The organism is Pseudoduganella lurida (assembly GCF_007830455.1).
Lineage (GTDB): Bacteria > Pseudomonadota > Gammaproteobacteria > Burkholderiales > Burkholderiaceae_D > Rugamonas > Rugamonas lurida.
The window spans coordinates 57,672-112,078 of record NZ_VLLB01000001.1 but is presented as its reverse complement, the minus strand read 5'-3'; the positions used below and the strand labels follow the sequence as shown (position 1 = coordinate 112,078).

62 protein-coding genes (1 of these 62 only partly in view) are annotated in these 54,407 nt (G+C 65.7%); 36 read left to right on the top strand and 26 right to left on the bottom strand.

Annotated features, from left to right (window positions below):
- Positions 1–76: 76 nt before the first annotated feature.
- The 10 genes from IP91_RS00535 to IP91_RS00490 form a co-directional block, all read right to left on the bottom strand.
- On the bottom strand, positions 77–469 hold the full coding sequence (locus tag IP91_RS00535) for a hypothetical protein (RefSeq protein ID WP_145646741.1): 393 nt from the start codon (positions 467–469) through the stop codon (positions 77–79).
- The gene (locus IP91_RS00530) at positions 466–954 is read right to left on the bottom strand and encodes a hypothetical protein (RefSeq protein ID WP_229473713.1); all 489 of its coding nucleotides are present in this window, start codon (positions 952–954) and stop codon (positions 466–468) included. The genes IP91_RS00535 and IP91_RS00530 overlap by 4 nt, the downstream gene beginning before the upstream one ends.
- On the bottom strand, positions 951–1,352 hold the full coding sequence (locus IP91_RS00525; protein WP_145646739.1) for a hypothetical protein: 402 nt from the start codon (positions 1,350–1,352) through the stop codon (positions 951–953). Before IP91_RS00525 ends, IP91_RS00530 begins: the two co-directional genes overlap by 4 nt.
- Before the next feature lie 47 nt (positions 1,353–1,399).
- Positions 1,400–1,888, bottom strand: a complete 489-nt coding sequence (locus IP91_RS00520; protein WP_145646736.1) for a hypothetical protein — start codon at positions 1,886–1,888, stop codon at positions 1,400–1,402.
- Complete coding sequence (locus IP91_RS00515) at positions 1,885–2,961, bottom strand: DUF1376 domain-containing protein (protein ID WP_145646734.1); 1,077 nt, start codon at positions 2,959–2,961, stop codon at positions 1,885–1,887. Before IP91_RS00515 ends, IP91_RS00520 begins: the two co-directional genes overlap by 4 nt.
- Positions 2,958–3,839 (bottom strand): DNA adenine methylase, encoded by an 882-nt coding sequence (locus tag IP91_RS00510; RefSeq protein ID WP_145646731.1) that lies wholly within the window; start codon positions 3,837–3,839, stop codon positions 2,958–2,960. Before IP91_RS00510 ends, IP91_RS00515 begins: the two co-directional genes overlap by 4 nt.
- Entirely contained in the window at positions 3,836–4,183 is a 348-nt protein-coding gene (locus tag IP91_RS00505) for a helix-turn-helix domain-containing protein (protein ID WP_145646729.1), read from the bottom strand. The genes IP91_RS00510 and IP91_RS00505 overlap by 4 nt, the downstream gene beginning before the upstream one ends.
- Positions 4,180–4,458 carry a hypothetical protein gene (locus tag IP91_RS00500; RefSeq protein ID WP_145646726.1) on the bottom strand — a complete coding sequence of 93 codons (279 nt, stop codon included), beginning with the start codon at positions 4,456–4,458 and terminating at the stop codon, positions 4,180–4,182. The genes IP91_RS00505 and IP91_RS00500 overlap by 4 nt, the downstream gene beginning before the upstream one ends.
- Positions 4,458–4,652, bottom strand: a complete 195-nt coding sequence (locus IP91_RS00495; protein WP_145646723.1) for a hypothetical protein — start codon at positions 4,650–4,652, stop codon at positions 4,458–4,460. Before IP91_RS00495 ends, IP91_RS00500 begins: the two co-directional genes overlap by 1 nt.
- Positions 4,653–4,723: 71 nt before the next feature.
- Positions 4,724–4,984: a hypothetical protein gene (locus IP91_RS00490; RefSeq protein ID WP_145646721.1), complete on the bottom strand. Its 261-nt coding sequence runs from the start codon at positions 4,982–4,984 to the stop codon at positions 4,724–4,726.
- A gap of 113 nt (positions 4,985–5,097) precedes the next feature.
- On the opposite strand from IP91_RS00490, the gene IP91_RS00485 reads away from it, so the two are divergent.
- Complete coding sequence (locus IP91_RS00485) at positions 5,098–5,373, top strand: hypothetical protein (protein WP_145646719.1); 276 nt, start codon at positions 5,098–5,100, stop codon at positions 5,371–5,373.
- Here IP91_RS00485 and IP91_RS00480 read toward each other — a convergent pair.
- Entirely contained in the window at positions 5,348–5,554 is a 207-nt protein-coding gene (locus IP91_RS00480; RefSeq protein WP_145646717.1) for a hypothetical protein, read from the bottom strand. The two genes, IP91_RS00485 and IP91_RS00480, sit on opposite strands and share 26 nt — an antisense overlap.
- Positions 5,555–5,610: 56 nt before the next feature.
- Positions 5,611–5,832, bottom strand: coding sequence for a transcriptional regulator (locus IP91_RS00475; RefSeq protein ID WP_145646715.1), 222 nt, complete (start codon positions 5,830–5,832; stop codon positions 5,611–5,613).
- A 115-nt stretch (positions 5,833–5,947) separates the two neighbouring features.
- Here IP91_RS00475 and IP91_RS00470 point away from each other — a divergent pair, with 115 nt between their 5' ends.
- The 14 genes from IP91_RS00470 to IP91_RS00410 all read left to right on the top strand — a co-directional run bounded on the left by IP91_RS00470 (position 5,948) and on the right by IP91_RS00410 (position 14,365).
- A complete protein-coding gene (locus IP91_RS00470) occupies positions 5,948–6,733 on the top strand; it encodes a LexA family transcriptional regulator (protein ID WP_158643037.1) in 786 nt (261 codons plus the stop codon).
- An 11-nt stretch (positions 6,734–6,744) separates the two neighbouring features.
- Positions 6,745–7,290 carry a hypothetical protein gene (locus tag IP91_RS00465; RefSeq protein ID WP_145646711.1) on the top strand — a complete coding sequence of 182 codons (546 nt, stop codon included), beginning with the start codon at positions 6,745–6,747 and terminating at the stop codon, positions 7,288–7,290.
- A gap of 57 nt (positions 7,291–7,347) precedes the next feature.
- Positions 7,348–7,962 (top strand): hypothetical protein, encoded by a 615-nt coding sequence (locus tag IP91_RS00460; RefSeq protein ID WP_145646709.1) that lies wholly within the window; start codon positions 7,348–7,350, stop codon positions 7,960–7,962.
- Positions 7,963–8,217: 255 nt separating this feature from the next.
- Positions 8,218–8,577 (top strand): hypothetical protein, encoded by a 360-nt coding sequence (locus IP91_RS00455; protein ID WP_145646707.1) that lies wholly within the window; start codon positions 8,218–8,220, stop codon positions 8,575–8,577.
- Between the two features lie 291 nt (positions 8,578–8,868).
- Positions 8,869–9,207 carry a hypothetical protein gene (locus tag IP91_RS00450; RefSeq protein WP_145646705.1) on the top strand — a complete coding sequence of 113 codons (339 nt, stop codon included), beginning with the start codon at positions 8,869–8,871 and terminating at the stop codon, positions 9,205–9,207.
- Positions 9,204–9,419 (top strand): hypothetical protein, encoded by a 216-nt coding sequence (locus IP91_RS00445; RefSeq protein WP_145646703.1) that lies wholly within the window; start codon positions 9,204–9,206, stop codon positions 9,417–9,419. Before IP91_RS00450 ends, IP91_RS00445 begins: the two co-directional genes overlap by 4 nt.
- The gene (locus IP91_RS26590; protein WP_259772433.1) at positions 9,416–9,541 is read left to right on the top strand and encodes a hypothetical protein; all 126 of its coding nucleotides are present in this window, start codon (positions 9,416–9,418) and stop codon (positions 9,539–9,541) included. Before IP91_RS00445 ends, IP91_RS26590 begins: the two co-directional genes overlap by 4 nt.
- 8 nt (positions 9,542–9,549) lie before the next feature.
- Positions 9,550–10,458 carry a YqaJ viral recombinase family nuclease gene (locus IP91_RS00440; protein ID WP_158643036.1) on the top strand — a complete coding sequence of 303 codons (909 nt, stop codon included), beginning with the start codon at positions 9,550–9,552 and terminating at the stop codon, positions 10,456–10,458.
- Positions 10,459–11,496, top strand: a complete 1,038-nt coding sequence (gene recT, locus IP91_RS00435) for a recombination protein RecT (RefSeq protein WP_145646699.1) — start codon at positions 10,459–10,461, stop codon at positions 11,494–11,496.
- Complete coding sequence (locus tag IP91_RS00430) at positions 11,496–11,729, top strand: hypothetical protein (RefSeq protein ID WP_145646697.1); 234 nt, start codon at positions 11,496–11,498, stop codon at positions 11,727–11,729. Before recT ends, IP91_RS00430 begins: the two co-directional genes overlap by 1 nt.
- 23 nt (positions 11,730–11,752) lie before the next feature.
- A complete protein-coding gene (locus IP91_RS00425; protein ID WP_145646695.1) occupies positions 11,753–12,049 on the top strand; it encodes a KTSC domain-containing protein in 297 nt (98 codons plus the stop codon).
- A complete protein-coding gene (locus IP91_RS00420; RefSeq protein ID WP_145646693.1) occupies positions 12,046–12,282 on the top strand; it encodes a hypothetical protein in 237 nt (78 codons plus the stop codon). Before IP91_RS00425 ends, IP91_RS00420 begins: the two co-directional genes overlap by 4 nt.
- A 14-nt stretch (positions 12,283–12,296) precedes the next feature.
- Positions 12,297–12,530: a hypothetical protein gene (locus IP91_RS00415; protein WP_145646691.1), complete on the top strand. Its 234-nt coding sequence runs from the start codon at positions 12,297–12,299 to the stop codon at positions 12,528–12,530.
- Between the two features lie 17 nt (positions 12,531–12,547).
- Positions 12,548–14,365, top strand: a complete 1,818-nt coding sequence (locus IP91_RS00410; RefSeq protein WP_199754459.1) for a DNA cytosine methyltransferase — start codon at positions 12,548–12,550, stop codon at positions 14,363–14,365.
- Positions 14,366–14,376: 11 nt separating this feature from the next.
- Here IP91_RS00410 and IP91_RS00405 read toward each other — a convergent pair whose 3' ends face one another.
- On the bottom strand, positions 14,377–15,051 hold the full coding sequence (locus IP91_RS00405; protein ID WP_145646686.1) for a hypothetical protein: 675 nt from the start codon (positions 15,049–15,051) through the stop codon (positions 14,377–14,379).
- A 63-nt stretch (positions 15,052–15,114) separates the two neighbouring features.
- Between IP91_RS00405 and IP91_RS00400 the strand changes: the two genes are divergently transcribed.
- Together IP91_RS00400 and IP91_RS00395 are read left to right on the top strand one after the other, a co-directional pair.
- A complete protein-coding gene (locus IP91_RS00400) occupies positions 15,115–15,516 on the top strand; it encodes a hypothetical protein (protein ID WP_145646684.1) in 402 nt (133 codons plus the stop codon).
- On the top strand, positions 15,509–16,090 hold the full coding sequence (locus tag IP91_RS00395) for a hypothetical protein (RefSeq protein WP_145646681.1): 582 nt from the start codon (positions 15,509–15,511) through the stop codon (positions 16,088–16,090). The genes IP91_RS00400 and IP91_RS00395 overlap by 8 nt, the downstream gene beginning before the upstream one ends.
- Before the next feature lie 131 nt (positions 16,091–16,221).
- Here the strand turns inward: IP91_RS00395 and IP91_RS00390 are convergent, their stop codons facing one another.
- On the bottom strand, positions 16,222–16,437 hold the full coding sequence (locus IP91_RS00390) for a hypothetical protein (protein ID WP_145646678.1): 216 nt from the start codon (positions 16,435–16,437) through the stop codon (positions 16,222–16,224).
- Positions 16,438–16,584: 147 nt separating this feature from the next.
- Between IP91_RS00390 and IP91_RS00385 the strand changes: the two genes are divergently transcribed.
- The 3 genes from IP91_RS00385 to prsT all read left to right on the top strand — a co-directional run bounded on the left by IP91_RS00385 (position 16,585) and on the right by prsT (position 19,428).
- Positions 16,585–16,788, top strand: coding sequence for a DUF4224 domain-containing protein (locus tag IP91_RS00385; protein WP_158643035.1), 204 nt, complete (start codon positions 16,585–16,587; stop codon positions 16,786–16,788).
- Positions 16,785–17,966 carry a tyrosine-type recombinase/integrase gene (locus IP91_RS00380; protein WP_145646672.1) on the top strand — a complete coding sequence of 394 codons (1,182 nt, stop codon included), beginning with the start codon at positions 16,785–16,787 and terminating at the stop codon, positions 17,964–17,966. Before IP91_RS00385 ends, IP91_RS00380 begins: the two co-directional genes overlap by 4 nt.
- A gap of 88 nt (positions 17,967–18,054) precedes the next feature.
- Positions 18,055–19,428: an XrtA/PEP-CTERM system TPR-repeat protein PrsT gene (prsT, locus tag IP91_RS00375; RefSeq protein WP_145646669.1), complete on the top strand. Its 1,374-nt coding sequence runs from the start codon at positions 18,055–18,057 to the stop codon at positions 19,426–19,428.
- Positions 19,429–19,867: 439 nt separating this feature from the next.
- On the opposite strand, the gene IP91_RS00370 is transcribed toward prsT, so the two are convergent.
- Positions 19,868–21,508: an FAD-binding oxidoreductase gene (locus IP91_RS00370; protein WP_145646666.1), complete on the bottom strand. Its 1,641-nt coding sequence runs from the start codon at positions 21,506–21,508 to the stop codon at positions 19,868–19,870.
- 1 nt (position 21,509) lies between these two features.
- The gene (locus IP91_RS00365; protein ID WP_145646663.1) at positions 21,510–22,256 is read right to left on the bottom strand and encodes an N-acyl amino acid synthase FeeM domain-containing protein; all 747 of its coding nucleotides are present in this window, start codon (positions 22,254–22,256) and stop codon (positions 21,510–21,512) included.
- Positions 22,257–22,473: 217 nt separating this feature from the next.
- Here IP91_RS00365 and IP91_RS00360 point away from each other — a divergent pair, with 217 nt between their 5' ends.
- The 4 genes from IP91_RS00360 (at position 22,474) to IP91_RS00345 (ending at position 26,663) form a co-directional block, all read left to right on the top strand.
- The gene (locus IP91_RS00360) at positions 22,474–23,418 is read left to right on the top strand and encodes an EDSAP-1 family PEP-CTERM protein (RefSeq protein ID WP_145646660.1); all 945 of its coding nucleotides are present in this window, start codon (positions 22,474–22,476) and stop codon (positions 23,416–23,418) included.
- A 148-nt stretch (positions 23,419–23,566) separates the two neighbouring features.
- Entirely contained in the window at positions 23,567–25,099 is a 1,533-nt protein-coding gene (locus IP91_RS00355) for an XrtA system polysaccharide chain length determinant (RefSeq protein ID WP_145646657.1), read from the top strand.
- Between the two features lie 10 nt (positions 25,100–25,109).
- Positions 25,110–25,883, top strand: a complete 774-nt coding sequence (locus IP91_RS00350; protein WP_145646654.1) for an XrtA-associated tyrosine autokinase — start codon at positions 25,110–25,112, stop codon at positions 25,881–25,883.
- A 9-nt stretch (positions 25,884–25,892) separates the two neighbouring features.
- Positions 25,893–26,663 (top strand): class I SAM-dependent methyltransferase, encoded by a 771-nt coding sequence (locus IP91_RS00345; RefSeq protein WP_229473711.1) that lies wholly within the window; start codon positions 25,893–25,895, stop codon positions 26,661–26,663.
- Positions 26,664–26,844: 181 nt separating this feature from the next.
- Here IP91_RS00345 and IP91_RS00340 read toward each other — a convergent pair whose 3' ends face one another.
- The 3 genes from IP91_RS00340 to IP91_RS00330 are packed head-to-tail and all read right to left on the bottom strand — an operon-like array spanning position 26,845 to position 31,568.
- The gene (locus tag IP91_RS00340; RefSeq protein ID WP_145646652.1) at positions 26,845–28,014 is read right to left on the bottom strand and encodes a glycosyltransferase; all 1,170 of its coding nucleotides are present in this window, start codon (positions 28,012–28,014) and stop codon (positions 26,845–26,847) included.
- 32 nt (positions 28,015–28,046) lie between these two features.
- Entirely contained in the window at positions 28,047–29,486 is a 1,440-nt protein-coding gene (locus tag IP91_RS00335; RefSeq protein ID WP_145646649.1) for an oligosaccharide flippase family protein, read from the bottom strand.
- Positions 29,487–31,568 carry a glycosyltransferase gene (locus IP91_RS00330; RefSeq protein ID WP_229473700.1) on the bottom strand — a complete coding sequence of 694 codons (2,082 nt, stop codon included), beginning with the start codon at positions 31,566–31,568 and terminating at the stop codon, positions 29,487–29,489. It abuts the gene before it with no gap.
- A 94-nt stretch (positions 31,569–31,662) separates the two neighbouring features.
- Here IP91_RS00330 and IP91_RS00325 point away from each other — a divergent pair, with 94 nt between their 5' ends.
- The 3 genes from IP91_RS00325 to IP91_RS00315 are packed head-to-tail and all read left to right on the top strand — an operon-like array spanning position 31,663 to position 34,323.
- A complete protein-coding gene (locus tag IP91_RS00325; protein ID WP_145646648.1) occupies positions 31,663–32,997 on the top strand; it encodes a putative O-glycosylation ligase, exosortase A system-associated in 1,335 nt (444 codons plus the stop codon).
- Between the two features lie 4 nt (positions 32,998–33,001).
- Positions 33,002–33,724, top strand: a complete 723-nt coding sequence (locus IP91_RS00320) for a hypothetical protein (protein WP_145646645.1) — start codon at positions 33,002–33,004, stop codon at positions 33,722–33,724.
- The gene (locus IP91_RS00315) at positions 33,703–34,323 is read left to right on the top strand and encodes an ABC transporter permease (protein ID WP_145646642.1); all 621 of its coding nucleotides are present in this window, start codon (positions 33,703–33,705) and stop codon (positions 34,321–34,323) included. Before IP91_RS00320 ends, IP91_RS00315 begins: the two co-directional genes overlap by 22 nt.
- A gap of 198 nt (positions 34,324–34,521) precedes the next feature.
- On the opposite strand, the gene prsR is transcribed toward IP91_RS00315, so the two are convergent.
- From prsR to IP91_RS00300, 3 genes are read right to left on the bottom strand one after another with little or no spacing between them, the layout of a single operon-like run.
- Positions 34,522–35,868 carry a PEP-CTERM-box response regulator transcription factor gene (prsR, locus tag IP91_RS00310; RefSeq protein ID WP_145646639.1) on the bottom strand — a complete coding sequence of 449 codons (1,347 nt, stop codon included), beginning with the start codon at positions 35,866–35,868 and terminating at the stop codon, positions 34,522–34,524.
- A 14-nt stretch (positions 35,869–35,882) separates the two neighbouring features.
- Positions 35,883–37,967 carry an XrtA/PEP-CTERM system histidine kinase PrsK gene (gene prsK / locus IP91_RS00305; protein ID WP_145646636.1) on the bottom strand — a complete coding sequence of 695 codons (2,085 nt, stop codon included), beginning with the start codon at positions 37,965–37,967 and terminating at the stop codon, positions 35,883–35,885.
- On the bottom strand, positions 37,967–39,346 hold the full coding sequence (locus IP91_RS00300) for a TIGR03013 family XrtA/PEP-CTERM system glycosyltransferase (protein WP_145646632.1): 1,380 nt from the start codon (positions 39,344–39,346) through the stop codon (positions 37,967–37,969). Before IP91_RS00300 ends, prsK begins: the two co-directional genes overlap by 1 nt.
- Positions 39,347–39,562: 216 nt before the next feature.
- On the opposite strand from IP91_RS00300, the gene nadB reads away from it, so the two are divergent.
- The gene (gene nadB / locus IP91_RS00295) at positions 39,563–41,182 is read left to right on the top strand and encodes an L-aspartate oxidase (RefSeq protein WP_145646629.1); all 1,620 of its coding nucleotides are present in this window, start codon (positions 39,563–39,565) and stop codon (positions 41,180–41,182) included.
- A complete protein-coding gene (locus IP91_RS00290) occupies positions 41,179–41,715 on the top strand; it encodes a GNAT family N-acetyltransferase (RefSeq protein ID WP_307724385.1) in 537 nt (178 codons plus the stop codon). The genes nadB and IP91_RS00290 overlap by 4 nt, the downstream gene beginning before the upstream one ends.
- Before the next feature lie 22 nt (positions 41,716–41,737).
- On the opposite strand, the gene IP91_RS00285 is transcribed toward IP91_RS00290, so the two are convergent.
- Complete coding sequence (locus IP91_RS00285) at positions 41,738–43,822, bottom strand: 3-hydroxyacyl-CoA dehydrogenase NAD-binding domain-containing protein (RefSeq protein ID WP_145646627.1); 2,085 nt, start codon at positions 43,820–43,822, stop codon at positions 41,738–41,740.
- Positions 43,823–44,022: 200 nt separating this feature from the next.
- On the opposite strand from IP91_RS00285, the gene IP91_RS00280 reads away from it, so the two are divergent.
- From IP91_RS00280 to IP91_RS00255, 6 genes are all read left to right on the top strand, one after another.
- A complete protein-coding gene (locus IP91_RS00280; RefSeq protein ID WP_199754504.1) occupies positions 44,023–45,477 on the top strand; it encodes a protein adenylyltransferase SelO in 1,455 nt (484 codons plus the stop codon).
- Positions 45,478–45,574: 97 nt separating this feature from the next.
- A complete protein-coding gene (msrB, locus tag IP91_RS00275) occupies positions 45,575–45,982 on the top strand; it encodes a peptide-methionine (R)-S-oxide reductase MsrB (RefSeq protein ID WP_145646619.1) in 408 nt (135 codons plus the stop codon).
- 6 nt (positions 45,983–45,988) lie between these two features.
- Positions 45,989–46,618, top strand: a complete 630-nt coding sequence (locus tag IP91_RS00270) for a septation protein A (RefSeq protein WP_145647960.1) — start codon at positions 45,989–45,991, stop codon at positions 46,616–46,618.
- Positions 46,615–46,887 (top strand): BolA family protein, encoded by a 273-nt coding sequence (locus tag IP91_RS00265; protein WP_145646617.1) that lies wholly within the window; start codon positions 46,615–46,617, stop codon positions 46,885–46,887. The genes IP91_RS00270 and IP91_RS00265 overlap by 4 nt, the downstream gene beginning before the upstream one ends.
- Before the next feature lie 110 nt (positions 46,888–46,997).
- Positions 46,998–47,786, top strand: coding sequence for a peptidylprolyl isomerase (locus tag IP91_RS00260; RefSeq protein ID WP_145646615.1), 789 nt, complete (start codon positions 46,998–47,000; stop codon positions 47,784–47,786).
- A gap of 93 nt (positions 47,787–47,879) precedes the next feature.
- Positions 47,880–48,659 carry a peptidylprolyl isomerase gene (locus IP91_RS00255; protein WP_145646611.1) on the top strand — a complete coding sequence of 260 codons (780 nt, stop codon included), beginning with the start codon at positions 47,880–47,882 and terminating at the stop codon, positions 48,657–48,659.
- 211 nt (positions 48,660–48,870) lie between these two features.
- Here the strand turns inward: IP91_RS00255 and IP91_RS00250 are convergent, their stop codons facing one another.
- A complete protein-coding gene (locus IP91_RS00250) occupies positions 48,871–49,863 on the bottom strand; it encodes a LysR substrate-binding domain-containing protein (protein ID WP_145646609.1) in 993 nt (330 codons plus the stop codon).
- 129 nt (positions 49,864–49,992) lie between these two features.
- Here IP91_RS00250 and IP91_RS25910 point away from each other — a divergent pair, with 129 nt between their 5' ends.
- Positions 49,993–50,154, top strand: a complete 162-nt coding sequence (locus tag IP91_RS25910; protein ID WP_158643034.1) for a hypothetical protein — start codon at positions 49,993–49,995, stop codon at positions 50,152–50,154.
- A gap of 147 nt (positions 50,155–50,301) precedes the next feature.
- Here IP91_RS25910 and sodC read toward each other — a convergent pair whose 3' ends face one another.
- Together sodC and purL are read right to left on the bottom strand one after the other, a co-directional pair.
- Entirely contained in the window at positions 50,302–50,829 is a 528-nt protein-coding gene (gene sodC, locus IP91_RS00245) for a superoxide dismutase family protein (protein ID WP_145646607.1), read from the bottom strand.
- 121 nt (positions 50,830–50,950) lie between these two features.
- On the bottom strand, positions 50,951–54,407 hold the 3' portion of the coding sequence (purL, locus tag IP91_RS00240; protein ID WP_145646605.1) for a phosphoribosylformylglycinamidine synthase. The gene runs 560 nt beyond the window's last position; 3,457 of the gene's 4,017 nt are visible here — the last part of the coding sequence; its start codon lies beyond the right edge, outside the window; its stop codon occupies positions 50,951–50,953.

The window sequence follows — 54,407 nt, the reverse complement described above, 5'->3', positions numbered from 1 at the left end:
GACTTCTCGGTCTCGACAGATGCGACTTGCAATGCAAACTGAAGCGTTTGCAGCGATCGCTCGGATAGCTGGAGTGTCATTTTTGTACGCATTCGTTCTCGTCAATGTTCGCGACGAAGCATTCTACCGCAGCCTGTGCCTGCCGGAATGCGCTCACGAACTCGGTCGCCGGCCGCTGCGGAATCCCCGTCTTCCGGCACACCACCTCTGGCGGCGCCTGGCGGATGTAGCACCACCACAGCATCAGCCGGTGCTTCGTCTCCAGCTTCGGCATCGCGCGCTCGAGCAGCCAAGCGTCGTCCTCATCGATGGTTCGGCGCTCGAGCGTCGACGATGCTGAGCCCTCCGCTGCCCTGCGCATCGCGTCGCAGATGGCGCCCGTCTGGCTGGCGGCAGGCCGGCGCTCGCGGGTCAGCGCCCAGCGGGACCAGTTCTCCAGCCTGGATCCGATATCGCGGCGTTCCGTCAAGCTGCTCCCCCCAGCTGCCGCGCGCGACGTGCCAGCAAGGTGACGGCCACGCCCAGCGCTGGCCACGCATGACTGGACACGCCGAACAACGGGCCCGGCCGCCCCTTCGTGCCGATCTGCGGCGTCTTGCCGCCACCGGTGCGCGGGAACATGTCGAGCAGCGCCTGGCGCACGTTCGGATCCTTGGCCTTGGTCGTGCCGCATAGGTGGATCTTCACGTCCTTGCGGTAGACCAGCTCCACGGCGCGCGGGTCACGCCAGGCCTGCTGGAAGCGGCCGATCCACACGCAGGTTTCGAAGACCTCGCGGCCGACGGCCATGCCGTACGAGGCAATCATCTCGATCGCGAGGTGCTTGGCGGGCCACTGCTGCACCAGCAGCATCATGTCGGCATTATCGAGCACGCCGGAATCGATCACGCGGTCGCCGTCGTAGATGCAGAAGCCGGATTGCGTGGTCCCCGGATCGATGGCGAGGATGGTCATGGGGTGGTTCTCCTTGTCGTTGTGGTGCCCGGCGCGGTGCCGGGTGTAATTCGTTCCTGGCTATCGCCCTCGCGCAGCGGCAGCCCGATGACGAGGACGTCGTCGGTAAGCGGTGCGGTGCCGGCCGGGACCACGATCGAATCGCCGTCGTGCTTCGCCGTCCGCTGGATCCGGCACGCCGTTGCGCCGACACGCCGGCCGCGGTACCGGCGCGGGGTTGGCTCGATGCGCTCGAGCAGCAAGTCGGCCAGGATGGCGATCGAGTCGAGCGGCCCGAAGACCATGGGCACGCTCACGAACCCCGGCGTATCGACCAGGCCGTAGACCTCGAGACCAACGCTGTGCGCCAGCTCGGCCACGCCCTGCACGATGTCGTCGATGGGGTGCTGTTCGTTCATGCGATTCCTCCCGGTGGTGCGCCTTGCGCGCGAAATGGTCTCAGTCATCACGCTGGCATGTCGAAGCCGACCTTCGAAAACGTCGCTACCTCGCCTCCTCCAGCCGGCATGGTCGGGTTGTAGGCCGACGAGTCCAGCACGGGGCTCAGCTCGTGGCGCAGCGCGCTCTCCAAGCGTGCCAACCAGGTGCTGCGGGCTTCGCCGCCGCTGTGGTGATCGGCCTTGCGCTTCCACAGCAGATCCGGCCGCTGGTGCGCCGTCAGCTGCCGCTCGATCATCTGGAATGCGGCGCGCGATTCAGCGGTGCCAGGTGGGTGGTGACGCACGTCGTGCACGGCCATCGACAGCCAGCGCAGGCGATGCATCTCGGACGTGATGGCCTGCAGCTTGCCGGCGTTGGCGCCGAAGTGGGCGAAACACCACCACTCCGTGCTGCCGGTCGTGCTGCTCGACATCGAGCCGATCAGCGGGCAGCCGTAGGCGGCGCAAAGGTGCTGCGGGCGTTCGGCGATGCGGTCTTCGTGTCCGTGGTTCATGCGGCCTCCTTGCGTTTGTCGATGGCTGCCTGGATGCGTGCAGCGAAGTCGGGGTAGGTCTCGCCACCGCGGGCGAACAGGCCGAGCTCACGGCCCTTGGCGTCGATGCCCTGGTTGCTGCGCTTCCAGGCCCAGTCGTCGGCCTTTGGCTTCGCAGGCTTCGGTGGCGGCGGGTTCAGCAGCTCGACCACGATCGGCTTCAGGTACGGCACGTGGAACGGCTCGTCGCCCAGCGATTCCCTGGCCCGCTTCACGGCGTCGAGCAGCAGCACGTCGGTGACGCGCTCGTCCTGCGCCCAGGTCACGGCGACGTCCGGATGGAAGGCCGTGACCTTCCTCACCCCCGCGCCGGTCAGCAGCGTGGCGATGGCGACGGCACGCATGCTCGGGTCGACGCCGGCGAGCGTTGGGCGAGGCGGCAGCCGGTCGTCGTCGTAGTCCTCGCGAGTACTGTCCGATGAGCCGCCGCTCTCTGGGTTTGTAGTTAACTGTCCCTGTCCCTCTCCCTGTCCCTTGGATTGCTTTTCACCGGTGACACTGCGAGTCTGTCCCTGGGACACCTTGGGTTTGTCGCTAGGGACAAATAGCGGCTGTCCCGTGGGACAACCTGATGACAACCAACTATCGAAATCGGGAAACGGGATGCTTGTCCCGTGCCGCTCGTTGTGCTTTTTAATGCGCGCGCACTCGGTTTTCAGGCGCTGTCGCAGCTTCGCCATCCAGGCCTCGTTGGCCTTTTCGGCGACGACAGGGTGATACAGGCGGCCGTCTGCGCATTTGATCCAGCCGCGTAGCGCACCTGCCCGGACCTTCTGCCACGCCTTCACGACGCGGCCATAGCCGGCGTACTGGGCCAGCACCTTGTCGTCGTCAGGTAGGCTTGCGGCCGGCACCTGGTGCCACGCGGCGCACCACAGCAGCACTGCGCAGCGGAACTCGTCGGCCTCGGCGGTCACGGCCAGGTCGCTATCGCGCAGCCGCACGACGTCCAGTGGCATGAAGGCGAAGTCCTGGAGGTTGCAGTCGGCGGGCGTGAGCGGTGCCGCCAGCGCGGAGAGGTCGGCGGGATTCATACGAACATCCGCTGTTGGGCGGCCTGCTGTTCGAGCGCACTGGCGCATGCCTGGTTGATCCAGACGACTTCCATGCGCATGCGGCCGCCGTCGGCGACGTGCCGGCGCTCGTGACGGATCCAGTCCGGGTAAAGCTCGCGGTCGTACAGATCGCTGGGATAGCCGGACAGCACCACCATGCCCTGCGCCGCGTGCAGTACTGCGGCCAGCTGGCGATGGTCGTCGTCGCTCATCTCGTGCCGGTAGCCGTGCGTCTTCGCAGAGCGGCCCATGATCGCGGAGCGCGTGCTGTGGCAGTACGGGGGGTCCGCGTAGATCAGGGTCGACGGCGAATCCATGCGCTCGATCACCTCGAACGCGTTGCGGTTTTCGATGACGACACCGCGGAGGCGCCGTGTGAAGTCCGGGATGGCATGCGACCAGGTCGAGTACTCCACGGCCGGCAGCACGCGGCCGTCGGTCAACTTCGATCGGAAACCGGTCCTGCAGCTGCGCGTGGCCGAGTCGGAGCCGTGGCCCATGAAGGATTTGATGATGGTCTTGTGCGCGAGGTCCATGTCGCTGACGGCCGGCTCATATGCCCAGTCGAACTCGTCCCGCGCGAACGGCGTCATTTCCACCAGGTGCTGCAGCTCGAGCGCGAGCGCGGGGTCCCGCAGGATTCGGAACAGGTTCACGACCGTCGAGTCGAGGTCGTTGTAGCACTCGGCGCCTACGCGGGGCTTCTGCAGCAGGATGGACGCGGCACCGCCGAACGGTTCGACGTAGACGGTGTGGCGTGGGAAGAAGGAGAGGATCCACGGCGCCAGGCGGAACTTGCCACCGTGGTAGCGCAGCACCGGGCGCGCCGGTGCCTCAATAGCGTTCGTGGTCGTCATGCCCGGCACTCCCGCGGCGCACCGAAGAACGCCTGCACCAGCATGTCGCGGCGGCCGATCACCGGGTAATCGCGCACCGTGGGTTGGCGAGGAATGATCGCGGCCGTGTCCGCGGCAGGCTTGCGCCCGGCGTACCAGGTCACCGAGGCCTGCGCCACGACGCGGTATGCCTGGCCAGAGGCTTCCAGCTGCTTGAGGCGCGTGCAGCAGGTCACCTTCGTGTAGCCGGTGATGGCCACGAGCTCGTTCGACGTGCGCGGGCCCTCGGCCAGCAGCTGGGCGATTTCTTCGAGCAGATGCACGGCCGGGAAGCCGCTCTTGCGGTTGGTTTTCGGCGTGGTCATGGCCGCACCCCGTACGAGACGCCGGCAGCGTGGATATTGGCGGCGATCCGCTGCCTCGCATCCTCGATGGCCGCAGGTTCGTTCGGGCATGCATCAGCGATGTCGACGACCTCGTCGAGCAGCCTATCGCGTTCGCAGCGATCCCACTCCTCCTGCCAGACGGCGATGGCGTGCGCGTGCCAGTTGAAGCCATGATCTTCGCGGCCGGCGCCCCGCGCGAATGCCGAGCGGGCTTTCGCCTCGATCATGGCGCGTGAAATGACTGGATCAGCCATCAGCAGCCCTCCCCTGCCCGGCGATACTTCTCAACCGCCTCGGCCAGCTCGTTGCCGCTCACCTTGAGCTTGCCTGCCGCGCGTGCTTTCTCTTCCACTGGCGCGCACTGCGCGGCCTTCCGGCGATCCACCCAGGTGCATGCCTTCGCAATGACCTTCGTGGCTGCCGGGTGATCCGGTGGTAAATTTTTCATGTCGTTTCCTGTCATGGCCCGGACGCTCGCCGGGCTATTTTTTCGTCGATACCTGGCGCAGCCGGAAGCCATTAAAAATTCCTCCGCGCGCTGACCATGCCCTTTACGGCGCTGGCCCGGCTCGGCATCCGGCCTTGACCCGGACATCCTCGGGATTCCCCCTTTGGCACCTGGGAGATACCATGCGTGCGCACGGCGTTGTTGATGAGGCTGCGGCTGTGCGCGCTCTTCGAGACGCCGAGCAGGTTGCACAGGCCGGCGAAGCCGGTCATCTCGGTAGGGCTCAGCAGGGTTTCCAGGCATTCAGTGCGCGTTCGTGGGTTGAGGCTCATGGTTTTCTCCTTGGTGGTGCGGGTTACGAGGGTGGATGGGTCGTTCGGGTGGGTGATCCCAGTCGTGCTAAATTGTCATTCCCCAACAACAACTTTTTTGAAAGGAATCACCCGTGGCTAATAATCTTTTCGTGGCCTATGACCTTGATGTGCCGATTCAAAATTACAAACGGGTCATTGCTGCCATCAATGCTCTCGGTGAGGCTGTCCGCGTCCAGGCGTCGCTGTTCTATGTGAAGTCGTCGCTGTCGGCAAAATTGGCTGAGGAATTCGTTTCCGCAGTAGCCAGTAGCAACGACAGGATCCTCGTCATCGACGCAGCGGACGCCTGGTGGCACAACGCTATGGAGCCGGCGCCAGAGTTCATTCAGGCTCGCTGGAGGCGGTAATGCTGTTCGGGCTACCGCCAGCCCCAGTGCGGTTCGCTGGATTCCCCTCCGGCGACCGGCGGTAGAGCCGAACCGAGCCAAACGGGCAACCCCGCACGTGAACCAGCACGCCCAGGGCCTTCGCGAAGAGGTGAAGCAGGCGCAAGCGCCATTTCGGATAAATGCTGTAGAGCTCTTCCATGGTGTTGCTCCTAGTGGTCGTGGTTCAGGATTTCAGGGGTTACAGTGGGCTGGGTGCTACTGCGATACAGGGGCAGGAGCCTCCCCGAACACCGCAGGATTCAGTTCGTAGCGGGTGACCTGGCCATCGAGGACAGACTCCACATCGCGGCAGCGCTCGCCCGGCACGGCACCCTGCGCGGCCCACTTTTGAATGGCCTGCGGTGTCAGGCCGAGAAGATTGCCGAGAGCGGTCTGACTGCCCGCGATACGGATGGCTTTTGCGATTCCGGTTTCCATGGGTCTCCACGGTTGGTTGGTTACAACCCAAGGTTACATCAATACGGTTGTAGCTACAACTTTTTTTTGCAGTGCTCGCTACAACGGAAACTTGTAATATCTCTGAATGGAAACAATGGCAATTCGACTAACTGAACTTTTGCAAGCCAAGAACGGCGGCAACCAGTCAGAAATGGCACGCGCTGTCGGCGTGACGCCGCAGGCCGTTCAGAAATGGATGTCAGGCGTGACGGAGCCCCGCGGCGCCAATCTGGATGCAGCAGCCCTCTTCCTGGGCGTATCGCCTTCGGAGCTGAAGTTCGGCAGCGATGCAACCCGGCGACGCGAGCGCGACATTGCGCTGATCAAGTTGGAAGCACGCGATCAATCGATCTTCGATAGCGCGCGTGTCGGCGAGAAGCGGCAAGCGCCGCGAGACCAGCCTGCGGTGCACTCAGCCGTAATCGCTCGGGATCCCGAGGACGGGGTGCCTGACGACGTGGTCCTGGTGCCCGAGTCGCGGATCAAATTTTCAGGTGGGAACGGTCACATCAACTACGAATTGGTAGACGAGCACGAGCCAGCCACATACCGGCGCAGCTGGTTCCAGAAGCACGGCATCAACCCTGATCGAGTGCGGCGCTTCCGCGTGACAGGCGACAGCATGGAGCCGATGCTATTCGCACGCGACACGATCCTGGTGAACCTGGATGAGACGGAGGTTACCGATGGACGGCTCTATGCGCTGCGCTACGGAGATCAGCTGCGTGTGAAGTACCTGAGCCGACGCCTCGATGGCACGCTGGTGCTGCGCAGCGTGAACCCGTCGTACCGGGATGAGGAAGTGCCAGCCGAGCTGGCGAACGAGCACATCACTGTCATCGGTCGCGTGCGGGATAGAAGTGGCACCGGTGGGCTCTAAGGATTTTCTAGATGAACATCTTTGAAGGAAGCAGACGTGTCGCGCTTATTTTTGCAGGCCTAATTTTAATAGGCTCCTTTATCGCTATTGTAATTGATAAGCCTTTTGTGGAACTCAACTACGCAGTTACAGACGTCGGGAGGACGCTGATAAAATCTGGAGACAATTGCCGAATAGGTTTGGATGCCAGTCAAAGCAGGAATCACAATACTCCAGACGGAAAAAGCTTCTATATAAAGTTCTGCTTCCTTTCTATAGCTCATGAAGGGACCTCCAGAGGAATTGCCTATAAAAGCGACACTAAATACACTTATTTCAATGGGCCATATAGTTCGGAGGTAATCGAATTCACGGCTAGTATAGCGGATGCATACATCCCCACGCCCCAAGATTACTCCGATGCGGCCGAAGAATATTCGCGCGCACGTTGGGCAAACATTGAAAGAGGTGCGGGCTACCTCGGCTTGGCTTTATTTGTGTACTGGCTTACCGTGGCCGCAATTGGCTGGATCGTCCGCGGCTTTATGGGTATACCGCGTGGCAGAGACAGCAAGTAATCCTCGCATTGCGCGGGGAGGCGCAACGGCACGCCACGATGCCGGATAAGGGGTGTTATGAAATATAAATTTATACTCATTGCTGCGTATGCAGTAGCATCATCTGCATCCGCTTCGAGTGCAAATTGCCTATCGATTAAAACCGATAAAGCTCGATTGGCATGCTACGACAAAGCGGCCAAGGACCCGGCAAAGGCGGACGTATCTGCACCCGTGGCTCAGTCCGCACCCGCAGCCGTTCCACTACCGCAATCTGTTGCACCTGCCATGAAAAAAGACGGCGAAGTATTTGCATCAGGAAAATGGCACGTTATTCAAAAGCAGGACGCAATGACAGATAGGAAGAACTGTACTGCGCTCTATGAAGGTGCGTGGACAATCCAGGGGAATCCAGGGAAGCTATACGTCAGTTTTAAGGGGCGCGGCGGGATAAAGGCTTATCAACTTCGCGTCGACGATGCGCCGGCAGACGAGCTCCGGTTAGCAACAGAAATGGAGGGTAAAATCAGCGCCGCTGACCTTTCGCATAGCTATGACAGGATTTACGAATCTAAGCGTGTCCGGTTACAGACAATGACCATTCTGGGTAGCACATTGATCGAAGACATCGACATGAATGGCTATAAAGAGTCGATCCAATACATGATCGCGAACTGCGGAAGTCACACTTAAGTAGCCTTGGGCGCGGCGTCCACCGCCACGCCTCCCCCAACATTTGCGCAGCCCGACTTGTGGTCTGCCATGTCTTTCAAGCCCCGCTATGCGGGGCCCCATAGCTCGCAGCACGCGAGCTTTTTTTCCGCCATAAATTCAACCTGCCCCACCTCCGCGCCTTCGAACGATTTTTTCTACAACTTTCTCTTGCAATTACAACTTTGTAGTTGTAACCTAGCGTTGTAGATGAGACGAACTGAACCGGAGACCACCATGCCCCGCACCACCCCCACCGATGAGCAGTACGACGAAAAGCTGACAGAAGTCACGCGCGCCCAGCACGCCACGATCATGGCTGCGCTGAAGGCCGGCGAACCGAACAACACGACGGTCATTGACATGGCCCTGAGCGACTACCTGTCCGACGAGAACGCGCTGGCCGCGCTGATCAAGGCCACGGCCGCCGGCCGCAATCCCCTGCAAGCAGTGATCAATGACCTGGTGTGGACCGAGGCCGAAGAGCGGGCCCGCGCCGAGCTGGCGCGCCTGGAGCGTGAACGCGTGGCCAACGACATCGAGGACCGCGCCGAGCGCGCGGCACACGACCGGCTGCTGGACAGCGTGCTGGTTTGAGAGAGCGGAGCGGCGCACCCCGTACAACGTGCGTCTTGCCCTGCAGTCGGGTCAGGAAGTTGACGGAGTGGGATCTCGAATGCCCTGGCAGCCTGGAACAGACAGGCACCCCGATAAGCGCATTCCAGCGAGTGCTTATTGGGACTGGATGACGGTTAGAGGGTTCTCAAGACGGTCCCCATAAATGTCTAGCTGAACCCCTGGGTGGCGCCCAACGCCTGGCAGTCGGGAATAGACCGGCACCCCCACCAACAACCGCCGGCGGCGCCGGCCAGAACAGGGAGCAGCACGATGGAACACACGAAAACGCCGTGGCGCATCGGCGCAGGGACCAGCACCGGCGCGGTAGTCGCGGACGAAGCGGTGCCGGAGATCGGCGGCAGTGATGCGGTGGCGTACTACGGTGGCCACCTGATCGCGGAATCGATCGCGCCGCGCAACGCTGCCTTCATCGTCCGCGCCTGCAACACCCACGATGCGTTGCTCGAGTACTTCCGCGCTGGTGTCGCACTGGGCAACACACTCGGCCACCCAGACGCCACGGCCGCCGACGAGAACAGGGCCGAGGCGCGCTACGACGCTGCGCGCGTGGCTGCCAACGCTGCCCTCCGTGCTGCAGGTGTCGCATGACCGCCCTCACCCGCATCACGCGCCGCATGGTGCGCAAAGCCCTGCGCCCGGTCCGCCTGCACCTGAACCGCCGCGCGCTGGCCCGCAACAGCGAGACGATCGAAGGCCTGCAGGTCCTGCGCGAGGAAGCCACGCGCCAGCTGGTGCGGGAACGCGCGCTCTGTCTGCACCTGATCGAGGAGCGCCTGGAGCTCACCGAGAGCTCAACGTGATCGGTAACGCCATCGGCGCCGGCCGCTACATCCGGACGAAGTACAGATTGTTCCGCCGTGTTGGCATGGAGCCGCGCCACGCGCTGGCCCGCGCCTTCCACAGCCTGTTCAACGATTTCTAGGAATGACCATGAATGCAATCGTCGATCCGACCACCTACGACCGCATGAAATACCTCGGCGGCAGCGACATCGCCGCAATCCTGGGCGTGAGCCCATACCGCAACGTCGTGGACCTGTGGCTGGACAAAATCAAGCCGCGCGCCGAGAGCGGCCAGAACGCAGCAGCAAAGCGCCGCGGCTCGCGCCTGGAACCGTACATCCTCGACATGATCCGCGAGGAACACGGCCTGGAGATCGTCGCGGCGAATAACCGCTACATCGACGCGGAGCTGCCGTACATGGCCGCCGAGATCGATTTCGAATACCGCGATCCAGACACGGGCGAGGTCGAGAACGGTGAGATCAAGACTGTGCATCCATTCAAGATGAAGGAATGGGGCGAGCACGGCACCGACAACCTGCCGCTGCACTACGTCGCCCAGGTGCAGCACGGCATGGGCGTGCGCACCGCTAGTCGCTGCCGCGTGTTCGCGCTGATCGGCGATGACCTCAAGCCGTACGTGGTCGAGCGCGACGACGAGTTGATCGAGGCCATGCGGGCCCGGGCCGCTGAGTTCTGGACGAAGTACGTGCTGCCGAAGGTGCAGCCTCCGCTGGACTACGAGCACAAGGACATCATCGACACCATCAAGCGTCTGTATCCGGGCACGGATGGCACGGTCATCGACGCGACCGCGATGCATGAGCATTGGCGCGCCGTGATCGGCACGGCCGCCGAGATGCGCGACCACTACGAAGCCATCCTGGCCGGCGCCAAAGCCCACCTGCTCGCTGAAATGGGCAGCGCGGCCGCCATCAAATTCGCCGACGGCATGGCCTTCACCCGCAAGGTCATCAGCAAGAAGGCCTACACCGTCAACTACGACGCAACCCGCTACGTCGACTTCCGACTGGCCAAACTGAAGGAGCAAGCATAAATGAGCACATCCCAATTGAAGGCCATCACTACTGGCCAGCCTGCGAAAGCCGAGAAGCCGAAGGATCTGGCGCAGCTAATGGCCAGCCCGGCCGTGCAGTCGCAGCTCAAGGTTGCGCTGCCGCGCCACATGACGGCCGAGCGCATGGCGCGCATCGCCACTACGGAAATGCGCAAGATCCCGAAGCTTGCACAGTGCGACCCCATGTCGTTCCTGGGTGCTGTCATTCAGTGCGCGCAGCTGGGCCTGGAGCCAGGCAACGCGCTGGGCCACGCCTACATCCTGCCCTTCGACAAGCGCCAGAAGGTCGGCGGCCGTTGGGAGACAGTGGGCACCGAAGCGCAGGTGATCATCGGCTACCGGGGGATGATCGACCTGGCACGCCGCAGCGGCCAAATCATCAGCATCGAAGCGCGCGGCGTGTATGAAGGCGACCAATTCGATTGCGAGCTGGGCCTGGATTCCAAGCTGACGCACACGCCTGACTGGCAGAATCCGAACCGCACACAGCCTGACAAGCTGCGCTTCGTGTACGCAGTGGCGAAGCTCAAGGACGGCGGCGTGCAGTTCGACGTGATGTCGCGCGCCGAGGTCGACGGCATCCGCGCGCGCAGTAAGTCAGCCGACAACGGGCCATGGGTAACTGACTATGCGGCCATGGCACTGAAATCTGTCGTGCGCCGTTTGTTTAAATTCCTGCCGGTGTCGATCGAAATGCAGCAGGCCGTAGGCCTTGACGAGCAGGCCGATGCTGGCGTCAGCCAGCAGAATAGCGCCGTCATCGACGGCAATTTCGCCGAAGTTGAGCCGCCGCAGGAGCTGGGCCACGACGCAGCGCCGCCCGCCGACCAGGCCGGCACCGGCGCGGACTTCGCAGTCGACTACGACACGATGTTCAGCCGCATCAGCCAGTGCGCTGATCTCGATGTGCTCGACATCCTCGTCGATGAGCTGCGCACTGCGCCGCCCAGCACTGAGCGCACCAAACTGGAAGCCCTGGCAACGGAGCGCCGCGCTGCGCTGGAGGGCGGCCAGTGATGGCCGGGCAAACCACGGGTAACGCAGCGGCCGAGCCTGTGCTGCGCCTGGGCCAGATCGGCACACGCCTCGGCTTCAGCATAACCGCTGCCTTCCTGACCACGCTGGGCTTCACGGCTGCCGGCCGCGAGCGCGCCGCAGTGCTGTACCACGAGGCCGACTTCCCCGCCATCTGCGCGGCACTGATCGACCACATCGACGCCGTTCGCAACCAGCAGTACGCCGCGGCCTAATTCCACCACCACAGGAGAACGACATGCCCATCCTCCACGATATCGAAATGCTGCCGGTCGATTCGTCGCAAATCGCGGCCATCGGCCACAGCGCAGACAGCAACACCCTGGCCATTCAGTTCAAGGGCCGTACCGGCCCGGGCAGCGTGTACCACTACCAGAACTTTGACGCCGCGGCGTTCGAGGAGTTCGCCGCAGCTGAGTCGATCGGCAGCCACTTCTACAAGCACATCAAGCCGCACGCGGCGAAGTACCCGTATGAGAAGAAGGCCGACGTGATCGAGGTGGTCGACGGCGCCGACGAGGAGCAGCCGGCATGACGACGCAGAAGCCGTCCGTGTGGACTGCGCTGCGCTGCCGCGAGCCCGAGTTCCAGGCCTGCCTGGGCGTCAGCAGCGAGGCGGCCGCCGCGGCGAAGGTCCGTGAGCTGTGCGAGGTGACGTCGCGCAGCGAGCTGGACCGCGACGCGGCCGCCGAGGCGCGCTGGCACGAGCGGATCCGCCGGCGCTTCCTGCGGTACCAGCAGGCTCGCGCGAGCAGCGCGCAGCAGTGATGGATCCTCGCCGCATGCAGTTCAACCACGTCGAGCGGCCGCTGGTCGACGACGAGGACAACCGCGGCCTGAACTGTCACGGCTGCCTGTTCCACCGCCAGCCAGCTGCTGTGTGCCGGGTGGCCGCTGCCGAAGCCGTGCTGCGCGGCCTGCGCGACTGCGATTCGATCGACCAGTTCGGCGAGGTGGTTGTGTATGTAGAGACCGCGGTGGACCCGCGGCAGATGGATTTGATAGGAGAATCGTAATGCCCCGTGATGTACACATGACCCGCGAGATCACGCACTTCCACTTCTGCTGCGGCATCGGCGGCGCGGCCAAAGGCTTCAACGCTGCGCACCCGCGCGTGGGCAACGTGTCCGCCCGCTTCCGCTGCCTCGGCGGCGTCGACGTCTCGCCATCGGCCATTCGCGACTTCGATCGCCTGGTGGGCACGCCCGGCACGGTGATGGACCTGTTCACCCGTGCGCAGTACACCGCGTTCCACGGGAAAAAGCCGCCGGCCGGGTGGCGCGAAATGGGACCGGCCGACATCCAGCGGGCGGCCGGCAACGAGCGGCCGAACGTCGTGTTCATCAGCAGCCCGTGCAAGGGCGCCAGCGGGCTGCTGTCGGAGAAGATGAGCCAGACGGCGAAGTACCAGGCGCTGAACGAGCTGACGCTTCGCTGCATCTGGCTCATGTGCGAGGCCTGGGGCAACGACCCGGTCGACCTGATCGTCTTCGAGAACGTGCCCCGCCTGGCCACGCGCGGCCGGCACCTGCTGGATCAGATCGGTCAGCTGCTGCGCCGGTACGGCTACGCGGTGGCCGAGACGACGCACGACTGCGGCGAGCTGGGCGGCCTGGCGCAGAGCCGCAAGCGCTTCCTGCTGGTGGCGCGCCACACCGAGAAGGTGCCGGCGTTCCTGTACGAGCCGGAGCGCAAACGTCTGCAGGCCGTCGGCGATGTGCTGGGCCGCATGCCGATGCCCGGCGACGCGGCGGCCGGCCCGATGCACCGGATCCCGCGCCTGCAGTGGAAAACGTGGGTGCGGCTGGCGTTCGTCGAGGCCGGCAGCGACTGGCGCTCCTTGAACCGCTTAGCGGTCGAGAACGGACACCTGCGCGACTACCTGCTGGTGCCGGAAATGCACGGCGGCACGCTCGGTGTGAACCGTTGGACGGAGCCGACCGGCACCGTGACCAGCCGTGGCGCGCCGACTTGCGGCAACTTCGCCGTGGCCGATCCGCGTCACATGGGTCCAGCGAAGCACAGCAACGAGCTGCGCGTGGGCCAATGGGACGAGCCAGCGCGCGTCGTCTCCGGAGCGCACGGCAGCGGCGCGTGCGTGGCGGATCCGCGCTTCGATTCGGGCACATACGACTGCGGCCAATACGGCGTGTGCGGGTGGGGCGAGACGATGGGCGCCGTCATCAACGTGAAGTCGCCCGGACAGGGAATGTTCGCGGTGCAGGATCCGCGGCCGCCAGCGCGCGAGCTGTTCGGAAAGTATGCGATCACCAGGTGGGACGAGGCAACCGGCACGGTGATCGCCGGCAGCACCACTGGCCAGGGAGCCGTTGCCGTTGCAGACCCGCGTACCGGCATGCGCCGCGTGGCCGGCGATGCGTATTTGACCGGCGGCCACTACGGGGTGGTGCCGTGGGAGTCAGCCTCCGGTGCCGTCAGTGCGGCCGCGCGCCAGGACAACGGTCGCTGGTCTGTCGCAGATCCGCGCATCGATGGGCTTCCGGCGCCGGACCAGAAGACGGTCGCCATCATCCGCGCGCTGGACGGCACCTGGCACCGGCCGTTCACGACGCTCGAACTAGCCGCGCTGCAGTCGCTGATCGAGCCCGAAGAGTACCTGCTGCTGGATGGGATGAGCGACAGCGTATGGCGGGAGCACATCGGCAACCTAGTGCCGCCGAAGGCTGCTACGGCGATCGCAGAAGTAATGGGCACAACACTGCTGCTGGCGGGCTTGGGCGAGACGTTCGTATTGAACGCAACCCCTATATGGGTTCGTAATGTCGCACTTGCCTTGGCCCTGCCACACAAGCCCATCGAATGTAATTCGGTTACATCGAAGCGAACTTAATACACGACAGCTCACATCGCTTCAGCCTCAAGTTTTGCCATCAGAAGCTGAATATCACGTTCAATTTTAGAAAGGATAAAACGCACACTCCAACTAGGAGATTTAGCAATAGGAACGTGCTCACCACGCGAGTATTCGTGAGGAACGATTAGCAAGCGGCTGATGGAGCCATTGATAGCATCTTCGAGTTGAGTTTCCAGTTCGAAAGCTGCTGTTAGGGCATTAGCCGATAGCAGGCTTAAACCTGCCTCATATCGGTGAATGCGTCCTCTGAATACGGTGTAACGCGCGACAACAAAGCCGGCTTGGTCCGCGACTTCCCGCCATTTTTCTGGCTCGAATATCTGCGGCTCGTCATCGCCGTCATAGCAGTTGGGTCGTTCAGGTCGGCCGAGTACACCAACTACTTCACTAATGGCATGCGTAACAGGGAAAAACATTTCACGGACAAGCCGCGCCGCTCCCCTGCGTTGAACTGATGTCTGCCGGTCTGCGATCCAAAACGCGCCTGCTACGCCTGCTAATGCTCCCAGAGCGCTACCCCAAAGAGTAGCGACAGGTTCGTACAGTTTTTCACCAAGCCTTTGCGCGATTATCGGAAAGGCCGCGAGCATGGTGAGACTTATGACGCAGATGATCAACCAACGTGCCTCAGGTTTAAACGCATCCTTGAATTTTTTTAGCATGGCAGGTCGACCCCTATCGACCTGAAATCGTAACACACCCTAATGACCGACTAAAGGATAACCATGGACCATAGCAACCAACTGGAAACTCTGAAAGGCATCGTGCTCGACGCCGTGGCCGAGCTGCTGCGCGCATCCGGCGCTGCAGCCGTCGCGCTGCGCGGCGCCACTCCGGACCATGCCGTGCTGGCCGGCGACGTCACGGCGCTGGCGCGGCTGCTTGACCTGCAGGCCGACGACGCGAAGGATGTAGCCATCCTCGCTGCCATGGCGGGCGCCCCGCCGCGTCTGTGGCTCGTGAAAAATCCATCAGGCTGGACTTCCGCGTTTTACACGAATCAGCCGGATCCCGCGCAGTGGCCAGGGAAAACGATCGAGGAATATGTGGTGACGCGGGTGAACCACGCGCCGCCGACGCCCGTGCCGGACGGCGCCGTGGACAGTGAAGGAGGCCATTGTGACTGAACGCGGCATTCTCTTCTCGGCGCCGATGGTGCGCGCGCTGCTGGACGGCACGAAGACGCAGACGCGGCGTGTGGTGAAGCCGCACCCGCGCGACGACGCCTTCGTGCTACTCGACCACGGCGATGGCTGGTGGCCGTATCGCAGCGAGGATGGCGAAAGCGCTAACGTCGACAATATGGAATATCCGTTCGCGTGCCCCTACGGCCAGCCGGGCGATCGCCTGTGGGTCCGCGAGACGTGGGGCTTCAACCCGGACCACCCGGGCATCATCGCGCACGTGTGTTACCGAGCCGACCCTGGCCACGAGCACGACGGCATCACCTGGAAGCCGAGCATCCACATGCCGCGCGCCGCCAGCCGCATCCTGCTGGAGATCGTCAGCGTGCGTGTGGAGCGGCTGCAGGACACCAGCCGTGGCGATGCTATGGATGAGGGTTGCCCATTCCCGAACATGGCACAGGGCGCTGATCCACGTCAGTGGTACGCCGAGCTATGGGAGAACATCAACGGCGCCGGCAGCTGGGCGGCGAACCCGTGGGTGTGGGCGCTGGAGTTTCGGCGGATCCAGCCATGAGCGCCACCGTCAACTTCCTGCTGACGTGGCCGCCCGTGCGGCTGGCTGCCGAGTTGCACCAAAAAGGGAAGGAATCCACGTGGAACTGTGGAAGAAGACTAAAGGGAGAATAAGCCACCGCCGTTTGCGGATTACTTTTGATGCTGCTTAAAAGCTTGCAGACGGAATTCCAGTTCCGCTACACGAAGCGCATGCGCTTCGAAACGCGCGGCCACTTTTTCCGCCGTCATCTCTCCCTGTCCAAATTCTTTCGAATCGACCATCGACTTCAGAAATTTCCGATGATCTGCATACTCAGCTTTCAACTGTGCGGCCAATTCGTGACCTTCATCGCTGTCGCTGGCCATCGCCACTCCTATTTGTGAAACGAATTCCTCTCATGAGAAACATATCTTACGGCAACGCTAGTATAACTGACAAGCTTACCAACTGCAGATACCTTCCGTTGCACCGTGACTCACGCCAATCCACATCGACTCGCGAAAGGAATTCCAGTGATTGAAATCCTGTCCGATGCTGAGCTGTTCGAGCTGACACGCTACCGGCGCCCCGCCGAGCAGCTGCGCGAGCTGGCGAAGCTCGGCGTGCCGGCGCGCCGCATGCGCGACAACACGGTGCGCGTGCTGCGCATGCACCTGGTGGCGCCGGCCGCGCCGCACAACGTACCGGCCCTTCGACCGAAACTGAACCTGAAATGAACCGAACGAGAAAGACCAACCGCGGCCTCCCGCGCCGCGTGTACGTGAACCACGGCGCCTACTTCTTCGTGCCGAGCGAGCCGACGATCGACCCGCGTAAAAAGAAGGCCGGGCCGAAGAAGTGGATCAAGCTGTGCACCGTCGATGACGGCGAGGCCGCCATGCTCGCCGCGCTTGCCACGATCCTCGGCAACCCGGTGAACGCGGAAGGCACAATGCCCTGGTGCTGCAGCGAGTTCAAGTCGCGCATGCTGCGCGAGTACACGCCGAAGACGGCCGGCGTGTACAGCAGCTACTTGGAGACCATCGCGGAGGTCTTCGCCGAGTTTCACGCCACGCAGGTGACCACGAAGGACTGGGCGGACTTCCTGCGCGCGAAGTATGCAGACAAGGCGAACACGGCGAAGAAACTGACAGCGCTCGCTGGCAAGCTGTTCCGCTTCATCATCGGCGACCTGGGCCTGCGCCAGGACAACCCGATCGACCAGCTGGACATGTCCGGCTACCGCACGCGCGCGCGCACGGTGTTGGCGGGTCACGAACAGGTCGCTGCGATCCGCGAGGCCGCGCTGGTCGGTAGCCACGGGAAGCAGACGCCGAACGGCCCAATGTTCGTGTGTCTGGTCGACATGGCTTACCTGTGCTGGCAGCGCGCGCAGGACATCCGCACGCTGCAGGAATCGCAGATTCACCCATCCCCGGCCGGCCTGGTCGGCGGCCATGTCGCCTTCATACCCAGCAAGACGAAGCTGACCAGTGGCATGGCCGTCGACGTTACCATCACGCCGGCGATTGCGCGCGTGATCGAGCGAGCGCGCGCGGAGAAGCGGCGGCGCCAGGTCGTGAGCAGCTACCTGTTCCCGGCGACGACGAACAAGAACGTCGGGCACCCCTTCCTGAAGGGCAGCCTCGTGGAGATGTGGGAGCGGGCGCGCGATCGCGCGGTTGAGAAAGCCAAAGCCGAAGGACGGGAGTTCGGGCCGCTGATCACGTTCCGTGACCTGCGCGCGCTGGGCGCGACCGACGCGGCCGCCAGCGGCGAGGAACATGCCGAGATCCAGAAACGGCTGGCGCACACGTCGGGCAAGACGACGAACATCTACATCAAGCGCGTGATCCCGAAGGTTTCAGCACTGGACACGCAGCTGCCGTGGGGCAACGACGCTGCCGAAGAATGAGGCCGATATTTGGCAACTGCCAAATATACAGTGGTGGACATGCATACAGCGGGCTTTCTAAGTCCCTGATTACATTGGCGATGTTTGCATGTTGCAGGTGCATGCCGCCTTGCAGAACCTGCGCGGCGGCGTGATGCTGGCGCGCAGCGACGTGGATGGCGCCCGCGCCGGCTTCATGAAGGCACTGGCACTCGATCCCCTGTACCTGCCCGCGCTGGACAACCTGGCGCAGCTCGACGTGATCGAGAAAAAGCCTGAAGATGCCCGCCGCCGTTACGAAGCGGCGCTGGCCCGCGATCCGAAAAACGCCGCGCTGATGACGGCGCTGGCGAAACACGCCACCCGCCAGGGCGACACGGCAGGCGCCATGCGCTGGCTGGAAAAAGCCACGCGCGACAATCCCAATGCCACCGCGCCCAGCCAGCTGCTGGCGGCCTATTACCTGCGCGCCGGCGAGAAACAGAAGGCACTGACGCTGGCGCAGAAACTGCAAGCCTCCGACACGGAGAATCCGGAAGCGCTTGCCCTGCTGGCCCAGGCCCAGGAAGAAAGCGGCCAGCACGACGCCGCGCTGGAAAGCTTCGGGCGCCTGGCCGCGCTGCAGCCGCAATCGGCCGCGATCCAGCTGCGCATCGCCAATCTCTCGCTGATCCGCAACCGGCTGGACGATGCCCTGCAGGCCGCGCGCAAGGCCAGCAAGATCGAGCCGGGCAATGCCGACGCGCTGGTGCTGCAGAATTCCCTGCTGATCGAGAAAGGCGCGCATGCCGAGGCGGCCACGCTGGCGCGCGCCGTCCAGGCCCGGCAGCCCGACTCGCCCCTCGGCTTCCGCCTGGAAGGCGATGTGCTGATGGCCCAGCACAAGGCGCAGGAGGCGCTGCAGCGCTACCAGCGCGGCTTCGAGCTGGCACCTTCCGGGCCGATGGTGATTGCCCTGCACCGCGCGCTGGAGGCAGCGGACCGCCACGCCGAGGCGGCCGCACAGATGCGCCAGTGGCTGGACAAGCACCCCGGCGACCAGCCGACCCGCATCTACTTCGCCAGTGCCCTGCTGGCCGCCGGCGACTTCAAGGGCAGCAGCCAGCAGTATGACATCATCGTCAAGGCTGCGCCGGACAACGTCGTGGCATTGAACGACCTGGCCTGGTCGCTGCTGCAGCTGAAGGATGCCCGGGCCCTGGAACACGCCGAGAAAGCGCACCGGCTGGCGCCGAAGAATCCCGCGGTGGCCGATACGCTGGCGGCCGTCCTGCTCGAACGCGGGGACGCGGCGCGGGCCCTGCCCCTGCTGAAGAAGGCCGTCGAGAGCGCGCCCGCCGCGGCGGATATCCGGCTGCACCTGGCGCAGGCCCTTTTCAAGGCCGGCGACCGCAAGGGCGCGCGTGCCCAGTGCGAGCAGCTGCTGGCCCTGCGCGATTACCGCGGGCAGGCGGAAGTCCGGGCGCTCATGGCGCAGATGTAGCGAGGGATGCAATACGCGCACGCATGGCCAGAGGCAAGGGAGGACGTGCAGTGAGAAGCTGCAGGGGGAGCTGAAGTAACCGATGCAGAGAGCAGCTGCAGTGAGCGGTGCACTGAGCAGTTTCATTAGCGGCTGCAGGGAGCAACCGTTTCAGCAGATGCAGAGAGCAGGCGCAGTGAGCAGGCGCAGTGAGCAGATGCAGTGAGCACACCCAGTGAGCGGTTCACTGAGCACAAGCGGTGAGCAGATTCAGTGCAAGGATCCAGTGAGCCCTGTCATCGGCAGATGACCATCGGATGTCATGAGCGCCTACCGCGGGCGCAGCCGTGGCGCCAGGCCCGTGGGGCGGATGAGGCGCCGCGTCGTCCTGGCGGGCTGCCGTTCGCGGGCAGGTGCGCCTGAATGCTGGCAGGTGCACCTCAATGCTGGCAGGTGCGCCTCAATCCCGACTGGCCGTGCCGCTGTCCTGGCGGCCGGCATACCGCCCCGGTGCAATCACGTTGGCCGGATCGAGCGCCGCCTTGATGCGCGCCACCATGCGCCAGTAACTGTCCTGGCCGTCGTCCAGGTCGGCCATCGACTGCAGGCCGACGCGATACGGGATATAGCCGGCCTTCATCATTGTGTCGAAAACTTCGCCGTAGCAGCGGCGCGCACGCGCCACTTCGTCCGGATCCTCCTGGTCGTAGGCCACCGTCAGGACGCCGCCCAGCGCCCGCTCGTTGATCATGCTGAAGGTGACGAACAGGTCGAAGCCGTGGGTGCGGAAGATCGGCTCGGCCAGCGCGTGCACACGCAGCAGGTCCGCGCCCCGCATCGGCAGAACGGGCGAGACCCATTGCATGCCGCAGTTGTCGAGCGCCGGATTGGCACCCGCCGGAAAATCCGCCGGCAGCCCGCCGCGCCGGCGCCAGTAAGCGCCCGCCAGGAAGCGCCCGTTGGGGATCCCGCGGTTCATCTCGAACAGCGAGCGGCCGAGCGCGACCTTCGCCGCCAGCCGGCGCCCCGCTCCGCTGCCCTTCAGCAGCCGCGCCAAGCGGGCCGCCAGGTCGAGCTTGCGCTCGTCGAGGAACTGGATCGTGGCGCGCGTGCCGGCCAGCGCCCGCCGCAATGCGCGCCGCGCGATGGCGACCTGGTCGCGGCTGCCGTACAGCGCACCCGACACGGTCCAGGCACCCACGCCGGCCGCCGCGCGCAGCTGGCGCCGCACGTCGTCCGGCAGCGGCACCCGGCCGCCGGCCAGCTCGCGCGGATACGTGGTGCCGCCGGAAATCACCCGCAGGTCGTTGCCGATATGGAGGATGCTGCGCAGCGTGCCGTCCAGCCGCAGCGGCCTGAGCGCTTCGATGACGGGCGCGATGTCCGCATGCTCGTCGACCATGCACAGGAAATGGTTGAGCGCCGCCGTTTGCGGCATCAGCCACAGGCCCAGGCTGGTCACTATGCCCATGTTCGACTGCGTGAACAGGCCGTCCACATAAGGCCCGACGCCATACGGGTAGACGCGCTGGTTCAGCGCCGCCGGGTAATGGCCGAAGCCGGTGCGCACCACGTCGCCATCGGCCAGCACGAGTTCCATCGACGCCACGTTCTGGAAACGGTTGCCGTACGGGGAATGGCCGAAGCCCCGTTCGAGGATATTGCCGACCAGGCTGGTATCCGGACCCGCGCCCGTGCTGTCCATCCACAAGGGCAGCGCGTTTTCCAGCAGGTATTGCGACAGCTGCCGCTGCGTGACGCCCGGTTCCAGCACCACATAGGCCAGTTCGGCGTCCACCTCGAGGATGCGATTCATTCCCGACAGGTCGACGATCGCATGGCCATCGGCCAGCGCGCAGGCGTCGCCGTAGCCCCAGTTGCGCCCGGCGCTCACGGGATACAGCGGCACGCGCCGCCCGGTTGCAATGCGGGCGATGCCGGACACCCCGGCCGTGTCCGGCGGCCGCAGGATCGCCAGCGGCCGGGTGCTCCAGGAAGAAGTGCTGGCAGCAAAGCGGCGCAGCGTGGCCTCATCCGTGCGCACGCCCTCTTCGCCCAGCAATGCACGCCATTCGGCCAGCGCCGCCGCCACGTCGCCCATCTCAGTCGCGCCCCTGCAGCAGCCGGGTCGTGATACCGGGCTCGTCCCGTGCCGGGAAGAAGTACGGGTAGAACGAGCGTTCGCCCGGCGCCGCCTCCATCTGGCCGGCGAACTTGTCGATCTGCTCGCCCATGTAGTCCAGCTTCAGCCGCAGCAGCACGGCCGGGGCGCCCACCCGCGTGCAGGGGCGCTCGCCGCCGAAATCCCGAAAGCCCAGCATGCGCTTGTAGAACATCACGTGGCGCGGATTGACCTCGATGACATAGTCCGTATAGAAGTGGATATTGTGCGCGTAGATGTAGGAGATATGGATCAGCGCGGCGAACACGCGCTTGCTCACGTCCTTGTCGATCGCCAGGCGCGACGGTTCGCACAGCAGGCGGCCCTCCTCGCGCAGGCCGTCGAGCTTGTCGCGGAAATTCTCGTCCGCCGGCAGGCCGAGTTCCTGGTCGTCGAGGCACAGCGACATCGTCCCCACCGTGTGGCCCTTCGTTTCCGCATACAGCGTGATGCGGTTCGGCGCGTGCGGCGCATCGGCATCCACGTCATAGCCGCGCCAGCCATACATCTTGCGCAGCAGCAGGCTGGCCGCTTCCCGGCCACCTGCCGTGCTTGCCATGCGGATATGGAATGTCTGCATGTCGATCGGATGCTGGTGCGCCGTCTCCGATTCGGGTTCCAGGATCACCAGGTCGCGCAGCTTGCTGGCGGCCTTGAAGGTTGCGATGCTCTGTTCTTCATTGTCCATGTCTGCCCCCTGTTGTTCTGATGATGTTCTTCAGACCGCTCTCGGGGGAGCGAGTTCCACAAAGCGTCGGACTTTTTTTCAGATTTCCCCGCCGCCGCTGCCGCCACTTCCTAAGTCGTTGATTCTGCGACAACGGGACGCGTGGCATGAATGCTGCTGAATGCTGGTCGTCGGCACAGACCTGCGGCCGTAACCACCTCACAAGGAGTAGCATGCCATGAACATCTTCAGAAAAGGTCTCCTGGTCACGGCAGCCGCCGCGACCCTCGCCATCGGCGCAGTGGGCAGCGCCCGGGCAGACACTTTCGCCTCGGCCATTCTCGACATCAACAACTTCCGCCTGCTGCACGGCAACGGCGCCGCCTATGCGTCGACCGACTTCGCCACGCTGACCGGCACCAACGATGCGCACGCCACGGCGGCGCTGAACGGCGTGTTCGCCGCCGATGCCCGCTCGAACCCCATCCTGTCGGGCCTCCAGCCGGACGTGCCGCAGCAATGCGTGGGCGCCCCGTGCCCGCCGATCGGCGAGAACAACTTCAACCGCTTCCCCTCGCCGCCGCCCGTGCCCGGCAACTTCGGCTATGCGGACCAGCGCCTGGTCGGTTCCGTGATCACGATCGGCGCCACGCCGGCCGGTGCCCGCGCCACCACCCGTGCCGACGCGTCGACGGACACCAACCTGCAGACGGCGTCCGGCAACTCGGATGTGGGCACCTCCACCACGTTTGCTTTCACGCTGGGCACCTCCGATACGATGACCATTTCGTTCGATGCCAATCCGTATGCGGCGGCATTCGTCTCGGCCGGTGCGGGCGCCACCTCCAACGCGAATGCCCGGATGTCGTGGGCAATCAACATCGTCGACCTGACGACCGGCGCCTCGGTGTTCACGTTCGCACCGGATGAGCTGAACGCGCTGGCCACGGTGAGCCGCACGGACGGCACGCCGGGCCTGACGGAATACAACGCTGCCGGCACGGTGTATTCCTTCCTGGCTACGACTCCGCTGCTGAGCGCAGGCACCACGTACCAGATCACCATCCAGCACAACACGCTGGCCAATGCCCTGCAACAGGAAGTGCCGGAGCCCGGCACCTTGGCGATCGTGGCCGCCGGCCTGCTGAGCATGTCGCTGATCAGCCGCCGCCGCAAGTCCTGATCCCCGTCTGTGCCGCTGGGGCGTACCGTCAACCCGTTTGACGGTACGCCGCTTTTTTTGACGGGACGCAAGCGGGCGGCAGGTTCGGGGCGCCCCGCGCAAACCCAACCATATAATCGCTCGACGGGATTCACTCGGAGAAACTGGTATGGAAGAAATCATCGCCCAGCTGCAATCCGGGTTGAAGGGAATCTGGAAATACCGCTGGTGCGCCGTGATCGTCGCCTGGCTGGTCGCCACCCTGGGCTGGGCCAAGGTCTTCATGCTGCCAGACGATTACCAGACGACCGCAAGGGTGTTCGTCGACACGCAAAGCATCCTGAAGCCCCTGCTGTCCGGCATGACCACCGTGCCCAATGTCGAGCAGCAGGTCGCGATCATGAGCCGCACTCTCCTCAGCCGCCCGAACGTCGAACGGGTCATCCGCATGGTGGACCTGGATGTGAAGGCCAGCACGCCGCGCGAGCATGAAAAGCAGGTGGACGAACTGATGCAGAAGATCCGCATTGGCGGCACGAGCACCTACGACATCTACACGATCAGCTACAGCAACAGCAACCCGCGGCTGGTGCGCGACGTGGTGCAGTCGCTGCTGACGATCTTCGTGGAAGGCGGCTTCAAGGGCAAGAAGGGCGAATCCGAAAAAGCGGTCCAGTTCATCGACGACCAGATCCGCGCCTATGAAGACAAGCTGCTGGCGGCGGAAAACACCGTCAAGGATTTCAAGCTGAAGAACAACTTCCTGCTGCCGCGCCAGGGCATCGACTATGGCGCGCAGCTGCTGATGTCGTCCGACACGCTGAACAATGCGCGCCTGGAACTCACCGAAGCGGAACAGGCCCGCAACGCCATCAATGCGCAGATCCAGGGTGACGAACCGATCCTCGGCACCGAACCCGGCACTGCGGCAGCCATCGACAACCCGGAGCTGGACGGGCGCATCTCCGCCCTGAATAAATCGCTCGACGCGCTGCTGCTGCAGTACACGGAAGCGCACCCCGACATCATCTCGACACGTCGCCTGATTGCGCAGCTGGAAGAGCGCAAGGTGCAGGAGGCGCAGCACCGGACGGCACCGGCCGACCCCGGCAAGGGCTACAGCCCGATGCTGCAGCAGCTGAAGGTGGCATTGACCGAGGCCGATGCGCGCGTGGCGTCGATCAAGGCGCGCGTGGCCGAGATGCAGCAGCGGCACGACACCCTGCTGGAGCAGAGCAAGGCGGTACCTGAAGTGGAATCGCAATTGGCGCAGCTGACTCGCGATTACCAGATCAACAAGGACAATTACGAAAAGCTGATCGGCCGGCGCGGAGCGGCCAAGCTGTCCGGTGACCTGAGCACGACGACCGAAATGCTGAGCTTCAAGATCATCGACCCGCCCACCGTCCCGCTACGGCCGATCGGTCCGAACCGCCCGCTGCTGTACAGCGTCGTGCTGGGTGTGGCGGTGCTGGCCGGCGCGGCCACCGCACTGCTGATCGCGCAGGTACGGCCCACCTACCTGAGTCCGGCGCAGCTGCGCGAGGCCACCGGGTTGCGCGTCCTGGGCGCGGTGGCGATGAACTGGACCGAGCCGGAGCGCAAGAAGCGGCGCCTTTCGCAGCTCGGCTTCGGTGCCGGCATAGCGTGCCTGATCGTCTCCTACGGCGGCGTGATGGCCTCCTCGATCCTTCAAACCTAGCGGGTGGCGCATGATTCCCTTCGACGAGATGCCGCGTGCCGAGCCGTTGCTGATGGCCGCCGAGGCACGCTATGCCGACATCAACCTGACGCGGCTGCAGCAACTGGGCATGGTCACGCACGAAGGGGGGCGTACCGGCGTCGCGGAGGATTTTCGCATCATCAAGCGGCCCCTGCTACGCAGCGCGCGGGGCCTGGACGGGCCGCCCGTCCCCCACGGCAACCTGATCGTCGTTACCAGCGCGCTGCCGGGGGAAGGCAAGACGTTCTGCGCAATCAACCTGGCGATGAGCATGGCCATGGAGCGCGACACCACGGTACTGCTGGTGGACGCCGACGTGGCGCGGCCGGCGCTGCTGACCGTACTGGGCCTGCAGCCGCGTGCCGGGCTGATGGATGTGCTGCTGGACGATGACCTGGACCTGTCCGACGTCATCCTGAAGACCAACGTGCCAGCGCTCAGCTTGCTGCCGGCGGGCCGCCGCAACAAGCATGCGACGGAACTGCTGGCCAGCCGCAGCATGACCCACCTGCTGGAGGATATCGCCACGCGCTACGCGGATCGCATCGTCATTTTCGACTCGCCGCCGCTTCTGATTACGTCCGAGGCGAGCGTGCTGGCCGCGCAGATGGGTCAGGTGGTGATGGTGGTCGAATCGGAGCGCACGACGCACAGCGCGGTACGCGAAGCGCTGCGCCAGATCGAGCCGTGCCGGCACGTCAACCTGATCTACAACAAGATCCGCTCGTTCACCGGCAACGACCAGTACGGCTACTACGATTAGGAGACGGCCATGGCTCCGCTGATGTTTCCCATGACGTCCTTGCTGTTCATCGCGGCCATCCTGCTGTTGTGCGGCTACACGCTGCACAAGGTGCGGCTGATCCACCTGATGCTGCACGACGTGCGCGACCAGTCGCGGCGCGAGACCGCCGGACTGTTTCGCCAGCTGGAGGCGTTGCAGGGGCTGTATACGGACCTCGGCCTGACGCGCAGCCTGCCGGATACGCGGGGCTGGGCAGCGTCGCCCGACTTCCTGCTGGAACTGGCACGGCACGCGCTGGCGGAACGGCCGGCACTGGTGGTCGAATGCAGCAGCGGCACGTCCACCCTCGTGCTGGCGCGCTGCCTGCAGATCAACGGCGGTGGCAAGCTGTACAGCCTGGAACACGACCCAGCCTACGCGCGCCAGACGCGCGAGCAGCTGCGCCGCCATGGCCTGGCGGACTGGGCGACCGTACTCGACGCCCCGCTGATCCCGCGCACTTTCGATGGCGCCACATGGCCGTGGTACGCAACCGATGCCCTGCCACCGGACGGCGAGATCGACATGATCGTCATCGACGGGCCGCCCCAGGCAACCCGGGCGCTGGCCCGCTATCCGGCCGCACCCGTACTGTTCCCCCGGCTGGCACCGGGTGGTGTCGTGTTCCTCGACGATGCAGGGCGGCCAGACGAACGGGAAATCCTGCGCCGCTGGGCAGACGAATTCCCGGAAATCGAGCAGCATGAGCTGCGCTGCGAAAAAGGCGCTGCCCGGCTGGTCAACCGTCCGCGCGCCTGACCGGATTGCGGCTGACGAACCGTAAGCAGCGAAAAGTGCTTTAACGAACAGTGCTTGCCCGGGCAGCGCCTGCCCGAACCGCGATCGCACTGCCTGACCGAGCAGCGCCCTTCTCAACTGCGCCTGACCGCACAAGGGCTGCGACCATGCCGTCCGCCGCGCGGCGGCCCCACCCCTATTTCTAGCTATCTTCGCTCTGCTCGCCAGTGAGTGCGCCATCGGCCGCGCGCTCCCTTCCCGCCGAGACCAGTACCGGGGCTGCCTGCGGCAAGTGCCCCACCTGCCGCGCGCGCTCGGTGCGCACTGCGCCGAGTACGTCGGCATAAGCGCTGGCCATGCCCGCCGCAACGCTTTGCCAGGTATATGACGCCACCAGTGCCTGGACCACAGCGCGCTCGGGCGGCTGCCGGATGAATTCGCACACGGCCTGCCGCAGGGCGGCGCCATCGTGCCAGGCGACCTTGCGCAGCGCGAAATCGCTGCCGCGCAGGTCCAGCGCATTCTCGTTCGTCATCACGACAGGTGTGCCGGCCGCCATGCCTTCCAGCACGGCCAGCGGAAACACCTCGCCGTGACTCGGCAGTGCCACCACGGCGGCCGCCCGGTAGGCACTGGCCAGCAGCGGGTCCTCATGGTTCAGCTCACCGAGCCAGCGCACCCAGGGCGACGCCAGCACGCTGTCCAGGTAGCCCTGTTCCGCGCCGGCGACCCGCCCGATCAGCACGATAGGCACGTCGAGTCCGGCCAGCGCCTCGACGAGTCCCCGCTGGTTCTTGTAGGGATTAACAGAACCGACCATCAGGACGAAGGGCCCGGCAATGCCCGTGCGCTGTTGGAACAGGTCCGGGCCTGCTGCGAAAAAATGCCGGCTGATACCGTTGGGGAAGACCCGGATTCTGGCAGGTTCGACGTGGAATCCCGACATGATGGCCTGACGCTCCGGCTCGCCCAGCGCGATCACGAGACGTGCCAGCTGCAACGCGCGCTTTGTCTGCGCATAGCTGGTCTGCACGTTCCAGTCGGTCAGGCGGCCCGCCAGGCGCTCGGCGACCCGGGCCCGGAAGGCCGCGGTCCGGCTCCAGCCGGGCGACAGCAGCGGCGACAGCACGACCGGCACCCCCATTTCGGTGGCGGCCTCCACCACGCGATGATTGCCGTTGATGGCCGAGAACACGTGGACCAGGTCGAACTGGTCGAGCCGCTGGCGGTTCGGATCCGCCAACTCCGCACGCAGCGACGGGTGGCCGTCGCCAGCCAGACGATTCAATGCGGCGATCGTCTCGCGCACCTGTACCTGCAGTCCGCCCTCGCGCTGGAACAGCATCGGATAAGACAGTATGCCCACACGCATGACGTACCTCCGTTCGTTGGCGTTACAGTGCATTACGGGATTTGAAGCCTGCCCCGGATCCTGCGCCAGGCCAGTCCCAGTTCCCCGGCCAGCGGGTGCCGCACCAGCGCGACCGCGGCAAGCCACAGGGGGATCGCGGCCGCCACGGCTACCAGCAGCTGGTTGGTGCCTGGTTGCACGAACAGGCATGCCGACAGCGGTGCAAGCGCCGTGACGGCGGTGACAAGCAGGCTCGGCATGGCGGCCCGAAGCAGGTCCTGGCTGTCGACACCCGCCAGTCTCGCCAGGCAGCGCCACGTCAGCCAGCTACGGAAGATCGCGCCAAGCACCACGGCGGCCGCCACCCACTGCAATCCGCCAGCCGCAGCCGGCAACACCACGGCCACCCGCCCCAGCACGGCCAGCGTATCGAGCCGCGCCTGCTCGCGCACATGGCCGGTGGCCACCAGCAAATAGCGCGCCATGCTGAACATGCTGTACAGCGTGCCTGCCAGACACATGATGCGGATCAGTGCGGCAGCTTCATCCCACTGGGGCCCGTACAGCAGCCGCGTCGCCGACAGCGGCAGCAGCGCCAGCAGCAGGAAGAAGGGCCAGGCGATGGCCGTCATGCAGCCGACCGTCAGGAGATAGGGCTCGCGCAGGCTGCGGCCTTCGCGGGCCTGCGCCGCAAACAGCGGCAGCAGCACGGGCGAGACGGCGGACGTCACGGCCTGGTTGAACAGGTTCAGCATCGCCTGCGCCTTGCCGAACACGGCGACCGCCTCCGGTCCCAGCAGCTTGCCGACGATCAGCTCCGGTGCCGCCACCCCCGCCTCGTCGACGATATTGCCGCCCGTGGCATAGGCGCCAAAACGCAACACGGCACCGGCGCCCTTCCACGACGGCAGCCACGGCATGCCGGCCGGCCGCAGCGGAAGGCTGACGATCACGGCTGCCATGGCGGCAGCCACCGTGCCCCAGGCCAGGCTCAGGCTGCCGTAGCCGGCCGCTGCCAGCCAGAGCGTGCATGAAAGCTGCGTGACGCTGTGCGTAGTGTTGATCAGGTAGATCGCCGACAGCCGCAGTGCGCGCCGCAGGCAGGACAAGGTGAGCGACGTGAGCGGCACCAGCAGGAAGTTCACCGCCAGCAGCAACAGCACGTCGCGCAGTACCGGCTGACCGTAGAACGCCGCCGCCGGCCCGGCCAGCAACGCGACGACGGCGGCCAGCGACCACGCGGCCGTCGTTGCCACGCCCAGGGCTGCGCGCAACTGCGCTGTTCCCAGCGTGGCAGTGGCCACCACATACTGGCCAACGCCGAAATCGCGCAGCACCTGGGCCAGCCCGACCAGCACCGCGCCGATCGAGAACACGCCGATCTCGGCCGGCGTGAGCATGCGGGCGACCAGCATCGTGCCAAGCGTGCCGATGACCAGCGCCGTGTAGCGCTCGGCAAACGACACCAGCAGCGAGCGGCGTGCGCCGGCCATTTACAGCAGCCCTTCGTAGAACTGGTGGACGAGCCGCTGCACGTGCGCCATGCCATAGCGCTGCGCCACTTCCGCGCGCCCCACTTCGCCCATGCGCGCACGCCGTGCCGGGTCGGCCAGCAAGCCGGCCACGGTCGCCACGACGGCAGCCTCGTCATCGAGCGGTACCAGCACCCCGCCGGACAGGCCGTCGAGCACATCCGCGTTGCCCGGCACGTCCGTTGCAACGGCCGGCACCCCGCAGGCCAGCGCCTCGATGGTGGCGATACCGAAGCCCTCGCGCCGCGACAGCAGCAGGTGCAGGTCCAGCGCCGGCATGATTTCGTCGACGTGCTGCTGGAAGCCCGCGAAGATCACATAGGGTTCGATGTCCAGCTCGATGGCAAGGCGTCGCAACGCCGGTTCCAGCGGTCCGCTGCCCGCCAGCAGCAGGAACAGGGCCGGGAACCGCGGCCGCAAGGCGTGCAGCAGGCGGATCAGGGCTTCCGGCCGCTTCTGTTCGGACAACCGGGCAACCGAACCGATCAGCAGGGCATCGCTCGGCAGCTGCCAGCGCTGACGGACCGCGGCACGCAGCGCTGGCGCCGGCCGGAACCGCCCCGTATCGACGCAATTGGGGATCACGGCCAGGCGCACGTCGGGGCGCAGGTACGGCCGGTACAGCGCGACGAAATGCCCCAGTGCCGCCGCGGTCGCGCCATACACGCCCCGCACGGCGGCGAACGCCTCGTGCAGCATGGGGCGATGCCAGGGGCTGAACTGGTCCGGCGGAAAGGTGTTGTGCACGCTGATCACGGCGGGCAGCCGGCAGCGCGCGGCCAGCCACAATGCGGTGGCGCCATAGACGCTCCAGCAGAACGCCACATGCACCAGATCCGGCCGCAGGCGCCGCAGCGTGCGGCTGTCGAACAGCGCCGCACGCAGCCGGTTGACGCGGCGCCAGCGCCACTGTTCGAAGACGGGCGGCGGTGCGAAACGGCTGACCGCCAGGCGCCGCTCCTGCAAGCCGCGGATCCAGGCCGGGCTGCCGGGAAACGGCCGCAGCGCCAGCACTGCATCGTAGCCGCCTGCCGTCAAGAAACGGGCTTCGTCGGCCATCCGCAATTCCATGCCGCCCAGTTCGCCCGAATAACTGGTGATCAGCACGCGTTTGCGGGCGCCAGCGCGCTGTCGCTTCGCCTCATGGAAATACCCGCGCAGAAATGCCAGTTCCCAGCGATGCCGGAAGCAACCGTCCGCATCGCGCCGCAACCACGCGGCGGCCAGGCCGATTGCCTCGCCGGCGAACTGGCGCAGCATCCAGCGCGGTAGGCCGAACAGGGCCGGAAAGCGGCCCGGACAGTCCTGACGGTACTTGCCCCGGCCGAAGCGCCAGGCCCGTTCCAGCACCCACGGCTGCGTCATCTGGTGCGCGCGGATATGGTGCGCCACCCGTGCACCAGGGCAGAACCATGCACGGTGGCCTGCATCGCCCAGGCGGCGTGTCAGTTGCGTCTCGCTGCCCATCGCGTAGGCGCCCGCGGTGGGCCCGATCGATTCATCGAAGCGCAGGCCCGCCTCGAACAGCCCGCGCCGGATGGCCATGTTGGCGCCCCACACCAGCCCGGGAAACACGGGACCTTCGGGTGTGGCAGGCGGCGTGATGCCGAAGGTCAGGCCCAGGGGTACCAGGCGTTCCAGCCAGGCGGGCGGGGGGACGGCCCAGTCGGCCACGATGGTGCCGCCGAACAGGTCGTGGTCGGGATGCTCGCGCGCCGCGGCGGCCAAGTGCTGCAGCCAGTCCGCATCCGGCGTGGCGTCGTCGTCCGTGAACACGAACAGCCCGTTGTCCTCCTTGCCGGCCAGCGCCAAAGCCAGCGCCGCGTTCAGCGCCACGTTCTTGCCGCGGCGGGGCTCATGGACGCATAGCAGCGGCAGGCCGCCGGCGTGGCGTTCCAGGACGGCGGCGGTGCCGTCATTGCTGCCATTGTCCGCGATGATCAGGCGCCAGCCCTCGGCCGGCGCGACGAGGCGGCCATAGGCGGCCAGCACGCCCGGCAGCGTGGCGGCGCCGTTGTAGGTTGCCATGAGAACGGTCAACAAGGCGGCGTCTCCTGTCGCTTAAGATGGGTTGCCAGGCAGAACCAGTGTACTGGCCGACGTTCTGCATCCGTTGAGGCCGGTCAAAAGGGGCGCCATGCGCGACATCTTCGTTACCCTGCTTGTCTTTGCCGGCCTGCCCTTCGCGTTGCGGCGGCCCGTCTATGGTGGCCTGATGTGGGTCTGGATCAGCGTGATGAACCCGCATACGCAGGGCTGGAGTTTCGCCCCCACCTTCCCGTTCGCGCAGCTGATCGCGGCGGTCACGCTGATCAGCATGATCAAATCCCGCGAGAAGAACCCCCTGCCCCTGACACCCATCAGCGTGACGCTGATCCTGCTCGTGCTGTGGATGAACGTCACCACGCCGTTCGCCCTGTTCCCGAATGCGGCCTGGTTCCAGTGGAACAAGGTCATGAAGATCATGCTGATGACCTTCGTCGTCATGATGGTGATCCGCCAGCGCGAGGACGTGCGGCGCCTGGTCTGGGTGCTGGTGATCTCGCTCGGCTACTACGGCGTCAAGGGCGGCATGTTCACGCTGCGGCGCGGCGGCAACGACCGCGTGTGGGGCCCGATCGGCACATTCATCGGCGACAACAACGCCCTGGCGCTCGCACTGATCATGACCATCCCGCTGATGTACTACCTGATGCACGACCTGCCGAAACGCTGGATGCGCTACGCGATGCTGGCCGCGATGGGCCTGTGCGCCATGGCGGCCCTGGGCACCTATTCGCGCGGCGCACTGCTGGCCATCGTCGCGATGCTGATCTTCATGTGGAAGAAGAGCCGGCACAAGCTGGCCGGTGCCGCGCTGCTCACGGCCCTGGTTCCACTGGCGCTGCTGTTCATGCCGGAACAATGGGGCGCGCGCATGGACACCATCGCGGAATACGAAGCGGACCACTCGGCGATGGGCCGCCTGAACGCGTGGCACATGGCGTTCAATTGCGCGCGCGACCGTTTCCTGGGGGGCGGCTTCGCGATGTACGAGCCGATGACGTTTGCCATGTACGCGCCGATTCCGTCGGATGTCCACGCGGCGCACAGCATCTATTTCCAGGTGCTTGGCGAGCACGGCTTCGTCGGCCTGTTCCTGTACCTGATGCTGGGCTTCTTCACGTGGCGCCACGCGGCGTGGATCGTGCGCCACAGCCGCGGCCACCAGGACCTGCAGTGGGCTGCCTCGCTGGCCGCGATGATCCAGGCCAGCCTGATCGGCTTCGCCGTCGGCGGCGCGTTCCTCAGCCTGCTGTACTGGGACGTGCCGTATTACCTGATGGCGGCCGTGCTGGCCACGCGCGCACTGGTGCGCGCGCATCCTGGCGTGATCGACACGGACCGGCAGCGTACCCGGCAGCATTCCCGGCTGTCGCGGCCGGAAGTTGAGTCGGCACAAACCCGCCGCACGGGGCCGGAGGTTAAATGACCCGATGGACACCCGCCTCCTCGCTGCCGCCCGCCAACTTGGCTGGTTCAACGCCATCCTGTATGGCATCGCGCGCGTGGCGCAGCTGATCGGGTGGCGGATGCACCGCTATTATTTTGTGGCCCAGCGCGTCGCCAGCGGTCCGCAGCGCACCGGCTGGGGCAAGGGCATCGACGTGCGGCCGATCGTCGTGTTGTCCGAGATCCCCTGGGGGTATCCGCGTCCGCGGGACGTGCTGGCACAACGCTTTCGCCAGGGCGGTTTCAGCCTCGCGGCGTGGCGCGGCAGCGAACTGGCAGGGTTCCTGTGGTACCAGTTTGCCGCCTACCAGGAGGACGAAGTACGGGCCCGCTACTGCCTGGCATCGCCCTCCTCCGCTTGGGATTACGACGTGTTCGTGCAACCCCACCTGCGCCTCGGCCCCACCTTCGCGCGCCTCTGGCAGGAAGCCCACCGCCGGCTGCACGCGCGCGGCGTGCGCTGGACCTGCAGCCGCATTTCGGCGTTCAATGCCGACTCGCTGCGCTCCCACGCGCGACTCGGTACCGTGCGGCTCGGCAGCGCCACGTTCCTGACGGTCGGCCGCTGCCAGTGCATGGTCGCCACCGTGGCGCCGTTCCTGCACCTGTCCTTCCACCCTGGGGCGTGTCCGCAGCTGCGCTTCGATACGGAGGCGCTGGAACGGCTGCCTCGCGAGGAGACCTCATGTTCAACCGGCCGGCCCTAATCCTGGCAGCATGCGTGCTGCTGCACACCGCGGCGCACGGCGCGAACGACTGCCCGCCGTTCAACAACACGATCACCGGTGGCGACTACACCAACCCGGAACACCGGTCCCGCCTCGACGTCGTCGAACGCTTCCACTTCACCCCGCAGGTAGAGCGGCTGGAGCGGGGCCAGTCCGGCTACCTCGGCGGCGATCTCGGCTATACGCTGGAACATTTCGCCAACCACCATCGGGCATTGGCTTCCCTGGCGCGGCTGGCCCTGCGCGAAAAATCGTCGCGTCCGAAAGGCAGCAAGTATTCCATCGAATGCTACTTCGACCGCGCGATCCGCTTCCGGCCGGACGATGCGCGCGTGCGTGCCATCTTCGGCGGCTACCTGCTGGCACTGAACCAGGAAGAAGCCGCGCTGGTCCAATTGGAGGAAGCCGCCAGGCTGGAACCGGCCAATGCCACCAACCAGTACAACCTCGGGCTGGTCTATGTGCGACGCAAGGAGTACGACAAGGCGCTGGGCGCGGCAAAGCTGGCCTACGGCCAGGGTTTCCCGCTGCCGGGGTTGAAGAACAAGCTGGCGGCGGCCGGTAGGTGGCAGGAGTGAGTTGACCTTCACTGCGGCCGACAAGGAGGTGCGCCCCGCCGCATCCGCGGCCAGCGGTGGTGACGCTCCGGACGCCGGCGGCCATCCCGGTCTTCGTCACGGCGCGGACGCAGATGACGAGCCCGGCACTGGCAACGATCCCGCCCGCAGGGCAAGAATGCCTGCCAGGGAGGCGGTGCGGATGTGGCGCAACCAAGGCTACTTGATTCCGTGATGCGCCATCAGATCATATAGCGTAGGCCGGCTGATGCCCAGCATCTCGGCGGCCTTGGCGATATTGCCGCCGGACCGTCCCAGTGCCTTGACCATGACCTTGTATTCCGCCGCATCGCGCGCGGTACGCAGGTCGATGCTCTCCTCCCCCGGCGCCGCTTCGGCGAGGCCCAGGTCCGCGGCCGTGATCTGCGTGCCCTCGGCCATGATGACGGCGCGCCGGATGCAGTTCTCCATTTCGCGGACATTGCCTGGCCACGGATGCGATTCGATGGCCGCCAGCGCGTCGGCACTGAAATGCATCGGCGAGCGGCCTTCGCTGGCGCAGAAGCGGTTCCTGAAATGCTGTGCGAGCAGCACCGCGTCGCCGACCCGTTCGCGCAGGGGCGGGATCACGAGCACGATTTCACTCAGGCGGTAGAACAGGTCCTCCCGGAATGCCCCCTCGTCGACCAGGGACTTCAGGTTGCGGTGCGTGGCGCAGACGATGCGCACGTCCACCGGGATCTCGCTGCGCCCGCCCACCCGCTCGATGACGCGCTGCTGCAGGAAGCGCAGCAGCTTCGCCTGCAGCGCCATCGCCATGTCGCCGATTTCGTCGAGGAAGAAGGTGCCGCCCTGCGCCAACTCGATCTTGCCCGGCGTCTGCCGCATCGCGCCGGTAAAGGCACCTTTTTCGTGGCCGAACAGTTCGCTCTCGAGCAGGTGTTCGGGAATCGCCGCGCAATTGATCGCTACAAACCGCCTGTCGTGGCGGGCCGACAGATGGTGCAGGCCGCGCGCGATCAGTTCCTTGCCGCTGCCGGACGCCCCCAGCAGCAGCACGGTGGCCGACGACGAAGCCACCTTCTCCACGTTGCGGCATACCCTCAGCATGCCGGGATCGCGGCTGATGATGCCGGCCAGCGGCGAATCGGCGGCCGTCTGCAGCATGCGCCGGTTGTCCTGCTGCACACCGTGCAGGAAGAAGGCGCGCTCGATGACGAGGCGCAGCAGATCGGCGTCCAGTGGCTTCTGGTGGAAGTCGTAGGCGCCCAGCCCGATCGCCTTGAGCACGTTGCCGCGGTCCCGGTTCCCGGACAGCACGATCACTTTCGTTTCCGGCGCGGTGGCCAGCATCTGCTGGAGCAGCAGCAGCCCTTCGCTGGCGCCATCCGCATCGGGCGGCAGCCCCAGATCCATCGTCGCAACGGCGGGCTGATGACGGCGCAGCAGCGTCAGCGCCGCCTCGCGGTCGCCGGCCAGCAGCACGTCGTAGGCATCGAGGCTCCAGCGCAGCTGCTTCTGCAGCCCCGTGTCATCCTCGATCACCAGCAGTTTTCGCTTCGGCATGATGATCTCCCGGGTCAGGCGGACAGCGCCGCAGGCGCGGCCTGTTCGTGGAGCGGCACTTCGATACGGAACACGGTGCCCCGGCCGACAAGACTGTCGACCACCAGACTGCCGCCCAGCTCGCGGATCGCCTCGCGGCTCTCATACACGCCGATACCCATCCCCGCCGTCTTGGTGGTTTCGAACGGCCGGAAGAGTCGGTCGCGGATGAACGCCTCGCTCATGCCGGCACCCGTGTCGCGCAGTTCGATGACGGCGCGCCCATCTTCGCACCGGAGCGACAGCACGATGCTGCCACCCGGCGGCGTTGCATCCACCGCGTTCTGCAGCAGGTGCAGCAGCGCGCGCTCCACGCGCTGCCCGTCGCCGTGGATGTACAGCCCGTCCCCGCCCGGCGCCAGCACCGGCCTGGGCTGCGCGGATGCGTAGGCCTGCACGGCCTGGCACAGTAGCTGCCGGAGCGACACGGCGCCGTGACCGGGGCTGGCGCCGTGCTCGCCGCGCGACAGCCGTTGCAAAAGTAGCGTCATCTTTTGCATCGAGTGCGCCAGCGTGGCCAGCATGTCTTCCTGGAACGCCGGGTTGTCCTTGTGGCGCTCCGCATTGGCCAGCAGCAGCGCATGCTGGGACAGCAGGTTTTTCAGGTCGTGCACGACGAACGTGGACATGCGGTTGAACGACTCGAACTGGCGCGCCACGGCAAGCCGGTCGGCCAGTTCGCCGTGGGCCAGGCAGCTGGCCGCCTGGCTGCCGGCCAGGCGCAGCAGATCGTAGACCTCCCAGTTCAGGGTCACGGAGGTGCGTGGCCTCGTCAATGCCACGAAGCCGAACAGCCGGCCGTGCAGCATCAGCGGCACCACCAGCCACAGGCCGGGAACGCCATGCAGCCAGGCGGGGAGCGCCGTCCCGGACTGCGGCCGCGCGGCTGGTTCCCGGTCTGCCTGTACGATCCACTGGCGCTCTTCGAGCAGCTGGCAAAAAGGGCTGCCAGCCGCTTCGGCACCGTGCTGCGCCGGCAGGTTCCACTGCGCGGCCGGCTGGTACATGCCGTCGCGGCAGATCCACAGCGCACCGGCGGGACTTTCGACCAGTGTGGCGATCGCCTGCACGGCCGCCTCGCCCGGCGCCGCCGCCATGTGCGACAGTGCGCCGGTGAAGCGCCGCCATTCGTCGCGGTAGTCGAAGTGGGTCTGGTAAAAATGCTTGCTGATGAAGACCCGCAAGCGTGCCCGCGCGGTGCCGGAAAACAGCAGCCCCGCCAGCAGCACGCCGGCGCCGATGAAGCAGGCCAGCTGCATGACCGGGCCCCAGGCGCCGCCCACGCTGCGCAGATACCACCCGCCCGCCGCCATGGCCAGCAGATAGACGGAGCAGCCCAGCAGCGTGGCCGAGTGCAGCACCACCTTGCGCGACAGGGACAGGCCCAGCCGCCAGCCGGGATTGCGGGCCGCGCTGACGGCCAGCAGCGGCACGCACAGCGCATCGACGAGCCCCCGTGCGGCCCAGATCTCCGGCCGCAAGCGATGGAACAGCAGCGCGTCGCTGTACAGGTAGAAGTCATACATGAACAAGGTCCCCAGGCCCAGGCACGCGAACTTGATGCCCCAGCGCGCGCGCTGCGGCGTGCCGCGGTACAGCTGCTCGACCAGCAGCACGCCGATCACGGCCAGCAGCAGGCGCGCCACGATCGTGATCATCTGCGCCTGCCGCACCTCCACCGGCACCGTGCCTGCGGCGCCGATAGTGACGGGCGCCAGCTCGCCGGCAGCCATCTGCACCGTGGCCAGCAGCGCCACGGCGGCCAGCAACCCCTTCAAAGGCAGCCCGGATGGCGCCAGCAGGACGGCCAGGAACACGGTCCACGCCACTGTACGCAGCGCTTCCAGCACCCGTGCCGGCACGGCCATGTCGATGCCGAGCACGTACCAGTCCTGCACGGCCACCGCGCAGGACCACGCCGCCGTCAGCAGGCAGGCGGCCAACAGTGCGCGATGCTGCTCGCGCACGCCGCGCCGGGCCAGCAGCAACAGGACGAACCCGGCAAAGATGGCCGCACCGATGCCATGACTGATGGCGGCCACCGGCGCAGGCGTGTCCATCACCGCGCGCCCTTGCCGGAGATAACGACCTGCACCGTGTCGATCAGGATCAGCAGGTCCAGGAACAGGCTGTTGTTCTTGACGTAATACAGGTCGTACTGCAGCTTGCGCACCGCATCGTCGACCGAGGCGCCGTACTGGTAGCGCACCTGGGCCAGGCCCGTGATGCCGGGCTTGATGCTGTGGCGCACGTCGTAATAGGCGATCGCGCCGCTCAGTTGCTCCACGAAATAGGCCCGTTCCGGCCGCGGGCCCACGAAACTCATCTCGCCGCGAAACACGTTGATCATCTGCGGCAGCTCGTCGACGCGCAGCTTGCGCAGCCAGTAACCCACGCGCGTCACGCGCGGATCGGCGGCCGTGGCCCAGCGCGGGGTGCCGTCCCGCTCCGCATCCACGCCCATGCTGCGGAACTTCAGCACCTGGAAGCGCCTGCCATGCTTGCCGACGCGCTCCTGGCGGAAGATCACCGGCCCCCCATCCTCGAGCACGATGCACAGGGCGGCCACCAGCATGACGGGCAGCGTGGCGGCGCAGATGGCCGCGCTGGCCAGCAGGTCGAACGAGCGCTTCACGAAAGCGCGGAAGAAGCTCTGGTCGAAGCCGCCGCCATAGATCAGGTAGCTCGGTTGCAGGGAATCGACGCGGATCTGGCTGGCCTCCCGCTCGAAGAACGCGGCGGCATCCGTGACGCGCACGCCGCCAAGCACGCAATCGAGCAGCTCGCGCACCGGATACGCGCCGTTGCGCCGGTCGCCCACCGACACCACCAGTTCGTGCGCCCCGAGCCGGCGCGCCATCGCCAGTAGTGTCTCGCCAGGCGCCAGCACTTTCGATGCGGGCACGCAGCGCTGCTCGCCCGGCATCGGCACGCAGCCGACCACCTCGAACCGCCGCGGCCCGTTGCGCGTGGCGGCCACCTCCATGCATTCCAGCGCCAGCGCCCCGCCGCCGATCAGGATCAGGCGCTCCACCAGGATATTCGATTGGGACGAGGTAAACAGCAGCACGCGCGTGAGCATCACGCCGGCCCCGCCCAGCATGAACGCGATGCCGGCACTGCGGCCGAAGCCGATGCCCGGTACCAGGTGCATCAGCGCGACCATCATGACGAAGCCCAGCACGAACGCCGGCGGGACGCGTGCCAGGACCGCACGCAGATCCTGGCGGATCTGCTGCTGGTACATGCCGAGCGCGCTCATCGAAAAGACGTTGACGAAGGCGAACACGAGGCCGGCCAGATAGACGGATTTCGGGGGCTGCGGCATGCCGCCCCACAGCAGCAACACCATGCTGGCCGTGCCGTGAAGGATCAGCACCTCGAGCAGCAGCAGGATGAAGCCTGTACGCGAGACGTAATGATTGAAGATGCGGATCACGTCCCCTCCCGGTGGCGGCGGATGGCCTGGCGAAGAATGGATACCGGTCGAGACAAGCACGGGTAGAAAGAGAAGCGTGCAATGCGCCGGCCGATGGCTCAGCCATGATGCCGGACAGGTCCGGCGCCGGCCTTGACCGGCCGCAAAACGGTCCCGGGCATGACGCATGATTCCAAATCGTCTATAGTCATGGTCTTTCCGTCGACATCTGATCCCATGAAATTTGACGTAGCCATCGTCGGCAGCGGACTGGCCGGCCTGTCGGTCGCCCTGCACCTGGCCGAAACGCGCCGGGTCGCCATCATTTCGAAACGCGAGCTGCTCGATGGCGCGAGCAACTGGGCCCAGGGCGGCATCGCCGCCGTGCTCGATTCCGGCGACAGCCATGCCGAACACATCGCCGACACGCTGGTGGCCGGCGCCGGCCTGTGCGACGAGGCGGCCACCCGCTACATCGTCGAACATGGCCGCGAGGCGATCGAATGGCTGATCGACCAGGGCGTGCCGTTCACCCGCGACACCAGCGCGGAACTGGGTTTCCACCTGACGCGCGAGGGCGGCCACAGCCAGCGCCGCATCATCCACGCGGCCGACGCCACCGGCCACGCCGTGCAGGTAACGCTGGAATCGAAGGTGCGCGCGCACCCGAACATCAGCCTGTTCGAGCACCACTGCGCGATCGACCTGATCACGTCCGACAAGCTCAGCCCCCGCCCGCAGCACGGCAGCGCCCAGCCGCAGTGCCACGGCCTGTACGTGCAGGACGTGCGCACGGGCGAGGTGCACACCGTGGCGGCCGAACACACGGTGATGTGTACCGGCGGCGCCGGCAAGGTCTACCTGTACACGACCAACCCGGACACCGCCAGCGGCGACGGCATCGCCATGGCCTGGCGCGCCGGCTGCCGCGTGTCGAACATGGAATTCATCCAGTTCCATCCCACCTGCCTGTACCACCCGTACGCGAAGTCGTTCCTGATCACGGAAGCGATCCGCGGCGAAGGCGGCGTGCTGAAACTGCCGCCGGAAGCGGGGGCCGCGGCCGGCCAGCGCTTCATGCTGTCGCATGACCCGCGCGCCGAACTGGCGCCGCGCGATGTCGTGGCACGGGCGATCGACTTCGAGATCAAGAAACGGGGCCTGGACTACGTGCACCTCGATATCAGCCACAAGCCGGCCGACTTCCTGATCGAGCACTTCCCGACCATCTACGCGAAATGCCTGGAGCTGGGCATCGACATCACGAAGGAGCCGATCCCGATCGTGCCGGCGGCGCACTACACCTGCGGCGGCGTGGTGACGGACATGCTGGGCCGCACCGACCTGCCCGGCCTGTACGCGGTGGGCGAGACGGCCTGCACGGGCCTGCACGGCGCCAACCGCCTGGCCAGTAATTCGCTGCTGGAATGCGTGGTCATCGGCCGTGCCTGCGCCCAGCACATCCTTGGCACGGAAAAGAACGGCACGCCCTACCTGCCGGACTGGGACGAGAGCCGCGTGACGGACGCCGACGAGGAAGTGGTCATCGCCCACAACTGGGACGAACTGCGCCGCTCGATGTGGAACTATGTCGGCATCGTGCGCACGACCAAGCGGCTGGAACGGGCCCAGCACCGCATCGCGCTGCTGAAGGAAGAGATCGACGAGTACTACCGCAACTTCCGTATCACGGCCGACCTGCTGGAGCTGCGCAACCTGGTCGACGTGGCCGGCCTGATCGTGGGCAGCGCGCTGCAGCGCCGCGAAAGCCGCGGCCTGCATTTTTCGCGCGACTATCCGGCCACCTTGCCGAAGGCACTGCCAACCATCCTGACGCCCGCCACGAGGAAACCATGATGGACACACTGCGCCTGGCCACCGATGCCGACATTCCCGCGCTGGAAGCGCTGATCGCCCGCTCGGGCCTGGGCCTGAGCAAGGGTTTCTATACGGACGAACAGGCCGCGGCCATCACCCGCCACGTGTACGGCGTCGACACGCAGCTGGTGAAGGACGGCACCTATTTCGTCATCGAACGGGCAGGCACGCCGCTGGCCTGCGGCGGCTGGAGCAAGCGCACCACGCTGTTCGGCGCGGACCACATGAAACAGGCCGAGGACCCGCTGCTCGATCCGGCCACGCAGCCGGGCCGCATCCGCGCCTTCTTCGTCGATCCCTCCGTGCCGCGCCAGGGCCTGGGCACGCGCCTGATCCGCCATTGCGAAGCCGAAGCCGCCGCCGCCGGCTTCAAGGCGCTGGAGATGGCCGCGACCATGCCGGGCGTGCCGCTGTACCGGTCGGCCGGCTACGAAATCGTCGAGGACATCGCCGTCGACCTGCCCGGTCCCGTCAGCGTGCCGCTGGCGCGCATGCGCAAGCAAATCGCCTGAATGCGTCGGCTGACGGCGCCATTCACCGGCCGTTGAACGTCTTCCCCTCCGCCGCCAGCCGCACCAGCAGCGGCGCCGGCGTCCACGCTTCGCCGTGCGTTCCCGCGGCGAACCGCTCGATCGCCGCCAGCACGCTCGGCAGGCCCACGCTGTCCGCATAAAACATCGGACCGCCGCGGAACAAAGGGAAGCCGTAGCCGGTCAGATACACCATGTCGATGTCGGAAGCGCGCTGCGCGATCCCTTCCTGGAGAATGCGCGCGCCTTCGTTCACCAGCGCGTACACCAGCCGCTCGACGATCTCCTCGTCCGGCACCGCGCGGCGCGGCAGACCGAGCGATTCGGCATGCGCGACAATCATCGCGTCCACCTGCGCATTCGGCAGCGCGGTGCGTTCGCCGGGCGCGTAGTCGTACCAGCCGGCGCCGGTCTTCTGGCCGAAGCGGCCCAGCGCGCACAGCCGGTCCGCCGTCCCCGAATACGTGAAATCCGGCCGCTCGACGGCGCGGCGCCGGCGGATCGCCTGGCCGATGTCGTTGCCCGCCAGGTCGCTCATGCGGAACGGGCCCATCGCGAAGCCGAACGCCTCGATGGCCCGGTCCACCTGCTGCGGCAGGCAGCCTTCGTCGAGCAGGAAGCCGGCCTGCCGCACATACTGTTCGATCATGCGGTTGCCGATGAAGCCGTCGCACACGCCAGCCACTACGCCGGTCTTCTTCAGCTTCTTCGCCAGCGCCAGCACGGTGGCCAGCACGTCCTTCCCCGTCGCGGCGCCGCGCACGATCTCCAGCAGCTTCATCACGGGCGCGGGGCTGAAAAAGTGCAGGCCGACGACATCCTGCGGCCGCGTCGTGAAGGCGGCAATGCGGTTCACGTCCAGCGTGGACGTGTTGGTGGCCAGGATCGCGCCGGGCTTCATCACGCGGTCCAGGGCGCGGAACACGGCCTCCTTGGCGGCCATCTCCTCGAACACCGCTTCGATGACGATGTCGGCCTGCGCGACGTCTTCAAACCGCAGCGTGCCGGTCACCAGGCCGACACGCCCCGCCAGCTGGTCCGCCTTCAGGCGCCCTTTCGCCACCGCGTTTTCATGGTAACGGCGGATGCCCGCCAGGCCCCGGTCCAGCGCCGCCTGCGAGGTTTCCAGGAGCGTGACGGGGATGCCAGCGTTCGCCAGCGTCGTCGCGATGCCGCTGCCCATCGTGCCGGCGCCGATCACGGCGGCCCGCGCGAGGGGCCGTTTCGGCGTATTCGGCGGCACATCGGCCACCTTGCCGGCCTCGCGCTCGGCAAAGAACGCGTGCCGCAGCGCCTGCGACTCGGGCGTGCCGATCAGGTACATGAAGCGCTCGCGCTCGAACACCAGCCCCTGCTCGAACGGCATCTCCACGGACGCGGCGACGGTCGCCACGCACGCCAGCGGCGCCGGGTACGGGCCGGCGGCTTGCGCGACCGCGGCGCGCGCGCCCTGCAGGAACGCGGCAGGATCGGCGTGCGTCGCCTGGCGGTCGCGCACCTTCGGCAGTGGCCGCACGGCGGCGATCTTGCCGGCGAAGGCCACCGCTGCGGCGACGACATCCGTCCCGGCCGGATACAGTTCGTCGAACAGCGCCGGCAGCTTCGCGGCGGCCACCGGCTTGCCCGTGACGATCATGTCCAGCGCCGCTTCCAGCCCCAGCACGCGGGGCAGCCGCTGCGTGCCGCCGGCCCCGGGCAGCAGCCCCAGTTTCACTTCGGGCAGCGCCACCTGGGCATCCACCACCGCCACGCTATAGTGGCAGCCGAGCGAGAGTTCCAGCCCGCCGCCCATGCACACGCCGTGGATTGCCGCGATCACCGGTTTGACGGCCCCCTCGGCGGTGGCGATCAGGGTATGCAGGTTGGGCTCCGCCAGCGCCTTCGGCGAGTTGAATTCGCGGATATCCGCGCCGCCGGAGAATACGCCGTTCGCGCCGGTGATCACGATGGCTGTCACGGCATCGTCGCGCTGGGCGCGCAGCAGGCCGTCGACAGCGGCGGTGCGCGTGGCCAGGCCCATGCCGTTGACGGGCGGGTTGTCCAGCGTGATGACGGCCACCGCGCCATGCAAAGTGTAATCGGCACTCATGTCTTGCGTCTCCTCGCAACGGGTTCGGTTCACTACGCGTCCGGCTCCTTTTGGATCCGGCTCACTCTGGGTCCGGCTCACTATACCGGAAATGCTGCCCATAAAAGTACCACCGTTCCATTCGCGCCGGCCTGCCGCCGCTGCATTTTGCCGGGCTGGGGTAAAATCCGCGCAGACCCCTCCCTTCGACTGGAACCGCCATCGTTACCCTGCCCCTGGAAAATTCGTTCGCCGGCCTGCCGCCAGAGTTCTACACACGGCTGATGCCCACGCCGCTGCCGGCGCCCTACCTGGTGGGCGTCAGCGGCAGCGCGGCGCGGCTGATCGGCCTCGATCCGGCGCAGCTCGATGCGGCGGCGGTCGAGGTCCTGGCCGGCAACCGCGTACCGGACCGGTCGACACCGCTGGCAGCCGTGTATTCGGGCCACCAGTTCGGCGTCTGGGCCGGCCAGCTGGGCGACGGCCGCGCCATCCTGCTGGGCGACGTCGCCACGCCGGACGGCCCCATCGAGCTGCAGCTGAAGGGAGGCGGCCTGACGCCCTACTCGCGCATGGGCGATGGCCGCGCCGTGCTGCGCTCGTCGATCCGCGAATTCCTCTGTTCGGAAGCGATGCATGCGCTGGGCATTCCCACCACGCGCGCGCTGTCCGTCATCGGTTCGGACCAGGGCGTGGTGCGCGAAACGATCGAAACCTCGGCCGTCGTGGTGCGCATGGCGCCCACCTTCGTGCGCTTCGGCTCCTTCGAGCACTGGTTCTATCGCGACGACCAGGCGCGCCTGCGCCTGCTGGCCGACTATGTGATCGACCGCTTCTATCCGCAACTGCGCGACGAAGCCAATCCGTACGCGGCACTGGTAGAAGAAGTCACGCGCCGGACGGCGCGCATGATCGCGCACTGGCAATCCGTCGGCTTCATGCATGGCGTCATGAACACCGATAACATGTCGATCCTGGGCCAGACCCTCGACTACGGCCCGTTCGGCTTCATGGAAGCGTTCGACGCCCAGCACATCTGCAACCACACCGACCAGAACGGCCGCTACTCGTATGCGATGCAGCCGCAGATCGGCCACTGGAACTGCTACGCGCTGGCGCAGGCCCTGGTGCCGCTGATCGGCAGCGTCGAGGAGACCCAGGAAGCGCTGGATGTCTACCAGCCCACCTTCGGCAGCGAAGTGGATCGCCAGCTGCACGCCAAACTGGGGCTGCACGCGTCGCGCGAGGAAGACCGCACCCTGTTCGACGACCTGTTTGGGGTGCTGCAAGCGAACCACGCCGATTTCACGCTATTCTTCCGCCGGCTGGGCGACCTGCAGGCCGGATCGAACGCGGGCGACGAGCCGCTGCGCGACCTGTTCATCGACCGTCCTGCCTTCGACGCGTGGGCAGTCCGCTACCGCGAACGGCTGGCGGCGGAAAACAGCGTCGATGCGCAGCGCCGCGCCGCCATGAACGCCGTCAACCCGAAATACGTGCTGCGCAATTACCTGGCCCAGGTCGCGATCGACAAGGCCCAGCAGAAGGACTTTTCCGAAGTGGCCCGCCTGCTGGCCGTCCTGGAAAAGCCATTCGACGAGCAGCCGGAAAACGAACGCTACGCTGCATTGCCGCCCGACTGGGCGGCGCACCTGGAGGTCAGCTGCTCTTCCTGACGCTGTTTTAAATTATTACTCCAGCTGTTTCCCGAAAGGCCGGGCCGTTGCAAAGCCCGTCACCGAACCACGAACCGAACCACGACTCCCATTCATCATGAGCGAATCTTCCAGCAAAATCGTCAAGAGCGATGCCGAATGGCGCGCCGAACTCGATCCGATCCAGTACCAGGTGACGCGCCATGCGGCGACCGAACGGGCCTTCACGGGCAAATTCTGGGACCACCACGAACGGGGCATCTATACCTGCGTGTGCTGCAATACCCCGCTGTTCCGTTCCGATGCCAAATTCGATTCCGGCTGCGGCTGGCCCAGTTATTTCGAGCCCCTCGATCCGGCCAAGGTGATCGAAAAGGTCGACCGTACCCATGGTATGCTGCGCACCGAAATCATTTGCGCCGTCTGCGATGCTCACCTGGGTCACGTCTTCCCGGATGGTCCGCCGCCGACCGGCCTGCGTTACTGCATCAATTCCGCCTCGCTGCGGTTTTCTCCGGAAGCCTGAATCATGATGAAATTCCTGTTCGATATATTCCCGTTGCTGGTGTTTTTCGGCAGTTACAAATGGGCCGGCAGCAACGAGGATGCCGCACAGGCGCTGGTCAACGAGCATCTGTCCGGCGTCATTTCCGGCGGTGCCATTACCGCCAGCCAGGCACCGATCATTGTCGCCACCATTACCGGCATCGTCGCCACCGCCCTGCAGATCGCTTATCTGCTGGCGCGCGGCCGCAAGGTCGATGGCGCGCTGTGGGTGTCGATGGTGGTGTTCCTGTTCTTCGGCGGTCTCACGATTTATTTCCACGACGATGACTTCATCAAATGGAAGCCGACGATTATCTACTGGAGCTTTGCCACTGCGATGGTGGTGGCCTACCGCTTCTTCAACAAGAACCTGATTCGCGCCGCGATGGAGAAACAGATCCAGCTGCCCGATGAAGTGTGGCACCGCCTGAATACCGCGTGGGTGGCATTCTGGATCGTGCTGGGGCTGCTGAACCTGTTCGTGGCCTTCGTGCTGTTCAAGGCCGATACCAATGCGTGGGTGAGTTTCAAGGCCTTCGGCGTCACCGGATTGATGCTGGCATTCTTCGTGGTGCAGGGGTTTTATCTGGCCCGCCATATCAAGGATGAAGCATGAGCGATCCCCGTCTCGACAAGATCCGCGAGCGCCTGGAAGCGGCGCTCGGTCCGGCGCAAATCACGCTGGAAGACGAGTCCGCGCTGCATGCCGGCCATGCGGGCGCGGCCTCCGGCGGGGGCCATTACCGCTTAAGCATATCCTCAGCGAAATTCAAAGGACTGAATCTCGTCACGCGTCATCGTCTGGTGTATGATGCCGTGCACGATATGATGCATAAAGAAATTCATGCATTGGCCATTACCGCAGTGGCACCGTCGGAAATTTGAGCATTTGCGGGAATGGCCGGACCGAATGAATTGCTGACTCCGCATGACAGACCTCTTCTGAAGTCCTCCCTTCCCGCGATTTACAAGACCTTTTCCCGTAGGAAATAATAATGACTCTGAAGCCAGCTCGTTCTGTTCAATATCTGCTTGCCCTGTCCGCGGTGGCCGCGGCGCCCGTGTTCGCGCAGAACATCGCCGTCGTCAACGGCAAGGCCATTCCCACGGCACGTGTGGATGCGGTGGTGAAGCAGGTGGTGGCCCAGGGCCAGCAGAAGGACTCGCCGGAACTGCGCGAAGTGATCAAGAAGGACCTGATCAGCCGCGAAGTGCTGATGCAGGAAGCGGAAAAGCAGGGCTTCGCGAAAAGCGCCGAAGTCAAGCAGCAGCTGGAAAGCGCCCGCCAGGTCATCATCGTGCAGGCCATGGTCGGCGACTACGTGAAGAAGAACCCGGTCAAGGACACGGACGTGAAGGCCGAGTACGACCGCTTCGTCAAGGAAACGGGTGACAAGGAATACCATGTGCGCCACATCCTGGTGGGCACCGAGAAGGAAGCGCAGGACATCATCGCCAAGCTGAAGGGCGGCGCCAAGTTCGAGGACCTGGCGAAGCAGTCGAAGGACACCGGCTCGGCCAACAATGGCGGCGACCTGGACTGGGCAACGCCGTCGTCCTTCCCGGAGACGTTCTCGGCCGCCTTCGTGGGCCTGTCCAAGGGCCAGGTCACCGACAAGCCCGTGCAGACGCCGAACGGCTTCCACGTGATCAAGGTCGATGACGTGCGCCAGGCCAAGCTGCCGACGCTGGAAGAAGTCAAGCCGCAGATCGAGGAAGCCCTCGAGCAGCGCAAGCTGCAGGCTTACCAGGAAGAGCTGGTCAAGAAAGCCAAGATCCAGTAAATTGCGCCCATGCCGGCACGTGCCGGCGGCGTGTGAACCCGGCGCCCTGCCCTGTGGTTGGGCGCTCCAGTTTTCTGAATATAGGACGTGATAATGATTTTGAAGCCAGCCCGCCTGTTGACCGCGTTGATCGCCATTGCCGCCGTGCCGGCATTCGCACAGAACGTCGCTACCGTGAACGGTAAAGCGATCCCGGCCTCCCGCCTGGACGCCGTCGTGAAACAGGTTACCGCCCAGAACAAGCAGCCGGACAGCCCGCAGCTGCGCGAAGCCGTCAAGAAGGACCTGATCGCCCGCGAAGTGATGGTGCAGGAAGCGGACAAGCAAGGCTACAGCGCCAAGGCCGATACGAAGCAGGCGCTGGAAAACGCGCGCCAGAGCATCGTCATCAATGCCATGCTGGCCGACTACGTGAAGAAGAACCCGGTCAAGGATGCCGAAGTCAAGGCCGAGTACGACAAGGCGAAGGCCGCCAACGGCGACAAGGAATACCATGCCCGCCACATCCTGGTGGCCACCGAGAAGGAAGCCACGGACATCATCGCCAAGCTGAAGGGCGGCGCCAAGTTCGAGGACCTGGCGAAGCAGTCGAAGGACACCGGCTCGGCAGCCAATGGCGGCGACCTGGACTGGGCCAGCCCGGCCAACTTCGTCAAGCCGTTCTCGGATGCGATGGTGGCCCTGAAGGATGGCCAGGTCACGCAAACGCCAGTGCAGTCGCAGTATGGCTACCACGTGATCAAGCTGGAAGGTTCGCGTCCTGCCAAGTTCCCTTCGCTGGACGAAGTGAAAGGCCAGATCGAACAGGGCCTGACGCAGAAGAAGATCGCCGCCTACCGCGACCAGCTGGTGGCCAAGGCCAAGGTCCAGTAAGCTGCATCACCCCGCGAAAGGCGCTCTCCGGAGCGCCTTTTTTACGTCCGCTGCTTTGACGTCCCTGCTCTGAAGTCCGCGGCTCTGAAGCCCGCTGCTTCGACGTCCGCTGCTTCGACATCCGCTGCATTGCCGTCCGCTGCTCTGACGTGCACTGCTTTGATGTCCGCTGCACCGACGCCCGCTCCCTTGGCGTCCGCTTCAGCGCCGGCTACGCCTGCAGCCGCGGCACTGCCGGCGACGCCAGGCTGGCGTGCAGCGACCGGGCCATCTGCCCCACCTCGTCCTGGATCCAGTTCGTGAACGCCAGCACCTTCGGCAGGGAGGCCTTGCGCGATGCGTGCACGAAATAATACCCATGGGGATATTCGACGCTGGCGCTGGCACCGCGCATCATGCGCAGCACGCCGCGGCCGATGTCGTCCCAGGCCAGCCAGTACGGCACCAGCGCGATCCCCTGCCCCACGATGGCCGCCTGCGCCGCCACGGCGAGATTGGTGAAGCCGCGCGAAAAATCGAACGGGCCTTCCGGCATGCCCTCCGTGCGCAGCAGCCGCACCCAGAACTCCGTCGTCTCGTCGTACAGCAGCGGGTAGCGCGTCAGGTCCGCCAGGCCCAGCTCCTGCTGGCCCGGCGCCAGCAGCTCGGGGCTGTACACGACCACCAGCCGGTCGTGGTACAGCGCCGCCGGATGATCGGTGATGATGCCGTGGCGGATGGCAAGATCCACATCCTCGTTCTCCACGTCCACCAGCCGCTCGCAGGAATCGAGGCGGATATCGAGCTCCGGATGCAGCTTGGTGAAGCGGCCCAGCCGCGGCGCCAGAAACTTGATGGCGAAGGTGTGCGTCGTCGAAATGCGCAGCACGTGCTCCTCGTCGCCGCCGCGCAGCGCATCGACCTTGCCGCGCAGTTCCTTCAGCATCCTGGCCACGGTGATGGCCAGCTCCTGGCCCTTCGGCGTGAGCGCGATATGGCGCGGATGGCGCACGAACAGCGTGAAGCCGACCACTTCCTCCAGCTGCTTGACCTGCAGGCTGATGGCGGCCGGCGTCTTGTGCAGCTCCTGCGCGGCGAGCGTAAAGCTGCCCCAGCGCGCGGCGCAATCGAAGTCGATCAGGCCGGACAGGCTGCGCAGCGTGCGCGCCGCACCGGGCTGGCTGGCGGACTGGAACGGAAGGGGTTGTGAGGCGTTCGGCTGCATAAGGTTTTCTTGGCCTTCCCTGCAAAATTACTCGTTTGTCCATGCCTCGGGACACGCCGACAATATACCTCACGCAGTACCGAAGAAGACAGCCGTCGATCCCGGTCTGCGAGCGACAAGGAGGTCATCATGGACGGGAACATCGAGTGCGAAATGGGGAGAACCGGGGAATCAGCGGAGCCGCTGGCGGGGGCCAGGATACGCCACCTGCCGCGCCCGGCACTGTCACGCAGCGCCTACTGGCGTGCGCTGCTCAAGCTGTTTGCCGACCTGACGTGGCGCTTTCGATGAGACACCGGAACACCACGCCGATGTCGAACGGGGCGAGCTCCACTCCGCCCCATGCGCCCGGCGTCTCGCGGCGATGATCTGCACGCTGCGCTGAGCGCGCACGCAAAAAAGCCGGGCAAGCCCGGCTTGGTCTTCGGCGCGAACGGCTCAGCCGTCGATCACGCCACAGGCGATGCGCGCCCCGCCACCGCCCAGCGGCGCTGGCGTGTCGGCATAGTTGTCGCCACCCGCGTGGATCATCAGCGCGCGGCCCTTCACGTCGGCCAGCGTCTTCAGCTGCGGTGCCTGCACCGGCTGCTTCGCGGTGCCGTCGGCCGCCACCGTCAGCGCCGGCAGGTCGCCCGTATGACCTTCCTTGCCGGGGCCGTGATGCGCCTTCGTGTCGTGCGGATCGAGGTGGCCGCCGGCAGCGCCAGCGGCCACCTTCTTGCCTTCCTGTTCGGTCGGCGCGCAGCTGCCCTTCATGTGCACGTGGAAGCCGTGCGGGCCCGGCGGCAGGCTGTTCAGGTCCGGCGTGAACGTCAGGCCACCCGGCGTCTCGCTGATCTTCACGGTGCCCACCAGCGTGCCGTTGCCGTTGCCATCGACGGAACTGATCGGCACGGTGAGATCGGCGGCATATGCCTGGCCGGTGACGGCCAGGGCGAGGGTTGTGACGGAAATCCAGGTCTTCATCGGTGCGCTCCTGTGTTGTTCAAGTCGATCTTGTCATCGTAACACTGTCGAGTGTCCAGCGCGTGCACTGCAAACGTGAAAAAGCCGGGCAAGCCCGGCTTCCCGCACAGGGTCGATCGGCTTAGCCGACGAACCTGCGCGCATTGCGGAACATGCGCATCCACGGCGAATCTTCCTGCCAGTCATCCGGCGCCCACGACTGCTGCACGGTGCGGAACACGCGCTCGGCGTGCGGCATCAGCACCGTGAAGCGGCCGTCCGGCGTCGTTACCGACGTCACGCCGCGCGGCGAGCCGTTCGGGTTGAACGGATAGGCTTCCGTGGCGTTGCCGTAGTTGTCCACGAAGCGCATCGCGGCGATCGCTTCATCGAGCTTGCCGGTCTGGCTGAAGTCCGCATAGCCCTCGCCGTGCGCGATGGCGATCGGCGTCTGCGTGCCGGCCATGCCCTGGAAGAAGATCGACGGCGAATCGAGCACTTCGACCATCGCGAAGCGGGCTTCGAATTTTTCCGACTTGTTGGTCGTGAACTTCGGCCAGGCGTGCGCGCCGGGGATGATGGACTTCAGGTTGCTCATCATCTGGCAGCCGTTGCAGATGCCCAGGCCGAACGTGTCGGTGCGCTGGAAGAACTGCGCGAACTGGTCCGACAGCGCCGGGTTGAACAGGATCGACTTGGCCCAGCCCTCGCCGGCACCCAGCACGTCGCCGTACGAGAAGCCGCCCACGGCGATCACGCCCTGGAACTCGGCCAGCGTCACGCGGCCGGCGATCAGGTCGCTCATGTGCACGTCGATGGCGGCAAAGCCCGCCTGGTGCATCACCCACGCCGTCTCGATGTGCGAGTTGACGCCCTGCTCGCGCAGGATGGCCACGCGCGGCCGCACGCCGGTGGCGATGAATGGCGCGGCCACGTTCTCGTTCAGGTCGAACGTGAGCTTCGGCGTCATGCCCGGATCCTGCTCGTCCAGCAGGCGGTCGTGTTCCGCATCCGCCGTGGCAGGGTTCTCGCGCATGCGCGAGATGCGCCAGCTCGTGTCGCTCCACAGGCGGTGCAGCGCGGAACGCGGCTGCGAGTAGATCAACTTTGCATCGCGCGTGAATTCGATCACGCCGCGCTCGTTCGGCTTGCCGATGATGTGGCTGCAGGCGCCCAGGCCGAAGGTGCGCAGCACATCCATCACGGCGGATTTTTCTTCTGCCTTCACCTGGATCACGGCGCCCAGCTCCTCGGCGAAGAGCGCGCGCAGGGTCAGCTCGTTGCGGCGCTCGGCCACCTGGCCGGTCCAGTTCTTGGCATCGCCCCAGTCGGTATCGTGTTCGCCGCCCAGGGTCAGCATGTCGAGGTTGATCGAGAGGCCGGCGCGGCCGGCGAAGGCCATCTCCGTCAGCGTGGCGAACAGGCCGCCGTCCGAACGGTCGTGGTAGGCCAGCAGCTTGCCATCGCGGTTCAGCTGCTGGATAGCGGCGAAGAAGTTCTTCAGGTCGTCCGGGCTGTCGACATCGGGCGCATCGTTGCCCAGCTGGCCCAGCACCTGCGCCAGGCAGGAGGTGCCCAGGCGGTTCCTGCCGCGGCCCAGGTCGATGACGATGATGGACGTCTCGCCCAGGTCCGTGCGCAGCTGCGGCGTAAGCGATTTGCGCACGTCGTACACGGGTGCGAAGCCGGAGACGATCAGCGAGACGGGAGAGACCACAGCCTTCGATTCGTCGCCGTCGTTCCACGTCGTGCGCATCGACAGCGAATCCTTGCCGACCGGGATGCTGATGCCCAGCGCCGGGCACAGTTCCATGCCGACGGCTTTCACGGTATCGAACAGCGCGGCATCCTGGCCCGGCTGGCCGCAGGCCGCCATCCAGTTGGCCGACAGCTTGATCGTCTCGATGCTCTCGATCGGCGCGGCGGCCAGGTTCGTGATGGTCTCGCCGACCGCCATGCGGCCCGAGGCCGGCGCGTCGATGACGGCCAGCGGCGTGCGCTCGCCCATCGCCATCGCCTCGCCCAGGTAGCCCTCGTAGGCCAGCGTGGTGACGGCGCAGTCGGCGACAGGCACCTGCCATGGTCCCACCATCTGGTCGCGCACGGACATGCCGCCCACGGTGCGGTCGCCGATGGTGATCAGGAAGCTCTTGTCGCCCACGGTCGGCAGCAGCAGCACCTTCTGCGCCGCCTCTTCCAGGTCCACGCCCGTCAGGTCGATGGCCGGGTAGTCGCGCGCCACGTGCTGCACGTCGCGGTGCATCTTCGGCGGTTTACCGAGCAGCACGTCCATCGGCATGTCCACTGGACTATTACCCTGCTCCGGATCGATCAGCTTCAGCTGGCGCTCTTCCGTGGCCGTACCGACGACGGCGAACGGCGCACGCTCGCGTTCGCACAGGGCGCGGAACAGCTCCAGGCTCTCCGGTGCGATCGCCAGCACATAGCGCTCCTGCGATTCGTTCGACCAGATCTCCTTCGGCGCCAGGCCGGACTCCTCCAGCGGCACCTTGCGCAGGTCGAAGATCGCGCCGCGCTTGGCGTCATTGGTGATCTCGGGGAAGGCGTTCGACAGGCCACCGGCGCCCACGTCGTGGATCGAGATGATCGGGTTGTGTTCACCCAGCTGCCAGCAGCCGTTGATCACTTCCTGGGCGCGGCGTTCCATTTCCGGATTGCCCCGCTGGACCGAGTCGAAGTCCAGGTCGGCCGTGTTGGTGCCCGTTGCCATCGACGAGGCAGCGGAGCCGCCCATGCCGATGCGCATGCCGGGACCGCCCAGCTGCACCAGCAGGCTGCCCACCGGGATGTCGTTCTTGTGCGTGTGCTGCGCCGAGATATTGCCGATGCCGCCGGCGATCATGATCGGCTTGTGGTAGCCGTACACGGCGTGGCCCACGTTCTGTTCGTAGGTGCGGAAGTAACCGCCCAGCACCGGCCGGCCGAATTCGTTCGAGAACGCGGCGCCGCCCAGCGGGCCGTCGATCATGATCTGCAGCGGCGAGGCGATACGATCCGGCTTGCCGTAGGCCGCATCGGTCGTCGCGCCTTTTGCGGTCACGTCGGAAGCGTTCTCCCACGACCGCACGGCGTCCGGCAGCAGCAGGTTCGACACGGTGAAGCCGGCCAGGCCCGCCTTCGGCTTGGCGCCGCGGCCCGTCGCGCCTTCGTCGCGGATCTCGCCGCCCGCGCCGGTGGAGGCACCGGGGAATGGCGAAATGGCGGTCGGGTGATTGTGCGTCTCCACCTTCATCAGCGTGTGCACCAGCTCCGTCGAGGCGCCGTACTCGTGGCCATCGCGCGGGAAGAAGCGCGTGACGGTGGCGCCTTCCATGATCGACGAGTTGTCCGAATAGGCCACGATCGTGCCCTTCGGCTGCTGCTCGTGCGTGTTCTTGATCATCTTGAACAGCGAACGGTCCTGCGCCACGCCGTCGATGGTCCAGTCGGCATTGAAGATCTTGTGGCGGCAGTGCTCCGAGTTCGCCTGCGCGAACATCATCAGTTCGACGTCGGTCGGGTTGCGCTGCGCTGCCGTGAACGCGTCGTTCAGGTAGTCGATCTCGTCTTCCGACATGGCCAGGCCCAGGTCCGTATTG

Coding starts and splice junctions, on each gene's coding strand:
- IP91_RS00530 (WP_229473713.1), bottom strand. CDS start 954: ATGACCATCCTCGCCATCGATCCGGGGACCACGCAATCCGGCTTCTGC.
- IP91_RS00525 (WP_145646739.1), bottom strand. CDS start 1,352: ATGAACGAACAGCACCCCATCGACGACATCGTGCAGGGCGTGGCCGAG.
- IP91_RS00520 (WP_145646736.1), bottom strand. CDS start 1,888: ATGAACCACGGACACGAAGACCGCATCGCCGAACGCCCGCAGCACCTT.
- IP91_RS00515 (WP_145646734.1), bottom strand. CDS start 2,961: ATGAATCCCGCCGACCTCTCCGCGCTGGCGGCACCGCTCACGCCCGCC.
- IP91_RS00510 (WP_145646731.1), bottom strand. CDS start 3,839: ATGACGACCACGAACGCTATTGAGGCACCGGCGCGCCCGGTGCTGCGC.
- IP91_RS00505 (WP_145646729.1), bottom strand. CDS start 4,183: ATGACCACGCCGAAAACCAACCGCAAGAGCGGCTTCCCGGCCGTGCAT.
- IP91_RS00500 (WP_145646726.1), bottom strand. CDS start 4,458: ATGGCTGATCCAGTCATTTCACGCGCCATGATCGAGGCGAAAGCCCGC.
- IP91_RS00495 (WP_145646723.1), bottom strand. CDS start 4,652: ATGAAAAATTTACCACCGGATCACCCGGCAGCCACGAAGGTCATTGCG.
- IP91_RS00490 (WP_145646721.1), bottom strand. CDS start 4,984: ATGAGCCTCAACCCACGAACGCGCACTGAATGCCTGGAAACCCTGCTG.
- IP91_RS00480 (WP_145646717.1), bottom strand. CDS start 5,554: ATGGAAGAGCTCTACAGCATTTATCCGAAATGGCGCTTGCGCCTGCTT.
- IP91_RS00475 (WP_145646715.1), bottom strand. CDS start 5,832: ATGGAAACCGGAATCGCAAAAGCCATCCGTATCGCGGGCAGTCAGACC.
- IP91_RS00470 (WP_158643037.1), top strand. CDS start 5,948: ATGGCAATTCGACTAACTGAACTTTTGCAAGCCAAGAACGGCGGCAAC.
- IP91_RS00465 (WP_145646711.1), top strand. CDS start 6,745: ATGAACATCTTTGAAGGAAGCAGACGTGTCGCGCTTATTTTTGCAGGC.
- IP91_RS00460 (WP_145646709.1), top strand. CDS start 7,348: ATGAAATATAAATTTATACTCATTGCTGCGTATGCAGTAGCATCATCT.
- IP91_RS00455 (WP_145646707.1), top strand. CDS start 8,218: ATGCCCCGCACCACCCCCACCGATGAGCAGTACGACGAAAAGCTGACA.
- IP91_RS00450 (WP_145646705.1), top strand. CDS start 8,869: ATGGAACACACGAAAACGCCGTGGCGCATCGGCGCAGGGACCAGCACC.
- IP91_RS00445 (WP_145646703.1), top strand. CDS start 9,204: ATGACCGCCCTCACCCGCATCACGCGCCGCATGGTGCGCAAAGCCCTG.
- IP91_RS00440 (WP_158643036.1), top strand. CDS start 9,550: ATGAATGCAATCGTCGATCCGACCACCTACGACCGCATGAAATACCTC.
- recT (WP_145646699.1), top strand. CDS start 10,459: ATGAGCACATCCCAATTGAAGGCCATCACTACTGGCCAGCCTGCGAAA.
- IP91_RS00430 (WP_145646697.1), top strand. CDS start 11,496: ATGGCCGGGCAAACCACGGGTAACGCAGCGGCCGAGCCTGTGCTGCGC.
- IP91_RS00425 (WP_145646695.1), top strand. CDS start 11,753: ATGCCCATCCTCCACGATATCGAAATGCTGCCGGTCGATTCGTCGCAA.
- IP91_RS00420 (WP_145646693.1), top strand. CDS start 12,046: ATGACGACGCAGAAGCCGTCCGTGTGGACTGCGCTGCGCTGCCGCGAG.
- IP91_RS00415 (WP_145646691.1), top strand. CDS start 12,297: ATGCAGTTCAACCACGTCGAGCGGCCGCTGGTCGACGACGAGGACAAC.
- IP91_RS00410 (WP_199754459.1), top strand. CDS start 12,548: ATGACCCGCGAGATCACGCACTTCCACTTCTGCTGCGGCATCGGCGGC.
- IP91_RS00405 (WP_145646686.1), bottom strand. CDS start 15,051: ATGCTAAAAAAATTCAAGGATGCGTTTAAACCTGAGGCACGTTGGTTG.
- IP91_RS00400 (WP_145646684.1), top strand. CDS start 15,115: ATGGACCATAGCAACCAACTGGAAACTCTGAAAGGCATCGTGCTCGAC.
- IP91_RS00390 (WP_145646678.1), bottom strand. CDS start 16,437: ATGGCCAGCGACAGCGATGAAGGTCACGAATTGGCCGCACAGTTGAAA.
- IP91_RS00380 (WP_145646672.1), top strand. CDS start 16,785: ATGAACCGAACGAGAAAGACCAACCGCGGCCTCCCGCGCCGCGTGTAC.
- prsT (WP_145646669.1), top strand. CDS start 18,055: ATGTTGCAGGTGCATGCCGCCTTGCAGAACCTGCGCGGCGGCGTGATG.
- IP91_RS00370 (WP_145646666.1), bottom strand. CDS start 21,508: ATGGGCGACGTGGCGGCGGCGCTGGCCGAATGGCGTGCATTGCTGGGC.
- IP91_RS00365 (WP_145646663.1), bottom strand. CDS start 22,256: ATGGACAATGAAGAACAGAGCATCGCAACCTTCAAGGCCGCCAGCAAG.
- IP91_RS00360 (WP_145646660.1), top strand. CDS start 22,474: ATGAACATCTTCAGAAAAGGTCTCCTGGTCACGGCAGCCGCCGCGACC.
- IP91_RS00355 (WP_145646657.1), top strand. CDS start 23,567: ATGGAAGAAATCATCGCCCAGCTGCAATCCGGGTTGAAGGGAATCTGG.
- IP91_RS00350 (WP_145646654.1), top strand. CDS start 25,110: ATGATTCCCTTCGACGAGATGCCGCGTGCCGAGCCGTTGCTGATGGCC.
- IP91_RS00345 (WP_229473711.1), top strand. CDS start 25,893: ATGGCTCCGCTGATGTTTCCCATGACGTCCTTGCTGTTCATCGCGGCC.
- IP91_RS00340 (WP_145646652.1), bottom strand. CDS start 28,014: ATGCGTGTGGGCATACTGTCTTATCCGATGCTGTTCCAGCGCGAGGGC.
- IP91_RS00335 (WP_145646649.1), bottom strand. CDS start 29,486: ATGGCCGGCGCACGCCGCTCGCTGCTGGTGTCGTTTGCCGAGCGCTAC.
- IP91_RS00325 (WP_145646648.1), top strand. CDS start 31,663: ATGCGCGACATCTTCGTTACCCTGCTTGTCTTTGCCGGCCTGCCCTTC.
- IP91_RS00320 (WP_145646645.1), top strand. CDS start 33,002: ATGGACACCCGCCTCCTCGCTGCCGCCCGCCAACTTGGCTGGTTCAAC.
- IP91_RS00315 (WP_145646642.1), top strand. CDS start 33,703: ATGTTCAACCGGCCGGCCCTAATCCTGGCAGCATGCGTGCTGCTGCAC.
- prsR (WP_145646639.1), bottom strand. CDS start 35,868: ATGCCGAAGCGAAAACTGCTGGTGATCGAGGATGACACGGGGCTGCAG.
- prsK (WP_145646636.1), bottom strand. CDS start 37,967: ATGGACACGCCTGCGCCGGTGGCCGCCATCAGTCATGGCATCGGTGCG.
- nadB (WP_145646629.1), top strand. CDS start 39,563: ATGAAATTTGACGTAGCCATCGTCGGCAGCGGACTGGCCGGCCTGTCG.
- IP91_RS00290 (WP_307724385.1), top strand. CDS start 41,179: ATGATGGACACACTGCGCCTGGCCACCGATGCCGACATTCCCGCGCTG.
- IP91_RS00285 (WP_145646627.1), bottom strand. CDS start 43,822: ATGAGTGCCGATTACACTTTGCATGGCGCGGTGGCCGTCATCACGCTG.
- msrB (WP_145646619.1), top strand. CDS start 45,575: ATGAGCGAATCTTCCAGCAAAATCGTCAAGAGCGATGCCGAATGGCGC.
- IP91_RS00270 (WP_145647960.1), top strand. CDS start 45,989: ATGAAATTCCTGTTCGATATATTCCCGTTGCTGGTGTTTTTCGGCAGT.
- IP91_RS00265 (WP_145646617.1), top strand. CDS start 46,615: ATGAGCGATCCCCGTCTCGACAAGATCCGCGAGCGCCTGGAAGCGGCG.
- IP91_RS00260 (WP_145646615.1), top strand. CDS start 46,998: ATGACTCTGAAGCCAGCTCGTTCTGTTCAATATCTGCTTGCCCTGTCC.
- IP91_RS00255 (WP_145646611.1), top strand. CDS start 47,880: ATGATTTTGAAGCCAGCCCGCCTGTTGACCGCGTTGATCGCCATTGCC.
- IP91_RS00250 (WP_145646609.1), bottom strand. CDS start 49,863: ATGCAGCCGAACGCCTCACAACCCCTTCCGTTCCAGTCCGCCAGCCAG.
- IP91_RS25910 (WP_158643034.1), top strand. CDS start 49,993: ATGGACGGGAACATCGAGTGCGAAATGGGGAGAACCGGGGAATCAGCG.
- sodC (WP_145646607.1), bottom strand. CDS start 50,829: ATGAAGACCTGGATTTCCGTCACAACCCTCGCCCTGGCCGTCACCGGC.